At 51.4% G+C, this 57671-nt stretch carries 51 protein-coding genes and 3 pseudogenes (2 of these 54 cut by a window edge); 15 read left to right on the top strand and 39 right to left on the bottom strand.

The window, feature by feature from the left end; all coding sequences use genetic code 11:
* The 15 genes and pseudogenes from EHV15_RS23155 to EHV15_RS23085 all read right to left on the bottom strand — a co-directional run.
* Positions 1-244: the 5' portion of a hypothetical protein gene (locus EHV15_RS23155; protein ID WP_128633301.1), read on the bottom strand. Its footprint begins 374 nt before the window's first position; 244 of the gene's 618 nt are visible here — the first part of the coding sequence; its start codon is at positions 242-244; the stop codon falls past the left edge of the window.
* A gap of 14 nt (positions 245-258) precedes the next feature.
* On the bottom strand, positions 259-1686 hold the full coding sequence (locus tag EHV15_RS23150) for a contractile injection system protein, VgrG/Pvc8 family (protein ID WP_246061746.1): 1428 nt from the start codon (positions 1684-1686) through the stop codon (positions 259-261).
* A 4-nt stretch (positions 1687-1690) separates the two neighbouring features.
* The gene (locus EHV15_RS23145) at positions 1691-2323 is read right to left on the bottom strand and encodes a hypothetical protein (protein ID WP_128633300.1); all 633 of its coding nucleotides are present in this window, start codon (positions 2321-2323) and stop codon (positions 1691-1693) included.
* A gap of 885 nt (positions 2324-3208) precedes the next feature.
* Positions 3209-3763, bottom strand: a complete 555-nt coding sequence (locus EHV15_RS23140) for a nucleotidyltransferase family protein (RefSeq protein WP_128635490.1) — start codon at positions 3761-3763, stop codon at positions 3209-3211.
* Between the two features lie 46 nt (positions 3764-3809).
* Positions 3810-5033: an MFS transporter gene (locus EHV15_RS23135; protein WP_128633299.1), complete on the bottom strand. Its 1224-nt coding sequence runs from the start codon at positions 5031-5033 to the stop codon at positions 3810-3812.
* A gap of 14 nt (positions 5034-5047) precedes the next feature.
* A pseudogene (locus EHV15_RS23130) lies at positions 5048-5290 on the bottom strand (aldo/keto reductase); the annotation flags it as partial.
* Positions 5291-5617: 327 nt separating this feature from the next.
* Positions 5618-6109, bottom strand: a complete 492-nt coding sequence (locus tag EHV15_RS23125; protein ID WP_128633297.1) for an RNA polymerase sigma factor — start codon at positions 6107-6109, stop codon at positions 5618-5620.
* Positions 6110-6238: 129 nt separating this feature from the next.
* On the bottom strand, positions 6239-7360 hold the full coding sequence (locus tag EHV15_RS23120) for a sensor histidine kinase (RefSeq protein WP_128633296.1): 1122 nt from the start codon (positions 7358-7360) through the stop codon (positions 6239-6241).
* Positions 7350-8060, bottom strand: coding sequence for a response regulator transcription factor (locus EHV15_RS23115; RefSeq protein ID WP_128633295.1), 711 nt, complete (start codon positions 8058-8060; stop codon positions 7350-7352). Before EHV15_RS23115 ends, EHV15_RS23120 begins: the two co-directional genes overlap by 11 nt.
* A gap of 96 nt (positions 8061-8156) precedes the next feature.
* The gene (locus EHV15_RS23110; RefSeq protein WP_246061745.1) at positions 8157-9227 is read right to left on the bottom strand and encodes a sensor histidine kinase; all 1071 of its coding nucleotides are present in this window, start codon (positions 9225-9227) and stop codon (positions 8157-8159) included.
* On the bottom strand, positions 9224-9904 hold the full coding sequence (locus EHV15_RS23105) for a response regulator transcription factor (RefSeq protein ID WP_128633294.1): 681 nt from the start codon (positions 9902-9904) through the stop codon (positions 9224-9226). Before EHV15_RS23105 ends, EHV15_RS23110 begins: the two co-directional genes overlap by 4 nt.
* A 15-nt stretch (positions 9905-9919) precedes the next feature.
* Positions 9920-11746 carry an ABC transporter ATP-binding protein gene (locus tag EHV15_RS23100; protein ID WP_128633293.1) on the bottom strand — a complete coding sequence of 609 codons (1827 nt, stop codon included), beginning with the start codon at positions 11744-11746 and terminating at the stop codon, positions 9920-9922.
* Positions 11747-11851: 105 nt separating this feature from the next.
* Entirely contained in the window at positions 11852-12565 is a 714-nt protein-coding gene (locus tag EHV15_RS23095; RefSeq protein WP_246061744.1) for an MgtC/SapB family protein, read from the bottom strand.
* A 143-nt stretch (positions 12566-12708) separates the two neighbouring features.
* Positions 12709-13335, bottom strand: a complete 627-nt coding sequence (locus EHV15_RS23090) for an FMN-dependent NADH-azoreductase (RefSeq protein WP_128633292.1) — start codon at positions 13333-13335, stop codon at positions 12709-12711.
* Positions 13336-13901: 566 nt separating this feature from the next.
* A complete protein-coding gene (locus EHV15_RS23085; RefSeq protein WP_128633291.1) occupies positions 13902-14804 on the bottom strand; it encodes a transposase in 903 nt (300 codons plus the stop codon).
* Between the two features lie 266 nt (positions 14805-15070).
* On the opposite strand from EHV15_RS23085, the pseudogene EHV15_RS38410 reads away from it, so the two are divergent.
* From EHV15_RS38410 to EHV15_RS23065, 5 genes and pseudogenes are all read left to right on the top strand, one after another.
* Positions 15071-15223 (top strand): annotated as a pseudogene (locus EHV15_RS38410) (IS4 family transposase); the annotation flags it as partial.
* Between the two features lie 264 nt (positions 15224-15487).
* Positions 15488-16474 carry a multicopper oxidase domain-containing protein gene (locus EHV15_RS23080; protein WP_128633290.1) on the top strand — a complete coding sequence of 329 codons (987 nt, stop codon included), beginning with the start codon at positions 15488-15490 and terminating at the stop codon, positions 16472-16474.
* Positions 16475-16564: 90 nt separating this feature from the next.
* The gene (locus tag EHV15_RS23075; protein ID WP_128633289.1) at positions 16565-17164 is read left to right on the top strand and encodes a DUF2249 domain-containing protein; all 600 of its coding nucleotides are present in this window, start codon (positions 16565-16567) and stop codon (positions 17162-17164) included.
* Between the two features lie 14 nt (positions 17165-17178).
* Entirely contained in the window at positions 17179-18420 is a 1242-nt protein-coding gene (locus EHV15_RS23070; protein WP_128633288.1) for a hypothetical protein, read from the top strand.
* A 52-nt stretch (positions 18421-18472) separates the two neighbouring features.
* Complete coding sequence (locus EHV15_RS23065) at positions 18473-18772, top strand: metal-sulfur cluster assembly factor (protein ID WP_128633287.1); 300 nt, start codon at positions 18473-18475, stop codon at positions 18770-18772.
* Positions 18773-18785: 13 nt separating this feature from the next.
* Here EHV15_RS23065 and EHV15_RS23060 read toward each other — a convergent pair whose 3' ends face one another.
* From EHV15_RS23060 to EHV15_RS23025, 8 genes are all read right to left on the bottom strand, one after another.
* Positions 18786-19433 carry a response regulator gene (locus EHV15_RS23060; protein WP_128633286.1) on the bottom strand — a complete coding sequence of 216 codons (648 nt, stop codon included), beginning with the start codon at positions 19431-19433 and terminating at the stop codon, positions 18786-18788.
* The gene (locus EHV15_RS23055; protein WP_128633285.1) at positions 19405-20268 is read right to left on the bottom strand and encodes a sensor histidine kinase; all 864 of its coding nucleotides are present in this window, start codon (positions 20266-20268) and stop codon (positions 19405-19407) included. Before EHV15_RS23055 ends, EHV15_RS23060 begins: the two co-directional genes overlap by 29 nt.
* 427 nt (positions 20269-20695) lie before the next feature.
* Entirely contained in the window at positions 20696-22180 is a 1485-nt protein-coding gene (gene nagE / locus EHV15_RS23050) for an N-acetylglucosamine-specific PTS transporter subunit IIBC (protein ID WP_128633284.1), read from the bottom strand.
* A 546-nt stretch (positions 22181-22726) separates the two neighbouring features.
* Entirely contained in the window at positions 22727-23224 is a 498-nt protein-coding gene (locus EHV15_RS23045; RefSeq protein WP_128633283.1) for a thioredoxin family protein, read from the bottom strand.
* 5 nt (positions 23225-23229) lie between these two features.
* Entirely contained in the window at positions 23230-23646 is a 417-nt protein-coding gene (locus tag EHV15_RS23040; protein WP_128633282.1) for a thioredoxin family protein, read from the bottom strand.
* 14 nt (positions 23647-23660) lie between these two features.
* Complete coding sequence (locus EHV15_RS23035; RefSeq protein WP_128633281.1) at positions 23661-25763, bottom strand: peptidase domain-containing ABC transporter; 2103 nt, start codon at positions 25761-25763, stop codon at positions 23661-23663.
* 20 nt (positions 25764-25783) lie between these two features.
* Positions 25784-27004 (bottom strand): glycosyltransferase, encoded by a 1221-nt coding sequence (locus EHV15_RS23030; RefSeq protein WP_128633280.1) that lies wholly within the window; start codon positions 27002-27004, stop codon positions 25784-25786.
* 11 nt (positions 27005-27015) lie between these two features.
* A complete protein-coding gene (locus tag EHV15_RS23025; protein WP_128633279.1) occupies positions 27016-27249 on the bottom strand; it encodes a helix-turn-helix domain-containing protein in 234 nt (77 codons plus the stop codon).
* A 642-nt stretch (positions 27250-27891) separates the two neighbouring features.
* Between EHV15_RS23025 and gccF the strand changes: the two genes are divergently transcribed.
* A complete protein-coding gene (gene gccF, locus EHV15_RS38405) occupies positions 27892-28053 on the top strand; it encodes a glycocin F family RiPP peptide (protein ID WP_128633278.1) in 162 nt (53 codons plus the stop codon).
* Between the two features lie 806 nt (positions 28054-28859).
* On the opposite strand, the gene hrpB is transcribed toward gccF, so the two are convergent.
* Positions 28860-31520 (bottom strand): ATP-dependent helicase HrpB, encoded by a 2661-nt coding sequence (hrpB, locus tag EHV15_RS23015; RefSeq protein ID WP_128633277.1) that lies wholly within the window; start codon positions 31518-31520, stop codon positions 28860-28862.
* A 160-nt stretch (positions 31521-31680) separates the two neighbouring features.
* Between hrpB and EHV15_RS23010 the strand changes: the two genes are divergently transcribed.
* Together EHV15_RS23010 and gluQRS are read left to right on the top strand one after the other, a co-directional pair.
* Positions 31681-33021 carry a hemolysin family protein gene (locus EHV15_RS23010; protein WP_128633276.1) on the top strand — a complete coding sequence of 447 codons (1341 nt, stop codon included), beginning with the start codon at positions 31681-31683 and terminating at the stop codon, positions 33019-33021.
* 174 nt (positions 33022-33195) lie between these two features.
* A complete protein-coding gene (gluQRS, locus tag EHV15_RS23005; RefSeq protein ID WP_128633275.1) occupies positions 33196-34155 on the top strand; it encodes a tRNA glutamyl-Q(34) synthetase GluQRS in 960 nt (319 codons plus the stop codon).
* Between the two features lie 70 nt (positions 34156-34225).
* Here gluQRS and EHV15_RS23000 read toward each other — a convergent pair whose 3' ends face one another.
* The 7 genes from EHV15_RS23000 to EHV15_RS22970 all read right to left on the bottom strand — a co-directional run bounded on the left by EHV15_RS23000 (position 34226) and on the right by EHV15_RS22970 (position 40392).
* On the bottom strand, positions 34226-34591 hold the full coding sequence (locus EHV15_RS23000) for a DnaJ family domain-containing protein (RefSeq protein ID WP_128633274.1): 366 nt from the start codon (positions 34589-34591) through the stop codon (positions 34226-34228).
* Between the two features lie 272 nt (positions 34592-34863).
* Positions 34864-35673, bottom strand: a complete 810-nt coding sequence (locus EHV15_RS22995) for an SDR family oxidoreductase (protein ID WP_128635487.1) — start codon at positions 35671-35673, stop codon at positions 34864-34866.
* Between the two features lie 464 nt (positions 35674-36137).
* A complete protein-coding gene (locus tag EHV15_RS22990) occupies positions 36138-37040 on the bottom strand; it encodes a transposase (RefSeq protein WP_128633273.1) in 903 nt (300 codons plus the stop codon).
* A gap of 464 nt (positions 37041-37504) precedes the next feature.
* Positions 37505-38140, bottom strand: coding sequence for an ABC-2 transporter permease (locus EHV15_RS22985; protein WP_128633272.1), 636 nt, complete (start codon positions 38138-38140; stop codon positions 37505-37507).
* Positions 38133-38999, bottom strand: coding sequence for an ABC transporter ATP-binding protein (locus EHV15_RS22980; RefSeq protein WP_128633271.1), 867 nt, complete (start codon positions 38997-38999; stop codon positions 38133-38135). The genes EHV15_RS22985 and EHV15_RS22980 overlap by 8 nt, the downstream gene beginning before the upstream one ends.
* Positions 38996-39382, bottom strand: a complete 387-nt coding sequence (locus EHV15_RS22975; RefSeq protein ID WP_128635486.1) for a GntR family transcriptional regulator — start codon at positions 39380-39382, stop codon at positions 38996-38998. Before EHV15_RS22975 ends, EHV15_RS22980 begins: the two co-directional genes overlap by 4 nt.
* A 182-nt stretch (positions 39383-39564) precedes the next feature.
* Positions 39565-40392, bottom strand: coding sequence for a hypothetical protein (locus EHV15_RS22970; protein ID WP_128633270.1), 828 nt, complete (start codon positions 40390-40392; stop codon positions 39565-39567).
* 328 nt (positions 40393-40720) lie between these two features.
* On the opposite strand from EHV15_RS22970, the gene EHV15_RS22965 reads away from it, so the two are divergent.
* Positions 40721-40960 carry a hypothetical protein gene (locus tag EHV15_RS22965; protein WP_128633269.1) on the top strand — a complete coding sequence of 80 codons (240 nt, stop codon included), beginning with the start codon at positions 40721-40723 and terminating at the stop codon, positions 40958-40960.
* Between the two features lie 75 nt (positions 40961-41035).
* Here the strand turns inward: EHV15_RS22965 and EHV15_RS22960 are convergent, their stop codons facing one another.
* Positions 41036-42262, bottom strand: a complete 1227-nt coding sequence (locus EHV15_RS22960) for an MFS transporter (RefSeq protein WP_128633268.1) — start codon at positions 42260-42262, stop codon at positions 41036-41038.
* Positions 42263-42427: 165 nt separating this feature from the next.
* On the opposite strand from EHV15_RS22960, the pseudogene EHV15_RS22955 reads away from it, so the two are divergent.
* Positions 42428-42759 (top strand): annotated as a pseudogene (locus EHV15_RS22955) (alpha/beta hydrolase-fold protein); the annotation flags it as partial.
* A gap of 462 nt (positions 42760-43221) precedes the next feature.
* On the opposite strand, the gene rsgA reads toward EHV15_RS22955, so the two are convergent.
* The 3 genes from rsgA to EHV15_RS22940 all read right to left on the bottom strand — a co-directional run bounded on the left by rsgA (position 43222) and on the right by EHV15_RS22940 (position 45984).
* On the bottom strand, positions 43222-44307 hold the full coding sequence (gene rsgA / locus EHV15_RS22950) for a ribosome small subunit-dependent GTPase A (RefSeq protein ID WP_246061743.1): 1086 nt from the start codon (positions 44305-44307) through the stop codon (positions 43222-43224).
* A 432-nt stretch (positions 44308-44739) separates the two neighbouring features.
* The gene (locus tag EHV15_RS22945; RefSeq protein WP_128633267.1) at positions 44740-45414 is read right to left on the bottom strand and encodes an HAD family hydrolase; all 675 of its coding nucleotides are present in this window, start codon (positions 45412-45414) and stop codon (positions 44740-44742) included.
* A gap of 99 nt (positions 45415-45513) precedes the next feature.
* On the bottom strand, positions 45514-45984 hold the full coding sequence (locus EHV15_RS22940; protein WP_128633266.1) for a DUF3939 domain-containing protein: 471 nt from the start codon (positions 45982-45984) through the stop codon (positions 45514-45516).
* Positions 45985-46220: 236 nt separating this feature from the next.
* Here EHV15_RS22940 and EHV15_RS22935 point away from each other — a divergent pair, with 236 nt between their 5' ends.
* Both EHV15_RS22935 and EHV15_RS22930 read left to right on the top strand, forming a co-directional pair.
* On the top strand, positions 46221-47213 hold the full coding sequence (locus EHV15_RS22935) for a YpdA family putative bacillithiol disulfide reductase (protein WP_128633265.1): 993 nt from the start codon (positions 46221-46223) through the stop codon (positions 47211-47213).
* A gap of 60 nt (positions 47214-47273) precedes the next feature.
* Entirely contained in the window at positions 47274-47726 is a 453-nt protein-coding gene (locus tag EHV15_RS22930) for a DUF441 domain-containing protein (protein WP_178075936.1), read from the top strand.
* Between the two features lie 499 nt (positions 47727-48225).
* Here the strand turns inward: EHV15_RS22930 and EHV15_RS22925 are convergent, their stop codons facing one another.
* Entirely contained in the window at positions 48226-50058 is a 1833-nt protein-coding gene (locus tag EHV15_RS22925) for an ABC transporter ATP-binding protein (RefSeq protein WP_128633264.1), read from the bottom strand.
* Between the two features lie 198 nt (positions 50059-50256).
* On the opposite strand from EHV15_RS22925, the gene EHV15_RS22920 reads away from it, so the two are divergent.
* Complete coding sequence (locus EHV15_RS22920) at positions 50257-50760, top strand: ADP-heptose synthase (protein ID WP_128633263.1); 504 nt, start codon at positions 50257-50259, stop codon at positions 50758-50760.
* 82 nt (positions 50761-50842) lie between these two features.
* On the opposite strand, the gene EHV15_RS22915 is transcribed toward EHV15_RS22920, so the two are convergent.
* Positions 50843-51145: a HesB/YadR/YfhF family protein gene (locus EHV15_RS22915; protein WP_128635483.1), complete on the bottom strand. Its 303-nt coding sequence runs from the start codon at positions 51143-51145 to the stop codon at positions 50843-50845.
* Positions 51146-51606: 461 nt separating this feature from the next.
* Between EHV15_RS22915 and EHV15_RS22910 the strand changes: the two genes are divergently transcribed.
* Positions 51607-53352, top strand: coding sequence for an ABC transporter ATP-binding protein (locus EHV15_RS22910; RefSeq protein WP_128633262.1), 1746 nt, complete (start codon positions 51607-51609; stop codon positions 53350-53352).
* 16 nt (positions 53353-53368) lie between these two features.
* Positions 53369-55441: an ABC transporter ATP-binding protein gene (locus EHV15_RS22905; RefSeq protein ID WP_128633261.1), complete on the top strand. Its 2073-nt coding sequence runs from the start codon at positions 53369-53371 to the stop codon at positions 55439-55441.
* A gap of 80 nt (positions 55442-55521) precedes the next feature.
* On the opposite strand, the gene EHV15_RS22900 is transcribed toward EHV15_RS22905, so the two are convergent.
* On the bottom strand, positions 55522-56403 hold the full coding sequence (locus tag EHV15_RS22900; RefSeq protein ID WP_128633260.1) for a protease complex subunit PrcB family protein: 882 nt from the start codon (positions 56401-56403) through the stop codon (positions 55522-55524).
* 493 nt (positions 56404-56896) lie between these two features.
* Positions 56897-57671, bottom strand: the 3' portion of a protein-coding gene (locus EHV15_RS22895) for a CobW family GTP-binding protein (protein ID WP_128633259.1). It continues 365 nt past the right edge of the window; the window shows 775 of its 1140 coding nt (coding positions 366-1140); its start codon lies off the right edge, out of view; its stop codon occupies positions 56897-56899.

The raw sequence follows: 57671 nt of genomic DNA, 5'->3' as shown, positions 1-57671 counted from the left end.
AAAATAACCCCTTCCCCTGTTGAATTTGCGTCCTCAACAAGGAGTATGTAAAATGAGCGACCTTCCCTTTCGCCCCCGTCTTCTGCACATTCGTGATTTGAACACAAAACTGGCGGAAGTGGCTGATAAAATCATTCACCAGTTCGTCCTTGTATTTCTTGCAGTGCTCATCGATTAACTTCATAGCTTGTACGCGGGTTGGTTTAACTACCTCTTCCTTGAATTGCAAAATAGCCTCGCCCATGATTCCCTCCGGCGCTAATTTGTCTTCAGTTCAGTACCGACAATGGTCGCATCCCCGTTTAAAACAAGGCGGCTTTCCTTACACGTCATTTCAATCTCCTCTTTGGCCGAAAAAACAATGGAATGATCGGCATTCATCACCAAGTCCTTTTTGGTATTCAGTTGAATCGGAAGGCTGCTTGAAATTTCTATGCCCTCTTTTTCACTTAAACGGATGAATATTTCCCCATCCTTCCCGGTTATTACGATCTCTTCCGGACTGAACATAAGTTCCTTGCCCGAGGGCGTACGGAAATACTTGATATCCGGGTTCCCCAACTTGCTACTCCCGTTCCCGTTATCGCCGGATCTGACGGAACTGGTTGCAACCCCTTCTTCCTCTTTGTTTCCAGGAAAATAGACGCGAACCGTGTCGCCCTTTTCCGGCATGCAATACCACCCGGTGTTGCCTTCCGCCGAATACATGGTAGAATACGGAAACCAATGCGCTGCTTCCGGTTTCTGCTCCCGGTCGATGTTCAAATGGAGTTTTACCCGGTCTTTTTCAACATCGATTACCTTTCCCTGGATAGAGGCGCCGATAATTTGGTCATTATGATACACCGGTTGCCTTAACCCGGCCCGAGTGCTTAATATATAACGATGGGTAAGCAGGCCATCCTTCATCCTGATTTCGGCTTCGAAGACATAAAGCTGCTTTCCTTTGAATTCAACCGTATTGCCCAATTCAAGCGCTTGATGGGTTTCGACCTCGTAATAGATAAAATCTTCCTCATTCACATTTGCGTTCGTATTGTGAATCGTATAACGGAAAGTATCCATCTTTTTGCGAACTCTATAATTAAAACTGGAAAGCTCTCCTTTGGAACTGCTGTCCAACAATCCAAAATAAATTTTGGGAGTGTCAAATCCTGCGGCTGGCATTAGTCCCGTTCGGGACCTAGAAGCAAGTCTTCTTAAAAACTGCCAGTCCGTTTCCTGATATTGCATCGTAAACTTTCCAATAATCGCCCCATCTGTAGCCGCATCCAAAATATCGACATCGGGATAATCGGCAGCTATCGCTTTTAATAGTTGAGCATAGGTCATATTCTTATTTTGAAAAGACCTGCGCTTCTTCTCTATGTCGAGCAAATAAGTATAAGATACCCCTTCGACCTTCAGATAAAAAACGTCGCGGATGGTGTTTACGGAAATGTTCTGAATTAAACCGCAAAATAAAGGAGTGCTTTTCCCTTCATCATCCGTTTGACTAATAACCACAGGCGTATCGGATCCGCTCAATCGTACATAGCTGTCCTTGATTTCCTCCGAGACGATTCCGGTAAAAGCGAAATAAGCATGTTCATTAAATTTTTTCGTTATCGTCAACTCCTGCAAATTGACCAATTCAAACGGGCTGACGTTAAGATGGTGGTAGGTGAGTGCAATATTTTCGCTCACGATTTCATACCTCCTCTGCAAATTTCAATGAATCCAGCATGCTTTTGGCAACGGCTCTCCAACCCTCTTTCTCTTGATTCAAACAATTGAACGTAGCTATCAAAAGCGTGCCTTTTAACTCAGTAAAGTAAAGCATGTTGTACATATTGGCATCGGCTACGGGGGTAACAAACTCACAGTAGCTTATCTTCTTGCCTGCCAGCTCCCGTATTCCTTGTTCGATCCATTCGATAATCTTCTGGGTTCGTTTGATGAGCTGAACCATCTGCTCCGTAAACGCCTCAAATTCAGAGGGGTCAATCGGGTCTAAGGTATGATTGAAAGACAAATCTATCGTATTATGCTCATTAGTAAAAATAAGCTTGGGACGGTGCTCGGACGGATATTTGAGTGCAGCCATCTCGGGCGTCATCTCGTGAAAAGTTTTAGGCATCGTGACGATCAGTTGATTTTGCAATATGGCCCTTTCGCCGAAAGGAACCCGCTCACCGTTAATGACAATAATGGGCTGATTCAAGTCCGGACCGTTGCGAATTTGTGGTGAGCTATCATCATCGGACATAACGGACTCATCTGGTTCCTCGGTTCGATCACGTTCATTGATGGCAGATATGATCTTTAAATCCCAATGTTCCATTTAACTTACCCCCAGAAAATGATACTCTTTTATCAGGTCTTTAGGGGTAATCATAAACATCGTCCTTCTCGATTGTCAATATATAGCATATTTGAGTGAAATAAGGCGTTTAGTCCTATATAAAAATGAATGTGAGGGATATTTATCCAATTCAAGACCTATTTTATGGAAATGTCTATAAATTCAAAGCAGTCAATCCGATATATAACGGTTAATGTAAAATAGCCAAAAAGCTCATAATGTGAAAATTTATACAATTAACACGGGGATTGGATGACAGTTCAATAGAAGAATAGGCATTTTATTACATCTTCCATTATTACTAGGACTATACTCCTGTTTTTTCGAAATCATCCATAAAATAATGGCTCAAAACCGAGATCAGTGCTTGACCAAATAAATTATGACTTTGGCTCTGAGGTGGCTGTCTATAGCGTTCGTGTCTTGGTTGGTATCCCTGGATGCTGCTTTGCACGATTATCCCTTTTGTTCAGTGGGTAGAGGGTGGGGGCTAATCACTGTCCTTTCATTTTTCCCAGTGTCTTGCCACATTCCTCCCATCAGGTCTGCTTCACTTCTCCTAAACCTCCTTCTCACAAACCTTTCTAACGATCTCGAACATGTCTGCTTCTCCCAAACCTATTTTCTTCTCCTGAATTTATCCTCCTCTCTGCTTCCGGATCAAACGGGATAATCGTGCAAAGCGTCCGGACAGCGGATGTTGATCTGCCGATATTTCTTGCCACGATCGGGTACCGGCTTGACCTGTCAAGCGCTGATTATTAGGTTGAGCCAAAATAATTACAGAAAAAGAAGTAGGCCGGTTACCGCAAGTTAGCGGCAGAAACCGGCCAATGTCCTCCTAGGCGTAAAGCATTTGGTACGTTACTCTTCGATCAGTTGAAGCCGGGGCCACAGACGCAGCCACTCTTTGGCTGTCACTCGCTGCCTAAACACGACGGTGTCCCGGAAGCACGGGCTTTGCCGTACCTTCAGTGAAAGCAAGTCGTCCAGCCCCCAAGGCGCGAGAAGCTCAATATCGTCCCCGGGATGTAGACGCACTCCTACCGCAGTGGCCGTTTCTGGCCAATACCGCATCGCGTCTTCAACCGAACGGTATGGCGCCTTTTCCCCGTTTCGCAAATGCATACGGGCCTGGTTTTTGACCGACCAATTCCGCAGCGGGCTGCGCGCTCTTAGTGCAGCTTCATATTGTTTTTCCGCAGCCTCGTCCAAGCATTTGGGGTCATAATACAACACGTCAACGTCGTGCAGCGGGGTTCGGCGGGTGTAACCATGCAGCACATCCCACGCGAAATTGCGCACGTAACCGGCGGCGATGCAGCCTTGCGGCAGCCCGAGTTCGGCCACCGCCCGCAAATCCTCCAGCATTTCCGGCTGCTGCAGGATCGCTTCCCGTAAACCTGTAGCATCATTCATCGCGGGAGAACCCGATTCATATTTTGGATAATGTATGATCATGGTTTCACGCCCCTTGCAGCGTTTTATCCTTGGGCAGCAGCACCGTCAGCAGGCCGATCAGCGGCAGCAGCGAGCACAGCTGCATAATAAACAGGATGCCGGTCTGATCGGCGAAATTGCCGAGTACCGCCGAGCCAAGCCCGCCAAGGCCAAAGGACAAGCCGAAAAATAGACCGGACACGAGCCCTACTTTTCCCGGCAGCAGTTCCTGGGCGTACACGACGATGATCGAAAAGGCGGAGGACATGATCAGTCCCGCAATCACGACAAGCACGCCGGACCAGAACAGGTTGGCATAGGGCAGCAACAGGGCGAACGGAGCAGCACCAAGGATTGACACCCAAATGACATTACGTCGCCCGTAACGATCCGCGAGCGGCCCGCCAAAAAACGTACCGACCGCGGACGCCGCCAAAAAGGCGAAAATATACCACTGCGCCGCTTCTTTGGTTACGCCGTAATGGTCCATCAGAAAAAACGAATAAAACGTGGAAATGCTGATAGAATAAACGTTTTTGGAAAACAGCAGCAGCACCAGTATGGCAACGGCCAGTACCACTTTCCCCCGGCTAAGATTGGCATTGCGCACAGCCTCGGTCTTAGCGGCTGTCTGCCGGTTACGGCGCGGCTGCAGATCCTGGGCACCGTACCATCTCGCGACGAAAAACTGAATGACGATCGCCGCCACGGCAGCCAGCGCGAACCACGCGACGCTCGCCTGACCAAGCGGGATAAAAATAAGCGCGGACATAATCGGCCCCAGGGATGCGCCGATATTCCCGCCGACCTGGAAAATCGACTGGGCCAAACCTCTTCGGGGTCCGGCCGCCAAATAGGCTACGCGCGACGATTCCGGGTGAAACACCGACGAGCCGATGCCGATGGACGTGACGGCCAGCAAAATCAGGCCGTAGCTGGGGGCAAAAGCCAGCATGACGATCCCCGCCAGGGTAAAGCATACGCCAAGCGGCAAAATATACGGGCGCGGCCGGACATCCGAATACAATCCAACCACCGGCTGAAGCACCGAGGCCGTCATATTCATCGCGAAGGAAATCCAGCCAATTTGGCCGTAAGACAACATAAGCGAATCGCGCAGAACCGGAAACAAGGCCGGAATGGCCGATTGCATCGTATCGTTCAGCATATGGACGATACTGATGGCGAACAAAATCGGGTAGACCGTTAAAGCGGGGGAGGCGGGTTTCATGGCAGCTGTCCGATTCATCGTCCGCTAATCCCCTAGAAATCGAAATTGTCCGGGTCCGCCCCGAACCGCTTGTTTTGATTTAACCTGTCGATCGCCCGAATGTCCTCTTCGCTTAACGTAAAATCAAATATATCAGCGTTTTCGGCGATCCGCTCCGCGCGTACGGATTTCGGAATCGTCACGACGCCGACCTGGAGATCCCAGCGCAAAATGACCTGCGCCGTCGTTTTGCCGTATTTTGCCGCGATCTCCTTTAAAATCTCATGATCATTGTTCAATTTAACGGTATCCTGCAAATGATTGGGCATCGATCATTCCTCCTTTAATTCTTGAGATGGTCTTATTTTCCGTAACTCTTATTATGGCGGACCCTCCCGGGAATTCCAATCGTTTTCTTCACAAATCAAAAACCGGCGCTTGACCGCCGGCCTATTTCCCATTTTATCGGCAGTAATCGGGCAATTTCGCCTAAATAAGCACGATGACAACCATCCCTTTTCTTCATTGAAAAATACCGATGCGCCGCATCAAACGCGAAAATGCCGCCCGGCAGAAGACCCGGCGGCCCCACAGTTACAGCACATATTTACGCGGTTATACAGTTACGCCGTTTTGCCGGCGCCGCGCAGCTTTTGTCTGGCCCGGTACAGTAAAATTTTGAAGTGGGACAGCGAAATCCCCATCAGATCGGCGGATTCCTGATAAGAGAAGCCGTGTATGTCGTACAGCAGCACCGCATGCTGCTGGTTGGGCGCCAGCACGGAAAGCAGGGCGTACAATTCCTTTCGGCTCTCCTTTCCGAGCACGCGTTGTTCCGGCGTGTCATCGCTTGCGTAGGCGTAGAAAAATTCATTTTCATAAGACGAGGACCGGCTTTCTTTGCGCAGCTTGTCGATGTAAGCGTTATGGGCCACCCGCAGCAGCCACGCTTTGGCCTTGCGCCCTTCCGCTCCGTCCAAATGCTTGAGCGCCCGGCAGAACGTCTCCTGCATCAAATCCTCCGCCGTGTGATGATTCCGGCACATACTGTATAAATAGCGGTAAACGTCGTTTTTATATTCGCGGTAAAGAAGATCCATAGATCGGGTTTTCATATCTTTTCCCCTCATTTCTATCCATTGAAATTTCGGCAGCGCCCCGTTTCGTGTCGGCGCTTGCTTGGTTCCATGGTTCATTATGAAGGTTAGAGTTTGCGTCCCGTCTAAGAAATTGTTAAGTTTTCCTTAAGAAATTTCTTCATTTTTCTTAAACGTTTCGGAATTCTGCGGCAACCGTACGGTAAATACCGTGCGGTATTCGTTGCTGTCCGCCGCTATGGTCCCCTGGTGGAGATCGACGATGTGCTTGGCGATGGCCAGGCCGATCCCCGACCCGCCGGTGTGCGACGCCCGGGATTTTTCCACCCGATAGAAACGGTCGAACAGATGCGGCAAATCGGATTCGGGAATCGGGTCCCCGTAGTTGGCCACTTCGGTTACGGCCTCCTCCCCTTCCACCCAGCTGCGGATATCGATATATTTTCCGTCTTGTCCGTAGCGGATCGCATTTGTGATCAGGTTCTCATACACCCTTCTCAGCTTGTCCCCGTCCGCATGGACGTAAAGATGCCGCCCCTGCAAATACAACCGGCATTCCATGCCGCTCTCCTGCAGCTGCCAGCCGAAATGGGCGATAATTTGATCCAGCATTTCCGCCAAATTAATCCGTGTTTTCTGCAGCTTCATCTCCTTGTTCTGCAGCCGCGTAAACTCAAACAAGTCCTGGAGCAGCTGCTTTAGCCGCAGCGACTCCTCATACGCCATGTTGACATAATAGCGCAGCTCAACTTCATCGCGGTAACGGTCCTGATCGATCAAGCCGAGGTATCCGGTAATGGAAGTTAACGGGGTTCGCAAATCATGCGATACGTTGGTGATCAACTCGTTTTTCGTTTGTTCCGCCCGGCGTTCCTCCTCCATTGACGTGCGGAGCCGGTCGACCATGCGGTTGATGTCGGTGGCAAGCTGGCCCAACTGGCCCACGTTTTCCACCGGTATTTTCCGGACGGAGCCTTCCTCGATCTTGTGCACTTCCTCTATTAGCAGCTCCAGGTATTTTTTCTCGTGGCGCCGGACACTGCGGCGATAGAAATAAAGCGCGAACAAGAGCAAAATCGGCACTCCCGCCAAATAATAAGCCAGCGGAAAGCCGATGTTCCGATTGATCCAAACGATAAAGGTATTAACCGACATCTCCGGATACAATACGTAAAACAATCTGGCCAGCAAAATAAGCAGCAGCAGCGAAATAAGCGAAGCGACCGTCGTCCAAAACAGCCAGGTCAAAAAGCGCAGGCTAGCCTTCAATTTTGTAGCCGACCCCCCACACGGTACGGATCAGCTTCTCTCCGTCCATCTCTTTCTCCAGCTTGTCGCGCAGGCGGCTGATATGCACCGTTACGGAATTGCTGCTCTCCAAAAATTTATCTTTCCAAATGAGTTCGAAAATTTCATCCGAACCGAACACCCGGCCGGGATGGCTGGCAAGTAAATATAAGATTCCGAATTCGATCGGCGTCAGCTTCAGCGGATTCCCGTCCACCGCAGCCGTATGCGTCTCCTTGTCGATCTGCAGCGAAGCGATCCTGATGATATGATCCTGCGGCGCCTGCGCCTGCACGGACGATTGCGCCTGAGCGGCGTACGAGGATCTGCGCAGCAGCGATTTCACCCGGGCAATCAGCTCGAGCGGATTAAACGGTTTGACCATATAATCGTCCGCTCCGGTCATCAGGCCCGTGATTTTGTCCATATCGCCGTCTTTGGCGCTCAGCATCAGAATCGGCGTCGTGCGCGTCTCGCGGATCTTCAGGCAGACGGAAATCCCGTCGAGGCCCGGCATCATGACATCGAGAATGACCAGATCGATCGCCTCGCGCTCCATCATCTCCAGCGCCTGCAGCCCGTCCCCCGCTTTCACGACATCATAACCTTCGTTTACAAGATAAATTTCAATCAGCTTGGCAATTTTATCATCGTCGTCGACGATTAAAATTTGTTTATTCATAGATTTTTTCATCCTTTATTTGAAAACTGAAATGACACATCAGTACCATAATACCATGTTCATACCACCCGTTTACAAATAAAAGATTGTCATCAATCAGGAATTTAGTTTCCAATCATACGGGACGGCGATATTAAACTTCGTCCCTTGACCCGGTTCGGACGCCACGGATACGTTCCCTTGGTGAATTTCGACGATTTTCTTCACGATCGACAAGCCCAGTCCGCTGCCGCCTGCACTGCGCGTCCGCGATTTATCGGCTTTATAAAACCGCTCGAAGATGTGGACCAGATCCTGTTTGTCGATGCCGATCCCGCTGTCGGCGATCCCGACTTCGGCATGCTTTTCCCCACGCGAAAGCGTCAAGGTAATCTCCCCGCCGTGCGGCGTAAATTTGATGCTGTTGTGCAGCAGGTTCAACCACACTTGAGCGAGCAAATCCTCGACCGCCTCCACCTCGACAGGCTCCAGATCCAGATTGATCTGAATGTCTTTGTCCAGCCATTGCGGTTCGCAAGCCAAAACGACGGTCTTAAGCTGGCGGTCGAGCCGAAACCGGTTGGCCTGAAAAGTGGCACGCTCCGCCTCAAGCGAAGACAATTTCAGCAGATTGTCGCTCATCTGCGACAGCCTGCGGCTCTCCGCCTCGATAATCTCCAGGTAATGGTCCCGTTTTTCCGGCGGCAGCCCCGGTTTCCGCAAAGCCCTGGCGAATCCCTGGATCGAAGTAAGCGGCGACTGGATTTCATGCGAAACGTTGGAGATAAAATCCTGGCGCATCGTTTCCATCCGTCCCAGCTCGCTGGCCATCTCATTGATGCTGTGTACGATCGATTCGAATTCTCTTAATTTATCAAATCCTTCCAGCCTAACGGAGAAATCCCCTTTGGCGATACGCCGGATCGCCGCGATGATCGAATTCAGCATCCTCATTTGGTGAGGACGGAACAAAAAACTGATCAGCAAGACAATGAGGATAAACAAAATAACTCCCAGGATCGCGTTCAGCAAATCGATCACATAATCCGAAAAAGGAGGCTTCCAGTAGCGGTAGATAGCGGAGGTGGCCAAAGAAGCGGCCATCCATGTTAAGCCGATCCCGGCAAGCACCAGCAGCGATTTAAAAATTTCTACCAGTATTCTCCATACTTTCTTCAACCAGGTCAACGTTCCCCCGCCTCCAGACGGTAGCCCAGGCCGCGGATCGTGCGGATTTTGAAGCCAAACTGCTCCTCGGGGAAACGTTCGCGCAGACGGTTGATGTGCACGTCGATCGTCCGTTCGTTCCCCTCGAAATCGTATCCCCATATATCTTCGATCAGCTGCTCCCGCGTCAACGTTCGCCCCACGTGGCTGCCGAGCTTAAACAGGAGCTCGAATTCCTTCAGCGGAAGCGTAAAATTTTCGTTCTGAGCGAAAACTTCAAACGTCTTGCGGTTGATTTTCAGTTCGCCGATCGCAACGACCTGGGACATCGTCACATGATAACGCTTGAGCAGTGCTTTGACCCGGGCGGCCAGCTCCGCCGGCTCAAACGGTTTGACTAAATAATCGTCCGTGCCCAGTTCGAAGCCTTTCACCACCTGTTTGGTTTCGCCTTTGGCCGTCAGCATCAAGAGCGGCATGTCATAATCCCGCCGCAGCTCGCGGCACAGTTCCCAGCCATCCATATTCGGCATCATAATATCCAAAATGACCATATCGACTTTTTCCGCTTCCACCAGGGTGAGCGCCTCGCGTCCGTCCTCCGCTTCAAGCACCTGCTCGATTCCCGCTTCCTCCAGAAAAACCTTTACCAGCTCACGGATGTGCTGATCATCGTCCACCACAAGTATTTTTGCCATAGCCTTTTTACCCCTTTACGATATCGCCTCTGCGCGTTCGCCGGCTTCATCTTCGCGTTCCCCGGCTTCCGGCAGCTGCAGCTGCTGGGTGGCGAACTCCCGGTACATGGCGTGATGCCGCAGCAGTTCTTCGTGCGTCCCCCGCCCCGTTACTTTCCCTTTCTCGATAAAAATCAGTTGATCGGCGCCGACGACGGTGGACAGCCGGTGCGCGATAACGATGGTGGTGCGGCCCTGCATCAAATTGTTCAGCGCCTTTTGCACCACGATTTCCGAGCGGCTGTCCAAACTGGAAGTCGCTTCGTCCAGCATAAGAATTTTCGGGTCCCGCAGAAGCGCCCGGGCAATCGCAATCCGCTGCCGCTGTCCGCCGGACAGCTTCACGCCGCGTTCGCCGACATCGGTGTCGAAGCCGTCCGGCAATTCGGCGATAAAGCCGTCGGCATAAGCCATTTCCGCCGCCCGCTTCAGTTCGTCTTCACCAACCTCGCGTTCGATGCCATAACATAAATTTTCCCGAATCGTTCCGGCAATAATCGGACTTTCCTGGGATACGTACCCAATCAGCCCCCGCCAGGAACGGAGCGTAAATACGTCAATCGGGTCATCACCCAGCCTGATCGTTCCTTCCTGCGGGATGTAAAACCGCTCCAGCAGAGCAAACAGCGTCGTTTTACCGCCTCCGCTCGGCCCGACGACCGCCGTCACCGTGCCGGGCTTCATCGTAAAGCTAACGCCCTCAAGCACCGGCTCGTCCGGCTTGTACCCGAAAGTCAAACCTTCGACCGCCAGCGGCTGGTTCGCGTCCGCCACTTCCTTGCCCGAAGCAAACGGTTCCTCCTCCGCGTCCAGCGTTTCCAGCATTCTTTCGGTGGCCCCCATCGCCTTCTGTAATTGCGTGAAAAACGTCGTCAACTGCGTCATCGGCATAACCGTCTGAATCAGATAAAGGATAAACGCAACCAGCTCGCCGGCCGTCATCCCGCCGCTCGACACTTGCATGCCCCCGTAACCGATCACCACGACCAGCAGCATCATCATTACAAAGGAAGTGAACGGGCTGATCCAAGCCATCACCTTGCCTTCCCGGATGCCGAAGGACATCAGTTTGCCGATGGCGGCGAAGCCGTTCTCATATTCCTTGCGTTCGGCATTGGACGCTTTGACCAGCCGGATTTCCGACAGCACCTGGCTCAGAACCGCTGTGAAAGAAGCGGTCTCGTCCTGCATGCCCAGCGAAATTTTATACATCATTCGTCCGAGCGGCACCATAATAAGCGCCGCAATCGGAATGACGACAAACATGAGCAGCGTCATTTTCCAGTTGAGGTAAAATAACACCGCGACCGCCCCGATGATCGAAATGATGCCGCTGAAAAAGCCGGTCACATGCTCGGAAATCAGCGATTTGATAATGCCCGTGTCGTTCGTCAGGCGGCTCACCGATTCTCCGGTGCGGTTGTTATCGTAATAGGACACCGGCAGCCGGAGCAATTTTTTCCACAACCGGTCGCGCAGGCTGGCCACCATTTTTTGCCCGGCGTAATTGAGCAGATAGATCGACAGCCCCGCGGCGATCGACATGCCGATAAACGCCGCGGCGATCATCACGATCTGCTGCGTACTGATTGACGACAGCGAAAAGCCGTCGACCAGATTTTTCGTAAACATCGGTATAACCAGGCTCACGACCGTTGAGGCGATGCTCAGCAAAAGCGCTCCGGCCAGCAGCGCCTTGTTCGGTTTCGTTTCGCGGATCAGCCGTAAGAACGCCCGCAGGCCGCCCCTTTTTTTGGTAACCTGCCTATTAGGTTCATTGTATAAAGTTTCTCTCTCGCGCATATTGTTCTCTTCCTTTCCTTAAGTCCCGTACCGGATAAGCTTTTATTTAAGCTCAGGAAAAGAATATAATTGTTTTTTAAACTCAATATAAACGAATCGGCCGAACTATAAATTTTCCACTTCCACGCTGTGCACATGCTCGATCGTCCGCAGGAAATGGTAAATCTCCGTCGTATATTCTTTCTCCGACGCGGTTATGACCATGTCGATCCGCTGTCTCCCATCCTCCAGGTCTTTGATTTTCAGACGGCGAATGCGATGGCTATTTACCCTGGCCCTCCGGTTCTTTTCGTCCTTCCGCTCGATAATGCGGATCAGTTCCGTGACGTTGCCCGGATCGTCCATGACGACTTTGATCGAAACGTCGCGCTGGCTTAGCTTGTATGGCCCGACCCATTTGATCAGGTAGGGAATAAAGTTTACCGAAATAATCAGGAGCACGGTCGTAAGCGCCGCTTCAAGATAAAAACCGATTCCGATCGCAATCCCAATGCCGGAAGCGGCCCAAATCATCGCCGCCGAGGTTAAACCCGATATCCCCTCGTTGCTCCGGCGCAAAATCGCGCCCGCGCCCAGGAAACCGATGCCGCTTACGATCTGCGCGGCCAGCCGCATCGGGTCCATGTTCGGATGCTCCGGCGTGGCGAATTTCGCAAACGATTCGATCGATACGATCGTGACCAGGCAACTGGCGATGCAAATCACCATGCTGGTCTTGATGCCGAGCGGTTTTTGCTTCAATTGCCGGTCGATGCCGATAAACAGCCCGAACAATAAAGCCATGCATAGTTTAAAGGCCATTTCCCATTCCATCATCATGTTGCACTGCATCTCCTTTAGTCATATAAAGTGAGTATAATTGGATTCGGTAGCTCCTTGCAATTGTTCTTAAAACAAAAAAGCCGCCCCACAGATCATAGATCCGGGAAGGCAGCTTTTTTTTAACTGAAATTTTAAAAAAATTAGAATTTGGCGGCAAGATCGGCCGCGCGTTTTACGCCGTCCTGAATGATTGCTTCGGCACGGTCCGGGAATTGGTTGTGGCCTTCCACAACAACAACTTCCGGGTTGTTGATGCCCCAGAAAGCCAGCGTATTTTTCACATAATTCAACGACATTTCAAGGCCTGCCATCGGACCTTCCGAGTAAACGCCGCCGCGGGCCTGCAGCAATGCGATTTTCTTGTCGTCCAACAGGCCGACAGGTCCTTGTTCGGTATATTTGAACGTTTTGCCGGCTTGGTTCAGATAGAACAAGTAAGTCAGCAGTTGGGCCGGAATCGTGAAGTTCCAGAGCGGGAAAGCAAAGACGACTTTGTCAGCGCCCAAAAATTGATCGAGATAAGTGTTGGCCAGGTCGGCCGCTTTTTGCTCATCCTGCGTCGCCTCGATACCTTTGCTCACCTTGAACAGCCCGTTCAGCATGTCCAAATCATAGTAAGGAAGATCGGCATCAAACAGGTTGAGTTCGGTAACCGCATCTTCCGGATGCGTTTCCTTGTACGTTTTCAAGAAACTCTCATACAGCTTAACCGTAGCGGATTGATCCGCCGGACGGTTATTCGCTTTAACAAATAAAACTTTGGACATCAGTTTTCCCTCCACTATTTTTGTTTATCACTTACTATTTAATAGCAACTTAATATTAAGTCGTAACTATTGATTATAATAACGGCTAACTAAAACTTTGTCAACTCTGGCTCAACCTTATAATCCTTGCTCACCAGTCAAGCCGAAAACCGATCGTGGCAAGAAACGCGAAAGGGCGTTGAATGCTTGAGGACAGGGAAGACCGGTGGGTTGTTGGGCTGCAGATCAACACTCACTGTCGGACGCTTTGCACGATTATCCCGTTTGATCAGGACAGCAGAGAAACAGACAAGCTCGGGAGAAGAAAATATTTGGTGGAGAAGCAGATAGGTTCGAGATAATTTAGACGGGCTTAGGAGAAGGAATCAGGTTTAGGGGAGGTGAAACAGACCGGACAAGAGATCAAGACAGGATATCAAGGACAAGACGCGAGGGAAACGAAAAGACCGTGATTTTGCTGTAGCTTGAACCCCTCCATCTGCAGCAACGCCCGGACCGTTCATGCTACCCCCTACCCATTAAGTTGATCTGCGTCAAACCCCCACCCCGCCGTTACAGCGTGTCGATCAGGCCGCAGCCGCAAGGGGCTGGTTCGGTTGGCGCGCGATCAGCCGGCGGTAAGGGATCGCCGGAATCGCCACACACATGCGCAGCAATTTCTGCCGCATCGTTTCTTCCGCTCCGGGCCGGCGCAACGAGCGGCGTACGGTGTACTCGTTCAGGTACGCCTGCAGATGCTTCAGTCCTAAAGCTACATACGTACTCTTCAGCGATTCCCACGCCTCTCTCACCACTTTTCGCAAGGGCGCATACAGCCGATAGGCTAGAGGAAACGACTCTACCGCCGATGTACGGACATCCACATGCCCGTTGATGAACGCGGCGAGTTCGAGACGGTTTGCCCTTTTCCCGTCTCCTCTCTTATGCGGCACCAGGCGGATTTTGACCTGCTCCGGCTCGCCCGACTCCGTGACTGTGCATCCCGCTACGACCGCCGAGGCATACGGATGCGAAAACTGAAGCCGGGACGGATTACGCCCATACAAATCGCTGTTCACCTTCACGTCTCCGCAGAGCAGCTCCTGGGCATCGAACTCTAGGGCGGCATGGCGTATTTTATGCAGCATCAACCAGGCGGTTTTGTAGGTAACCCGGATCACCTTGCTCAGCCGCATCGCCGAGATGCCGTCCTCAAGCAAGAACAACTCCAGCGCATTGAACCACTTGAGCAGGGGCAGATGCGTTCCTTCAAAAATCGTGCCGACCAAAGCCGAGGTTTGATGCTTGCACTTTCCGCACTCGAACAAGAGGATATGCCGGGAAGTCAGACGACTGCACCGGGTGTGAGCGCAGCGCGGGCAGACAAAGCCGTTCGGCCATTTCATCGCGATCACCGCCTCCATGCAGGCCTGCTCGCTGTTATAACGGCTGCTGAATGATTGAAGTTCCGTTCCCGTATTGACCTCCATGTTCACTCGCCCCCGAATCAAGAATTTACGAACACACGTTCTATTTATTTCATTATACCAAACATACGTTCCCTTATCAAGCCGAAAATCTCAACTGAACCGCCTCATTTTTTCCCCATCTCTTTTTCTTCTCACTTTTTTTGAACCCTCGCTCTAGCCCCCACCCCCTGCTTCCTTAACGAAAGGGATAATCGTGCAAAGGCTGCAGGCAGGGACACAAAGACACCGAGACACCGAGACACGAACACTTTAGACAGCCCCTCACCTGGTGTCGATTTGAGACACTGCTCGAAACGGCTATGGTGCAAAAGGTAGATGCGCTGACCTGGCGGAACGTGACGCCCCTTCATCGTTGACGCTTCCATGCTTCCATGTTTGAGCGGAATCGCAGCAAAGCGGTCGAGCTGCTTGCGCGATTTGGGGAGGATACTGTCCGCCTCTGATTCAACGTCAACTCCGGCAATGGATTGCTGCTTTACCCAGCTAAATCAAGACTATATAAAGCCGGGCCTTCATTGGCCTGGATTAGTATGCTTTACGTCAACTGTATTATGCAATGCAATCACATCGCCAAATATAAAGTGATTTATATCACAATCCACCTTTACCGAAGGTCGTACGCTTGAGTTAGCGGATCCCGTGCTATCTTGATGATGAGTGGCCGCATGGAAAGGTGAACCGACATGAACATACCCAAATGGTGCTTTTTAATCCCCTCCTGCCTCATTATGGTTCTGGCGGCCTGGTATGCCTTCCCCGCGGAACAGCCTCGCGACTCGGAAGCCGTGTCCGTGCAGGATACAAAGCTCAGCCAGCCCCCCGTGAACCCGGTGATCCAGCGGGAAGGCCGGACCGTGCGCATCGAAATGACCGCCCAGGTGACGGATGTGGAAATTTCCAAGGGCGTGGTTTACAACGCCTGGACGTTTAACGGGACGGCACCCGGCCCCGTGCTGCGCGTTAAGGAAGGCGATATGCTTGAATTTACCTTAAAAAATATGGACCCGAACATGCCGCACTCGATGGATTTTCATGCCGTGCATGCCGCGCCCAGCCAAAAGTTTGTCGACGTCATGCCCAATGAACAAGGCACCTTCACCTACCCGGCGAACACCCCCGGCGTTTTCATGTACCATTGCGGTACCAGCCCGCTTTTGCTGCATGTCGCCAACGGTATGTACGGGATGATCATCGTCGAGCCGAAGGCCGGGTATCCGAGCGACCCGGACATCGACCGGGAGTACACGATCGTTCAGAGCGAATGGTACAAGCAGAACGACTTGGACGCCATTCGGGACGGGGACGCCGAGTATGTCGTGTTTAACGGCGACGATTACTCCCTCAAGGAACACCCGCTGCTCGCCAAAGCCGGCGACAAGGTGCGCCTGTACGTGAGCAATGCGGGTCCGAATCACGTCTCCTCCTTCCACGTCGTAGGAACGACGCTGGACCGGGTTTACCTTGACGGCAACCCGCAAAACGTGCTGTACGGGCTGCAGTCGGTCCTGCTTCCGGCCAGCGGCGGAGCCGTCGTCGAATTCACCGTCACCGAAGAGGGTGATTATCCGATTTTGACCCATCAATTAAACGATGCCGCCAAAGGAGCGGTTGCCGTTCTCCGCGTCACCAGCGACGGCCTGGATAACGGGGAGCCGGCGATGAGCCATTAAGCGGCCCTTTCTCCATTGCAATGATACAAAAACAAGCATCCGTTTTCCGGCTTCGAGCCGGCGATGCAATGATAACGAGGTGAAAGCGCAATGAACCGAAATGAAGCCAAAGTGGTGGAACTGGATGTCCGCCCGTACTTGCGAAAAAAAACCGAGCCGTTCCAGATCATTATGGATACCGTGAGAACGCTGGGGAATAACGATATATTCGTGCTGCACGCTACCTTCAAACCGACGCCGCTGCTCGGATTCCTAAAAATGAAAGGACTTGTCGGCAAAGCCGTGGAGCAGGGACCGGAACATTGGGTCACCACTTTCGTCCACAAGTCAAACAAATCCTGGCTGGAGGAGCCTGTTCCCGTCACCGAAGAGAAGAACTCAAACGAACGCGGAGGCGAGCCCGCAACTTCCGGTCCGTTATCCGAGGGGAAGACGGCACGAGCTGAAGAACCGCCAGCCGCCGGGCAAACGCCGAAAACGATTGAACTGGACAATCGCGGCCTCGAGCCGCCGCAGCCGATGGTCAGAACGCTGGCCGCGCTCGGGCGCTGCAGTTCCGGGGACGAGGTGCACATCCATAACGACCGAGTGCCGGTGTTTCTGATCGAGGAACTGAACGGCATGGGCTGCTCCTATACCATCGAGGAACAACCCGACGGCTCGGCCAAAGTGAAAATCCGCAAACCTTAAGGAGGTGAGCTGCAATGCCGGCCATGTCCCGCCTGCCCTTCCTGTTCATCGTAACGGGGTTCTTCGGCTTCATCCTGTTCCACGCCACTTCGCTCATGTCTTTGTCCGGCTGGCTGGGCGAAGGCATCCGCAGCCCGGCCGGCTGGTTTCAAGTACATCTGTTTGTGCTCGGGTGGGCGACGATGCTGGCGATGGGTGCCGTCTACCAGTTGATCCATGTCATATTGCAATCCGATCTGTACAGCGAACGGCTGGGATATATCCATTACTGTACTTTTACCGTAGGTCTGTTTGGCCTGCTGTTCGGTTTTATCCAAGGCAACATCTATTGGATTGCCGGGTTCGCTACGTTGGCTTTTACGGGAATTGTTCTGTTCGTTTGGAATATGGCGGCTACGCTATTCCGCGCGGGAAAGTGGGACCCGATTACGATCAGCACGGGCTGTGCGATATTTTATTTGCTGCTTACGGGTTTATCGGGGATGGCGATGGGACTCAACTTTGCCACCGGCCTTTGGAATGAACTGCATGCCCGGTTGTTCGGCGCCCACATCTGGTTGGGAACGCTGGGGTGGTTTGGACTGCTGATTACCGGATTCAGCTACAAGCTGCTGCCGATGTTTTATTTGGCCCACGATTATCCGGTCAAGCTGCAGAAGACCGTGCTGAGCTTGTGGAACGCCGGCGTGCTCGTCGGCGCCAGCTCCTTCCTGTTCGGCTCCGGCATGGGGCTGAAAGTGGCGGCCCTGCTCCTCATTGCACTCGCCGTCGTCGTGTATAATGCGCACGTGCTGCAAATCCGCCGGAAACGGCATAAACGCAGCCCGGGCCCCGGCATCGAATGGTCCGTTTTGGGCAATCAGATTTTCGCCGCGTTTGCGGTCGCGTTTGCGCTGAGGGCGTTATGGTCGCCCGGGCATTTGCTTGATACCCGCACCGTGCTCACGGCCGGCTGGATTTACCTGAGCGGCTGGGTTTCGTTTACGGTGTTATGTTATGTTTCCAAAATCGTTCCTTTCCTGTGGTGGACGTATAAATACGGCAAACAGGCAGGCAAACCGGGAACACCGGTGTTGGCCGACCTGTTGAACGAACCGCAGGTGAATTTAAGTTTGACCGCTATTTTATGCGCGAGCTTGTCCGTCCTGGCCGGCTTGGCGCTGAATTCACCCGCCGTTATTGCGATCGGAGGCGGCGCCTATTCGCTTCTCTCCATCGCCTATATTGCGCTGATCGCCATGGTGTTCGCCCGTTAATTCCATTTTTGCCGAAATGATAACCATTTTTAAAACTGAGGAGGATGTTGTCATGAACAGAGTTGAGCAAATCCGCGAATCGCTGCGGGAAGTGTACGATCCCGAACTGGGGGTCAATATCGTCGATCTGGGTCTTGTTTACGACATTCAGGCTGACGACGAACGGGTATATATCCAAATGACGCTGACAACGCCGGGGTGCCCGATGCACGACACCATCGTCGGCGGGGTCCTTTGGGTCCTGAAAGAGCAGTTAGGCGTCGATTCACCGCAAGTGGATCTCGTCTGGGAGCCCAGATGGTCGCCTGCGCAGATGTCGGAAGCGGCCAAAGAACAGCTCGGATACTTTTGAGCGGAGGGAGTCCTTATTCCCCGGCATCGATCCAGCCTTGCTCCATTGCGTATCGTGTTAACTGGACGCGGTTTTCCAAATGAAGCTTATGCAAAATATTTTTCAGATGATTTTTCACCGTCTGATCGGAAATGTGCAAAACCGCGGCAATTTCCCGATTGGTCATACCTTTGGCGACCCAGTCGAGAATCTCGCGCTCCCGCGCGGTGAGCGGGGGTTCTCCGGCTGCGTTTTTTTTCGCGAGCGGAAACTCCTGCAATATCCGAAGCGCCAGTTCTCTGGAAAGCGGGGCTTCGTCGCTGGCGATCGCCCGTAAATATTCCAGCCAGGTCCCGGGCTCCAAGTTTTTGAGCAAATAGCCTTGCGCCCCCTGCTTAAGCGCCTCAAACAGATGCGCGGCATCATCCGAAACGGTAATCAGGACGATCTTGACATACGGGTAGCGAAGCTTGTTTTCCCGCGTCGTTTCGAGCCCGTCCTTGCCGGGCATGTGAATATCCATCAGGATCAGGTCCGGCATCCACAGCTCGGTCAGCTCAATCGCCTGATCCCCGTTTTCGGCATAGCCGATCACTTCAAACCCGTCATCCTCCGCCAAAATTTCGCCGATCGCCTCCCGCGCATGCGGATGATCATCGACGACCAGTACGCGTACCTTCATTCGAACCTTCTCCTCCCGCTATTTTTACCGTCGTTTTACCCGGCCGGGACGTCACCAGCAGCATCCATCCCATGGCTTCCGCCCGTTCGCGGATAATTTGCAGGCCGTACCTTCCTTTGCTTTGCAGTTTATCCGCTTGAAAACCCGTTCCTTCATCCATGACGGACACTCGAAACCGCTGGGCATCCCCCGTCCCGGTTACATAAACTTCCTGAACCCCTCCATGTTTGCCCGCGTTAACGATCGCCTCCCGGATGCATGCTAGCAGCTCCATCCGCGCTTTGGGAGGCCACATTTCTTCATTTAACTCCCAGTCCAGACGCAGCGCCAGCTTCCGCTCCTCCGCCATCTGCCGGATCAACCCCGGAAAATCGGCGATCCCGCTTGCGGACACCCGGGAATCCGGGGGAATGCGCAAATCGGAAATCGCCTCCCTCACATAGCGGTTCACCTCGTGGATCGTCTTGCGCAGCTCATGCCAATCATAAGCCTGTCCGGCCTCCGCCTGCTGCCGTTCGGCCCGGTCGACCTTCACCGACAACAGGAACAAAGACTGGGCAATCCCGTCGTGCAGCTCCCGGGCCAGCTGTTCCCGCTGCTCCAGGCGCGCTTTGAGCGCCCGCTCCCGCTGCAGTTCCTCCTGCATCTGTTCCAGGTAGGAGAACCAGCGGTGCAACAGCGGCACGCAGACCCCAAACAAGATGAAGGGCGTAAGGATATTCCCCAGTTCCATAGAAAGATACGGCATCAAAAATTGGTGGCGCACATACTCCCATAAACCGACGACAAGCGTCGGAACGATCAAAATCATCCATTTCGTGATTTTATATGACATACCGAGCCTCCACTATCGATCTCTTTCTCCACCGAGCATACTTTACCTGCCGTTTGCTGGCAAGCTTTGGCGAAAAAAACGAAGCACCGAGAACATCGGCTCTTTCCAATCTGTGGACGCTGCTCTAACGGACACCAGCGACCTTATCCGCCCATTTCCCGGGTATTTCCCAGCCTAACGGACACACATGACTCTATTTGGCTAAAAATCAGTTCATCCGGGCCGATTTGAGGTAGATAAGGTCATCTGTGTCCGTTACATTTTGCTAACCTCCGTTTTTCCGCAGATAACGGCTCTGGTGTCCCTTAGCCTCCAGATTCCTCTTCCCCTTCCTATCAGCGGAGGATCGGAAACTTATAGTTTCCTATATCTAAAAACAGCAGGACGGACTCTCACCTCCGCCCTGCTGCTTGAAACGTACGTTGCCCTACAGCATTTTCTTGATCTCGTCCTTGATCGTTTCGGATTGCGGCCCGAATACGGCCTGGACCGCGCCTTTGCCAAGTCTTATGACCCCCGATGCCCCAAGCTGTTTCAATCCGGCATCGTTGACTATTTTTTCGTCCTTGACGACGAGTCGAAGGCGGGTAATGCACGCATCCACGGACACGATATTGTCCGGCCCGCCGATTTGCGCGAGTATTTTCGCGGCTCTGCTGTCCGTTCCCGCCGGGGTTTTACCGGTGCTATCCGCGCTTCCTCCTGCTCCCGTTTCCATTTCGAATTCGTTAGGATCATCCGAACGTCCGGGTGTTTTAAGGTTGAACACTTGAATGATCACGCGGAACAGCAAATAGTAAACAACGAAGAAAACAAGCCCTACAGGAATCAGCAACAGCGGTTTCGTAGAGAGTCCATAATTGATCGCATAGTCGATAAAACCAGCTGAGAATCCGAAACCGAGTTTCATACCTAGCGTATAAGTTACAAATGCTGAGATACCAGACAAGACGACATGGACACCATAAAGCACAGGCGCAACGAACATAAAAGCGAATTCTAATGGTTCTGTAATACCTGTCAAGAAAGAGGAAAGAGCTGCACCCAAAAAGATAGACGCAACCATTTTACGTTTTTCTGGTTTAGCTGTGTGAATAATAGCAAATGCTGCTGCTGGAAGACCGAACATCATAACCGGGAAGAACCCCGTCATAAACATACCTGCTGATTTGTCTCCAGCGAAGAAGCGGTACAAGTCGCCATGAATGACATTGCCTGCAGCGTTGGTAAAATCACCGATTTGGAACCATACAATGGTGTTGATAATATGATGCAGTCCAAACGGTACGAGGAGACGGTTAGCAACAATATGAATTGCGGACCCTACTCCGCCGAGACTCGTAACCCAGTTGCCAAATGTATCCAGAACACTTTGAACCGGCCCCCAAATCAAAGCACAAATTAAACCAACGAAAATCATTGTAAAAGCTGTAACCATAGGTACGAAACGTTTGCCACCAAAGAAGCCGAGCCAATCTGGAAGCTTGATCTTATGGTATTTTTTATACAAGTATGCTGAAATGCAACCTACAATGATACCGCCGAGAACACCCATGTCCAATTTAGTATCTGCTCCTGTTTGCATCAAGCCTGGGAATATTCCTGGTACAATGGCGAGCAACTTAAGTAAGATTAATTGCCCAATGACTGCTGACAAAGCGGCTACAGCATCTTCAGCTAATCCGATTGCAACACCGACTGCAAAAATCAGCGGGAGGTTATCAAATATTGTACCACCGCCCGCATTCAAAAACGGGGCAATATAAGTATTAAAGACCCCCCCTACATTCTCCCCAAAATGAAATTCCTTGATGTAGTCAATGTTGCCGAAGCGATTCAAGATTGCTGCTGCTGGTAACGTTGCTACCGGAAGCATCAACGACTTCCCGATTTTCTGAAGAAAAGCTAGCATTGAACAACCATCCTTTCAAAATAGTGATATTAAGCCTTCATAACCACTTTTAAAATGACTTCTTGGCCTGCTGTAATTGCTCCGCTGAGTCCCTCCAAGCTCTCGATCACTCAGCGTTTGTTACAATAATCGGTGTGATCGTCGGATAGCCGCTGCTTGCATCTTGGCGGTATCGAATTCAATCAGCACTTGACCGGCCTAGCACAAGAACTATTCTTGCCCGGCTCCCTCCCAACGTCATCATTTTCTTGATATCGTTTACATAATGGCCGATGAGCGATTTCATATTAGAGCACCTACTGCTCCGCTCTACTCCTAAAGTAAACAAAAAGAGCCAAGAAAAGAACCTAAATTGAATAGGTCGACTTTTCTTGGCTCATGCCCATCAGAGTAATGGTAACACACCATTATTATCCAAGTATGTAGTTATGTGACTATATTAAATCAAGGTTCCGAAAACGTCAATAGCTAAATTAGAAAAAATTTGCTTAAGGAAGTCTTATCTTACACCAACAGTAATTGTACGGATATTCTTTGATTATCTTATTAAAGATTTTTAATTAACCATTTCTTTAAGTTAGATAGAGGTAATCCTTTATTATCCTGCCATTCTATCATATCTTGTATAGAGCCGTTAGAAAAATGAATAATAGCTGGTGTTTGAGTGAAACCATATTGTTCCTTAAAAACAGCCCATTTTTCCAGATTATCTTCTCGGAGTTTCTTGACATTTATATACCACATATTATCTGTATCATAATCATTTATTAGCGTGATAAATTGCGGTTCAAACAATTGACAATCACCACAATTCGGCCTTCCAACATATGCTATAAAGTCTTCTTTGTCTGATACCTTCTTTTCAAAATTAGGAATGGTTAGTGAGTTCAAATAGTGGTAAATTTCTGGTGTTTCTACTTTACTATCTTGTAGTTTTTTTTCTAAATCTTTATTTTGACTATACTGCTTGGTAGAAACAAAAACTAGTACTATACATAAACCTAAAAGAATTCCTAAAACAATATTTTTATTATTTATTTTCATGATATTTACTCCTCAAAAATAAAGTTCATTTTTTCTTCAAACTCTTCTTTGCTGAAAGCTGAGATGAATCTAAATTTTTCTTCCCCCGATTCATATAAAATAACCGTAGGTGTGCCTTGGATCCCGAAATCTTGTATTAATAAATTTTTATTGTCATCATTGTTTATATCCACAGCGAATATATCTTTTCCAGACTGTCTAATATAGTCATTTAAGATAGGTTTAATTTGTTTACAAGAGGGGCAGCTTTTTTGATAAAAATACGCAATGAACGTGTCATTTTCTTGAATCATCTTTTCTACTTTAGTAGAAGATACATCCTTGTATAGAGCTGATTCACTATTTAATAAATGACTTGTGGAATAAAAAGCTATTAATAATATTATTATTGTTGATGTACAAAAAATAATAATTTTTTTCATTTTTTCACCTTTTCTTAATATTGGATGCTATAATTTTCGTAAATTTCTTTTAAACTTCCATTATCTAATACATATTTTTTTGTGCACCTAGAAGACAAACTAATATCATGAGTGATAAATATAATGGTAGTCTTCTTATCTAAAAGATAATCAATAACTTTATCTTTCCTCTCTAAATCTAATCCATTTGTTATTTCATCAAGAATTAGAATTTCTGGAGCAAATAAAGTATACCGAACAACATTTAATAATTGTTGCTGACCAGTAGATAGCTGCACTCCCTTAGAGCCAATGACTGTATCATACTTATTAGGCAGAGAATTTACAACAGTATCAAATCCAATCATTTTGGAAATTTCTTCAATTTTATTCAAATGTACACTTTTATTTTTTAAAGTAATATTATTTAGTAGAGTATCATTAAATATCTGAGGATTTGCAGGGGCATATACTATTTTTTTTCTCACTGATTCTTTTGTCATATCTTTTGTATTTTTGCTATTAATAAAAATTTCACCTTGTTTAGGATCGTAGTAATTTGCTATAATTTTTGCTAATGTTGATTTACCAGAACCACTATTTCCTACAATAGCAATTTTTTCACCAACATTTATTTTTAAATTAATTTTATCTATAATCGGCGAGTTGGTACTGTATGAAAATGAGACATTTTTAAGTTCTATTGATTGAATTGTTTCTAATAAATTATCTTTATTTTCGTCTAAACAAGTCCTAGAGCACGTAATATCTGAATAACGCAAAGTAGCTACTTTACCTTGTTCCAAAGATGCTTGTAAATTAGCTAAATTAATAAATGGGTTAAACATATTAAAAGCTAATGTATTAAACATCAGTAATAATCCAGAAGCTAAATTATCATTAATAACAAGATATGATCCAAGTGAAAATAAACATATATTAAATAGATTTACAACCATGTTTTTGCCCAGCTTTTGGTAATTATCAAAAGAAATAAACTTTTCTTTAGTAAAGAGAAATTGTTCAACTTTACTTATAAGTTGTTTTTTTATGTCCTTTGTAATATTATAATTTTTTATACTTTCTATATTATTAACTATCTCAATCAATTTAGTGTTTAATTCTTCTTCTTTTTCGTATAAATTAAAACTCAAACTTGCATAGTGCTCTTTAGAGTAATAATAGAAAAGAAAAAAAACAACAATAGGAATTACTGCCAATAAAGTTAAAAAAACATTGGTTTTCATTAAAAGGAATATAGTAACTAATATAGTAAATAATTCCAACGGTAAAGTTTGAATCAAGAACACATATCTGTTTCTTATATCACTTATATTATTAAAGCGACTTATAAGCTCACCGCTATTTAATTGTTCTAGAAAATTAAAATCTTGTTTAAAATATTTTTTTGCTAGATTTTCTATTAGATATTTATCCATAAAATTATTTGTTTTAATCGTTATTTTTGCATTAATTGCTTTTATAATGAATTGTAGAATTGTTACACTTAAGTATACAATACTCACATTTCCTATTATACCGACAAACTTATTTGGTATAATTAAATCAAAATAAATTGAAAACATTCTTGCTAAATAAATAGAAATAACATACGCAAGTACTGAAAGTATCCATGAAATAACAATATATCTTTTGACTTTTAATAAAGAGTTAATAACAATTTTCTGTGGCTTCTCTGAGATATGTTCTAATTTCCTTGGATCAATTAATTCCTTTATTTCTAATACTATAGGAACCCATTGTTTCATAAATTTGCCAATTGAAAGAGCAATGACTTTTGACTTAGATGGATCACCGATATAGAGTTTTCTTTTTGTAACTTTGAAAATAGTAACAAAATGATTTTCTTTTCCTTTAATCTGTGTTATACAGGGATAGGTAATCTCTTGAAAGACTTCTTTTGAATAGATACATTTTGCTACTGTTGATTCAATACCTAAAGATTCTAATCCCTGTTTTATCCCTAAAAAACTAGTACCATTTTTAGTTGTCGAACATATTAATTTCAATTGTGATAATGTGATATTAACCTCATAAATAGTTTTTAATATCATCGATACCGCAGCTGGTCCACAATCATATTCTTCTAATTGTCTAGTAAAGCGCATCTTATTCATGGTATACACCTATCCTAATATTATCCTAAATATTTTTTTAAACTTTCTTGTAGGCTATAATAATCCTTCTTGTAATCACCAAATCCTACCTTTTCAAGTTTATTAAAAATACTAAATGATTTTTCATATTCTCTTATATTAAAAAATAGTCTCGATAATAAATAATCTAAATGAAATCCATTCGAATTTAAGCTTCCATATTCTACAGCTGTATGTTCTTTTTTATATTCTATAATTTTTTCAATAAATTTCTTATAATTACATTGCATGACAATTAAATTTATAGTAATTTCCCAAAATAAAACATCTGATACATTTATTTCAAGAGATTTTAAATTTTTTAAAGTTTGGTTTGCCTTTTCTAGCATTCCTTGACTAAGGTAATACTCAATTAAATCACTTAAAGCTCTGACTTTATACTCTTTGAATTCCTCTAAATCCTTACTAAATTCTATTGTTTTAAGCAAATTTTCTTTGTAAGATTCATTATCAATAAATCCTTTTCCATCTCTACTGTATAAATAGAACCATCTAGGATTATCAGGCTCCTCTTCTATAATTGACTTAAGTAAGGTTATGTTTCTTTGTTGTTTATTTTTTTCTAAGATAACAGATTTCATATAACCATCATGATGTAAAATAACATTGTCAAATGCTATAAATTCGCATGGTCTTTTATTTTCGATATATTTAGGTTCTTCATGAATTTTTCCAAAATACTCAATTTTACCATTATTGGGAATAATCCTTCTGGCTGTTTGAATTACATGCTTTCCCTCGATATTTACAATGGCAGGACAACAAACGACATCGATATATAACATATTTATTTCCTTTAGATTTCTTTTTAAATTAGATATTGATCCTTTCTCTATAGTCTCGTCTGCATCAACAAAAAATATCCACTCTTTTTTGGAGATTGATATTCCAAAGTTTCTTATTTCAGAAAAACTTCCGCCCCATTTTTTCTCTAAAATTCTAATTTTTCTAAAATACTCTCGGTTTCTAATTATCTCTAATGTTTTATCATTTGAACCAGTATCAATAACAATTACTTCATCGTCAGAGCATATATCTGCCATTATTGCGTCTACACACCTTTTTATACATCTTTCTTCATTCTTGCTTAAAACAATAATAGAAATACCTATATCCTCAGTTATAAATTCTTTTATTTTTTCGACTTTTTCCCTTAGACCTTCAGAACATAGTTTAATATGTTCTGATATTTTATTTGTCATAACGATACTCCTTATCTTTTATTTCTAGGATACATTTTCCTTATATCTGTTCTCTTTAGCATATAATCTAGGTTGGTTTCATAATAATCTGCTAATCTCATCAATAAATAAACTGGAATATCTCGCTCTAGTCTTTCGTATTTAGAATATAAGGATTGATCGCAATATAAAAAAGCAGCTATTTCCTTTTGAGTCAACTTTTTCTCTTCTCTCAAGTCTTGTAGTCTTGCTTTTGCTATACTCATTTTTTTCGCCCCTTAAAGTATTCTCTTGGCATCGCCGAGCCAGACAAGGCAAGGATTTTTTTGTAGGGGAATTTTTCATATGTACCAGCACCACATTTTGAAATTCATATGTCAGAATACCGTTTATCAATCTAAAAATCCCCGATTTTTTTCATTAAATATCCCAGCAATCACGAGATAAGGGATTTATTTTCCTTCGATCAATTTTTAGTTAGACTAAAAAAATATTTTGCTAAGAACAACTCGACTCATTACACACACAGGATCCGCTCGTACTTAATTCTTTCATACTACTACTACTATGCTCGCGATCCCTACTCTAATCAAAGTCCACTGCCTCGCTTCTCAGCTCCCCATTTTTTATTCGTTCCTTGTTCCTTATAACTAATCCCATCAATGAGCACACCAAATGAGCTTAAAAACGTTTGTCTTCAGTTCCCCCTCTCAAACTGTTCTGAAGTTCTGAAAGACTTTTATTAATTAGTTATAAACAATATAATTAAGTTTTTGTTATATTATTCTATTTAGGACAATATGTCCTAAATAGAATAATAGTTTCTTTAAATTGCTATACTTGAAATGAATCTTTGTGGGTAGAATTATATTTTTTTGAATCAATCAATTTAAAAGGAGAGGGTAAAAATGTCACAATTAAAAACAATTCTATCTGAAAAAGAAATTCAAGAGTATTCAGTAGAGGGCAAGGGATTCACTACAGCCGAATGTTTATATTATATTGCACTTTGTTCCTCAGGATATGATAGTGGGACATGTGGCTGGATTCTTCAGCAGTGTTCAAGGTAATCCCTGTAAGCCGTAAATAAGTTTAATTAACCGTAAAAAATTCTACTCGCAGAGTATCGCCGCTCACTTCCGTTGACGAAAGATGAGCGGTGATTTCTGTTTATATTCATAAGCCAATCGAAGTCGGTAGCGTAGAGTAAGGGGCCTGGATTACCAGCCCTCTCCCCACCAAACCGTACGGTTTTACCATATACGTCTTCAAACGTTTTTCGCCTTGATCGTACCTTCAGGGGATGTGCACCTTGGCGATAGCTGTGGAGACTTTAACGTGCAACTGGCAGATGAATATACTCCTATCAGCTCGACGTCACGGTGGACAATGGCTCTCATGAGCATTAACGATGTATTGAGCATTTATCATTATTTTTCAGTAATTAAAAAAATGCGACTATATCTCAACATTTTCCGCTAACCCTGTCCACTGTCTAACGACTGCAAACCCTCCGGACATTGACCAGAATCACGATCCCCTTACGAGCTTATCCGAAACATTGCCTGTAATCGGAGCTAATATTACTACCTACTTGCCACCAGTCATTTTTTTTCTTAATCATATTTGCACCGTTTGAATATTTACCGTTGTCTGAATCAAAACAAGGCACAAATAAAAATCCAACAAAAAAAGAGCCAAGAAAAGAAGCCTATCAATATAGGAATAGGACTTCTTCCCTTGACTCATGCCCATTGCTGTCCAACGGTAACACGTCATTTAGGATCGGTTTGCGGTTATGTGCATATCTTAATCCATAATCTGGAACTCGACAAAGAGAAAAATGAAAGCGTTTCACAGCATGTGAGCTTTGGGCTTATCGGTGGCCGTCGGGCCGAACCTTGCGTGTCGGGATGGCCTGCAGAGGATCATCGGGCCAATAGTGTTTGGGATACCGGCCTTTCAAATCCTTTTTAACTTCAAAGTAGGTAGTCTCCCAAAAACTGCGGAGGTCGGAAGTGATTTGCACCGGTCTGCCCGCCGGGGACAACAGATGCAACGTCAGCGGAACCCGCCCGTATCCGATGCGCGGCGTCTCCATGAAGCCAAACACTTCCTGCAAGCGGACCGCAGCAAATGGCGCCTGCGGATTTTCGTAATGAATCTGGATTTTCGAACCGCTGGGCACCGGTAAATGCGTAGGAGCTTCGGCGTTTAATTCCTGCCGTTGTTCCCATGTAAGCCGGTTTTCCAGGATGTTGTAGAGCGAGATGGCCTGCAAATCCGCACGTTTACGAACGCTGGATACATAGGGAGCAAGCCATTCCTCCGCCGTAGCGGCCAGTTCGTCATCCGATACGTCCGGCCAGCGGTCGTCTATGCAGTGCAAAAAGGCGAGCCGCTCCTGCAGTTTCCGCGCTTTGTCATTCCAGGGCAAAATGCTTACGCCCTTCTCCGCCACTGCCGTGAGCAGCGCCCCGGCCAACTGCTCGGGCTTTGGCTCGGGATCGGGCCGCTGCGCAAGTACGATCGCTCCGAACTTTTGGCGGATTCTAGCGCGGACCGTACCGGAAGCGTCATCCCAGGTTGCGGTTTGCTCCTCCTGAATCTCTTCCCGGTAATATTGGCGCAGATCCTCCTCCTCCAAGGGGGCAGCCAACAGAATTCGCCCTTCCGCCCCCTCGTCGTCCACATCGGCGATGGCCAGAAAAGCCGCCGCCCCGAGGGACTCTTTTACCGGCAAAACCGCCCCGCGCCCGCTTCGCAGCAAATACCGTCCGTCCGGGCGTCGTATGGCGATCCGGTCCGGATAAGCGAAAGAGACCAGCAGGCCGCAATACCGGTCCGGCTGCTGCGGGCCAAGCTCGGCGCGAGGTTGGGCCGGAGGAGCTTGAGCAGGCCGCGTTTGGGGCGGCAGTGGCCCGGGAGCCGGCGTCTGGGCTGCCGGCGGCGCGGCCAAGCCTGCAGCGGCAGCGTCGTTGGCCGGCTGATCCAGCTCCAGCAGCCGCGCCTTCCATTGGCGGCCGAGCTGCAGGATGCGCTGCAGGGCGGCCGGGTCCGCCTCCTGCGCCGAGCCGGTGCCGCGCGCTCCCTTGGCCGCGTTCAGCACTAGCGTGAGGCGGTGGCGCAGGTCGCCGTCCCGGCCGGCCGCGCCTTTCAGCAGGTCGCGCTCTTCGAGCAGCGCGGCCAAGGCGCAGGCCGGCTCGGCCAGGCCAAGCTCGCGCGCCCGCAGCAGCATATGCGCCAGCCGCGGGTGCAGCCCGAGCGCGGCCATTTGCCGGCCGTGCCCGGTGATGCGGCCGGCCGCATCCAGCGCGCCGAGCTGCTGCAGGAGCAGGCCGGCGCTGGCGTAAGGCGCGGCCGGCGGCGCGTCGAGCCAGGCCAGCTCGTCCGGCGAGCCGGCGCCCCACGCCGCCAGCTCCAGCGCGAGCGGCGCCAGGTCCGCCTCGAGCATCTCCGGCGGCGTGCGCGCGGGCAGCGCGCGGTCTTCCGCCTCGCTCCAGAGGCGGTAGCATATGCCGGGCGCGGTTCGCCCGGCGCGGCCCCGCCGCTGGTCGGCGGAATCGCGGGCGGCCCGGACCGTCACCAGGCGGTTCATCCCGGTCCGCGGGGAGAACAAGCTGGTGCGCCGGAGGCCGCTGTCGATGACGACCGTCACGCCGTCCACGGTTAAGCTCGACTCGGCGATCGACGTGGCCAGCACCACCTTGCGCTGTCCCGCCGGCGCCGGCTCGATCGCCCGCCGCTGCGCCTCCTGCGGCAGCGCCCCGTATAGCGGCGTGAGCAGCACGCCCGCGGGCAGCAGCGATCCCGCAAGCAGCGACTCAACACGGCGGATCTCCCGGGCGCCGGGCAAAAACACGAGCAGGCTGCCCTCATGCGCCGCCAAAGCGCGGCGCACCGCCCGCTCCACCACGGTTTCAAGCGGCTCTTTCGCTGCCGGCGCCTGCGGCAGGTAAACCGTCTCCACCGGATACATGCGGCCGCGGCTTTGAACAACCAGCGCATCCCCCAACAGCCGGGCGACCGGTTCCGCGTCCAGCGTCGCCGACATGATCAACAGCCGCAAATCGTCACGCAGCAGTTCGCGGCTCTGCAGCGCCAGCGCCAGCCCCAGATCGGCGTGCAGGCTGCGCTCGTGAAATTCGTCAAAAACGATGAGCCCCGTCCCCAGCAGCGCCGGGTCCTGCTGCAGCAGCCGGGTCAATATCCCTTCCGTCACAACGGTAATCCGCGTTTTTCGCGACACGCGGCTCTCCCCGCGCATCCGGTAGCCCACCGTTTCGCCGGCCCGTTCGCCGAGCTGCGCGGCCATATATACGGCGGCGGAACGGGCCGCAAGACGGCGCGGTTCCAGCAAAATAATGTTTTGGCCTTCCATCCACGGCTCGCTTAACAAAGCCAGCGGCGCGCGCGTCGTTTTCCCCGCTCCGGGCTCGGCCAGCAGGACGGCGGCACCTGCGGTGCGCAGGCTGTCTTTTAATGCGGGAATCGCTTCATCTATAGGCATCGGTCTAGGTTCAGGCAGCTTCGTCATCGTTCTCTCCTTAAGTCACTATTCGTATCGATTTTACCACATTCCCCTTAGGTGTGATCAAAACCGCCTTTTTTGAACAACCTTAATAGAGCAATATCAGAGCGACATCTTTGATGCCGATATTCTGCCTTTTGAGGGTTCAAAGGAGTTTTCGAAAAGGATGAGTGTGTACGGAACCGATCTGATCAAACTTGCCGTCATCTTTGGACTGATTGCGGTCACCGCTTTGTTCGTGGTTGCCGAATCTTCGCTGCGCGCGCTTCGCCCGGGGCGGGTAGATGCGCTGCTGCGAGAGGGCCGTAAAAACGCTGACACTTTAAAAAAACTGGCCGATCGCGCGGATCAGGCGCTGTCGTCCTGCCAGCTCGCCATCACGGCGATCTCCTTAACGCTCGGCTGGCTGGGACAACCGGCCGTTCGCCGGCTGCTGCGGCCGCTGTTTTTTTATCTCGGCTTGTCCGAACCGGTGGAATCGTTTTTTTCCTTTCTGATCGCTTTTATTTTCATCACGTATTTGCATGTTGTGCTTGGCGGATTGGTGCCGCAGGTGCTTGCCGCCCAAAGAGGGGAATCGTTCGCACTGGCCGCATCCCGGCCGCTTCTATGGTTCGCTACGCTGCTTTATCCTTTTATTTGGCTGCTTAACCGGTCTTCCCGCTGGATCGTTTCACTGCTTGGCCTCAAACCGCCCGCGGAATGGAACGAAGCGCACAGTGTGGAAGAATTGCGGGCCCTGCTCAGCCAAAGTCTGGAAAGCGGGCAAATCAACACAAACGAATACAGCTTCGTGAGCCGGATCTTCGCGTTCGACGATAAGCTCGCCAAGGACATCATGGTGCCGCGGACCGACATGGTTTGCCTGCACGCAGGCAGATCGCTGGAGGAAAACCTGCAGATCATCAAGGAAGAGCAGTATACCCGCTACCCCGTGATCCGGGAAAATAAGGACGACATTGTCGGAATGATCAACACGAAGACGCTGTTTTTGTCCGATGAGGAAACGTTTCGAGTGTCGCTGGACTCGCTCGTTCGGCCTGTTATGACCGTATCTGAAAACATCTCTCTGCCCAAGCTGCTGAAAAAAATGCAGAAGGAGCGCTCCCACATCGCGATTTTGATCGACGAATACGGCGGTACGTCCGGGATGGTGACGATCGAGGACATTTTGGAGGAAATCGTCGGCGACATCCGCGACGAATTCGATGCCGAGGAGGAGCAGGAAATTACCGAAGTTGCGGCGAATCATCTCATTGTGGACGGCAAAGTGTCCATCTCGCTGATTAACGACCTGCTGCTGACCGATCTGGAGGAAGAGGAAACCGATACGATCGGCGGATGGGTTTACGGGCAAAACATGGACATCGAGGAAGGCACGCAGCTTATGTACGGCGATTTCCGCTTTACGGTGCTGGAGCGGGAAGAAAGCCGCATCCGGAAAATCGAAATCGAAAAAATCGATATGCCCGAGCTTCCGGAAGCAGAACTACAGGAACCGCTGTAAAGGCCGAACTGTTCAATAAATGTTTCTACCCATGAAAATATTCTATGAAATTAGAAAAGATCTTTTTTCGCAAATTAGCGGCTGCTACAACCGTTAAACTTCCGCTGAACGCAATCCCCGTTCGAAAACCAGCGCTTTTACTGCTTGTACAACATCTTAAGGGAAGTGATCACCATGAGACGCGGGCGTTTTGCGCCGACGCCTTCCGGCGACATGCATCTGGGCAACGCCAAAATTGCGCTTTTGTCCTGGCTGCAGATGCGGGCGGCGGGCGGCGCTTTTGTGCTGCGGATCGAAGATATCGACATCCAGCGCTCAAAACCGGAAATCACCGAGCGGATTATCGCCGATCTCCAATGGCTTGGCTTGGATTGGGATGAGGGGCCTGGCGCGGACGGCCCGTGCGGCCCGTATTGGCAAAGCCGCAGGACGGCGATATATGAAGAGGCTTTGGCCAAGCTGGAACAAGACGGCCGCCTGTACCCGTGTTATTGCAGCCGCGCGGAGCTGCTGGCCGTGGCCGGAGCGCCGCACGGGTTAAGCTCGGAAGGCGCACCGTACCCCGGAACGTGCCGCCATTTAACCGCGGCGGAACGCCGGACCAAAGCGCAGGCGAAATCGCCTTCGCTTCGTTTCGCGCTGGGCGGCGAATGCGCCGCCTTCATGGACGGCATCGCCGGGCCGCAGCCGTTCCCGCCGGGCAGCGGCGGCGACTTCGTGGTGCGGCGGGCGGACGGGCTGTTCTCGTACCAGCTCGCCGTCACCGTCGACGATGCCCTGATGGGCATCACCGACGTGCTGCGCGGCGACGACTTGCTGGACTCCACGCCCCGCCAGCTCCATTTGTACGCCGCGCTCGGATGGACGCCGCCCGCCTTTGCCCACGCCCCGCTTATCCTTGGCGAGGACGGGCGGCGGCTGGCCAAGCGGCACGGCGACCTCGGCATCGGCGCGCTGCGCCAAGCGGGTACGCGGCCGGAGACCGTCATCGGCTGGCTGGCGTTCATCAGCGGCCTGGCCGATCGGCCGGAGCCGGCCGCCGCGGGCGATTTGATCAGCGAGTTCCATTTGGACAAAATCGCCCGCGAGCCGTTTATTCTAACGGAAGCGATGGTGCGCCAGCTGCTGCCGTAACCGCTGCCTTGAAGCGAAGCGGGACCCGGGCGCCCCCGGCTGGTCTCTAGCCTCCAGCCAAAGCGCTTGCCTACTCCAGCTTCCGGCGGATCGCGTCTTCATACTGGCGGAACGCCGGACTATGAGTTAGCCCACGCTGTTCCGCCAGCATATTAAGCCGCAACTGCTGCTCCGACAGCTTCTTCTTCAGCTCCCGCTTCTCCTCCTCGTCCTGACAGGCCGCGATCAAATCGGTCAACCGCAGATATTCGCCGTGCAGGTTCAATTCCTCCGGAACGCAACCGGCGTTTTTCAACAATTTGTACGCCATCCGCAGCTCTTCCGGGACGGACGATAAATCCTCAATTTGGAGCGGCCGCCCATTCCCGGGCAAATCATCGAATTCCCCGCGCTTCATCGCTTCGGTTATTTTTTGCTCAGCGAGCCAAGACAGCATTTCATCTCCCCCTTCACGCATAATTGCTTCAGCCACTCTATCGCCGCAAAATTCTGCAATACCCAAATAGTTGCCAGTACTTAAAAGTTGATTACCCTAAATGCCGGTTTTACTTGCGATTATACAATGGTTCGGCCCCGCTGAAAACACGCCCCGTCACCCACCATCCCCACCACCTTCATTCAGAGTAATGAGCCCCTCCTTTCCTGGCTGCTGGGGTTCATTGGATATTTCCGGAAGCGAGCGCCTGAAGCGTCCAAATTAAATTCCGGCTACAGCAGCGATTCCGCACCGTCGATGACGATTTGGGCGCCGGTGATGTGGAGCGCTTCGTCGGAGGCCAAAAAAGCGACCAGGTCGGCAACGTTCTCCGGCTGCCCCGGCCCATCGGATAACGGCTGCGAGCCTTCCGGATATTTGACCGGGATGACGATCTCCTGCAGGTCCTTGCTTTTTTTCGTGGAGGCGTCGATATTCGTGGCAATTGCTCCCGGACAAATCGCATTCACGCGGATTTTGAACTTGGCAAGCTCCAGGGCGAGCATTTTGGCAAAAGCGACCTGTCCTGCCTTGGTGGTGCTGTATGCCGACATCCCGAAGCCGGAGAAAGTATAGTTGCCGTTAATCGAACTCGTGATAATAATGCTGCCGCCGCCGCGCTGCTTCAAATACGGGACCGCATTTTTTACCGTCAAAAACGTGCCGGTCAAGTTGACGCTCAGCGTCTTTTCCCATTCCTCCAAGCTAAAATCCTCCACCGGGGCCAGCCTCCCGTTGATGCCGGCGTTTGCGAAGACGATATCGATCCCCCCAAAATGCCCGGCCGCCTCACGGACCGCCTTCTCCATACGCGCCGGATCGGCGACATCCACATCGAAGGCCTGGGCCGCCCCGGCGTAGAGGCCGTTGATTTCCTGCTCCGCCTTCTGAGTCCGTTCATCCAGCAGATCGAACAGCGCCACCTTTGCGCCTTCACCGGCCAGTTTGACGGCCGCCGCTTTACCGATCCCGGACCCGGCTCCAGTTACGATCGCCGTTTTTCCCTCGAAACGCCCGCGCGGGGTTGTTTGGTGTCCTGTCATCATCTGTCACACACTCCTATTAGAGGTAGTTCGAAAAGTCATTTTTCTGCCTCTTTCCAGATTGCCCATCTAGGGGTGTCATTTAGTCACGATATTTTTTAAGAATCAGCTTGAGGATAGGGAAGTGCGGTGGCCGGCAGATAAACAATCGCTGTTCGCAGACTTTGCACGATTATCCCGTTTGATCAGAGTAGCAGAGAAACAGACAAGCTCGGGAGAAGAAAATATTTGGTGGAGAAGCAGATAGGTTCGAGATAATTTAGACGGGCTTAGGAGAAGGAATCAGTTTAGGGAGGTGAAACAGACCGGACAAGAGATCAAGGACAAGACGCGAGGAAACGAAAAGACCGTGATTTTGCTGTAGCCTGAACCCTTCCATTTGCAGCAACGCCCGGACTGTTCATGCTAACCCCTACCCATTAAGTTGATTTGCGTTAAACTCCCCAGCCGTTCCAGCGTCTCGATCAGGCCGCAGCCACAAGGGGCTGGTTCGGTTGGCGCGCGATTAGCCGGCGGTAAGGGATCGCCGGAATCGCCACACACATGCGCAGCAACTTCTGCCGCATCGTTTCTTCCGCTCCGGGCCGGCGCAGCGAGCGGCGTACGGTGTACTCGTTTAGGTACGCCTGCAGATGCTTCAGTCCCAAGGCTATATACGTACTCTTCAGCGATTCCCACGCCTCTCTCACCACTTTCCGCAAGGGCGCATACAGCCGAAAGGCTAGGGGGAACGACTCTACCGCCGATGTACGGACATCTACATGCCCGTTGATGAACGCGGCGAGTTCGTGACGGTTTGCCCTTTTCCCGTCTCCTCTCTTATGCGGCACCAGGCGGATTTTGACCTGCTCCGGCTCGCCCGATTCCGTGACCGTGCATCCCGCTACGACCGCCGAGGCATACGGATGCGGAAACTGACACCGGGACGGATTACGCCCATACAGATCGCTGTTCACCTTCACGTCTCCGCAGAGCAGTTCCCGGGCATCGAACTCCCCGGCGGCATGGCGTATTTTGTGCAGCATCAACCAGGCGGTTTTGTAGGTGACCTCGATCACCTGGCTCAGTCGCCTCGCCGAGATGCCGTCCGGGAGCAGGAACAACTCTAAGGCCTCGAACCACTTGAGCAGGGGCAGATGTGTTCCTTCGAAAATCGTGCCGACCAAAGGCGACGTTTGATGCTTGCACTTTCCGCACTCGAACAAGAGGATATGCCGGGAAGTCAGACGACTGCACCGGGTGTGAGCGCAGCGCGGGCAGACGAAGCCGCTTCGCCACTTCATCGCGATCAGCGCCTCCATGCAGGCCTGCTCGCTGTTATAACGGCTGCTGAATGGTTGAAGTTCCGTTCCCACAATGACCCCCATGTTCGCTCGCCCCCGAATCAAGAATTTGCGCACATACGTTCGTTTTGTTCCATTATACCAAACATACGTTCTCTTAACAAGCCGAAAATCTCACCTGAACCGCCTCATTTTTTCCTTATCTCTTTTTTTTGGAACCCTTGCTCTAGCCCCCCACCTGCTCCCTTAACGAAAGGGATAATCGTGCAAGGGCAAGCAGCAGTCAAGGTCACCAAGACACGAACCCTTTAGACAGCCCCTCACCTGGCGTCGATTTGTGACACTTCTCGAAACAGGACGGTGCAAAAGGTAAATGCGCTGGTTGCCTTACATCAGTTGCTTGGCTACATCAAGGCTTGCCTGCCGATTTTTTGCTGCGAAAGTTAAGTTTATAAGTTCTCAGCGGAGCTGAGCAATTCTATAATCGTGGGGAAAACTTCCGCTAAACGCGGTCTGTCTTCTTTGAAAGTACGTCGAAAGACGTTTTTTTACAAGTCCCGTTTTGCAAAAATCAGGCACGATATCTTGAAGGAAACGAAAACGGCAAGCGCCGCCGCGCAGACACCCATCAAGACGGAAGCATACGGGTGCTCCCCGAACCGCGCGATCAGCGCCATAGCACGCTCGCTCCCCAATATGTTGTATACGGCGAAGCTGCCTCCAAAAAAGAAGATCATCATGGCGATGTTCAAAAACTGGGCCCCTTTCGGACCAAGCCAAAAATAAAGCGGAATATAAACGGACATGACCAGAATCTGCACCGAAAACACGCCGAGTAAATATGCGGGCTCCCAGTTAACGGGAACTCCCTGCAGCGCCGCGGCTCCTCCATCCAGCAAAAGACACAAGAGGAATGCCGCCAACATGAAAAAAAACGCGGAGGCATATTTCGATAAAACGAGCAGGCTGCGGCGCACCGGCAAGTTGACGAGAAACTGCTGAACCGGTAACTGCATGTCAGCGCTAAGCGTCAAGATCAACACCATCCCCGGCAGCATCCCGTACAAAAACGAGTTGTTCGTCTGAACGAATCCGGAGAACACGATGGCATACACCGCCAATACCCCGATATAACGCTTCATCAACAATAGATCTTTGTGCAACAAATGAACGATGTTAGACACTCGCTTTCTCTCCCTTCACCGTAAAATACATGATTTCTTCCAGCGTCGGCCGATCGTACAGCACCTCGCCGCCGAACAGCTCGCGGGCTTGCTTACGGTCCGGCGCCAGGCCTTCGAAGCCAACCCCCGTCTCCCGCACGCCGATCAGGACGCGGCGCACATCGGCATCCAGCAAATCGCGGCCGCCTTTGACGAGCACATACCGATCGAGCACATCATCCTTCGTGTCGGAAAATACGAGGCTCCCGCGATTCAAAAAGGTCACATAGTCCGCCACCCGGTCGAGATCGGCCGTTAAATGCGTAGAGAACAAAACCGTGTTCTCCTCGTCGGTGATATACTCCGCAAGCAGGTCCAGCAGTTCACGCCGGAAAACGGGGTCGAGCCCTGCCGTCGGTTCGTCCATAATGAGCAGGGACGGATGATGCGACAAAGCGAGCGCGATTGCGTATTTCATTTTCATCCCCTTGGAGCAATCCTTGATCTTCTTGCGTTTGGGCAGTTCGAACCGGTCCATATACTGGTCGAAAACCGCCTCGTCCCAGCGGGGGTAAAACGGGGCAACGATCCGCTTCATTTGCTCCATCGTCAAATAATCATAAAAGATATTTTCGTCCGAAATAAAACCGATATGCTGCTTATAGCCAGCATGTTCCGAACCCGCCTTTTCTCCGAGCACCGAAATTTCGCCCCGCTCCGTCAGCACCATGCCCATAATCGCTTTGATTACTGTGCTTTTTCCGGCTCCGTTGGGGCCGATCAGTCCGGTAATGTATCCTTTCGGCACCCCAAAGCTCACGTCCGATAACGCAAAGCTTCCGTACCGCTTCGAAAATCCTTCAACCTGAATCGCGTTCATTTCTTTGGTCCTCCTTCACTGTCCAAAAGCTTGATCCATTCGATCAGTTCCTCCATGCCCACCGGAATGCTGCGGCATTCCTCCAGAACCTCCCGCAGCTTGTCCTCAAGCGCTCTCAGCCGCTGTTCGCGGATAAATTCCTGATTGCCGCCGGAAACGAAGGAACCTTTCCCCACCACGGAATCGATAAGGCCCTCCTGCTCCAGCTCGTTATAAGCCCTTTTCGTCGTAATGACGCTGATTTGCAAATCTTTAGCCAACTGGCGAATGGAAGGCAGCGCCGTGCCTGGGGGAAGCTTCCCTTGCAGGATGCTTTCCCGGATTTGCCGGACGATTTGCAAGTATATCGGCTCACCCGAGGAGTGGGATAGCAAAATATCCATCATTCATCTTTCCTTTGTTGTATACTTTGTCAACAATGTATATATACAATATATACACTTATACATAAAAAATCAACCCTGCACGTTCCAAAACAACAAAAAGAGGCCATCCGGGTTTTCCCGTTTGACCTCATTTTATGAAGCCGCCTTGCCAAGACGGTCCGCTATTTACAGTATTCGAATCACCGTGATTCCGCCAGGGACTCCACTCGGGTTTCCGCACGGGCTTCCGGCGGCTGCCGAAACCACATGTGCAGCATGTCCTGAAATTGGTCGCGCGGGGTCGGCGTGGCGATCAACCAGTCTTCTTCAGGTTTGGCGCTGAACCGGATCAGCCAGTTAATATGATCATTGTTCAGAAAATGTACGGTTTGCAGGTCCCAACAGTCCCCCGATTTGGCGTAAAAACGCATTTCTCCCTGCGCCGCGGGAGCTTTCAGGCAGCGGGCGAGCGCAATGCTTCCTTCCTCGTCATTCGTCAGCGCGGTAATCGTCTGGGTCAACTTCTCCAGGTCCAGCCTCTCCAATTGGCCGATGATCTCTCCAAACCGGCTTCTGGACATCATTAAAGCGGGGAGCTCAACAAGCGGCGTGTGCGAATTCCATTTCATCTTCAAAGTCAGGTCCTCGCACCATTGCTGCATGCCGCCGGCGCTTTCCAACAGCAAACGCGGCGATTCCTCGTGAAGCTTCTCTACTTTAACCATTTGTTTTCCGGCCATATATAAATATTGTTCATATGACTTCGTCCCGGCCCGAAAATTTAGCCAGCAGGCTTTGCCCGCCAGAAACGCAGCAGTCAGACAGGTCGATACGTGCAGGGGCAAGCTTGGCAAATTGTCGCTTGGCGGCGTGGAGTTATCGTTTTTACGCAGCCCTCTATGCAAATATTTAAAAAAAGGATGGTCCGCTTCAAACAGATCTCCTGGTCCTAAAGTCTTCGTCAAGTGAAACCAGGAGTATGCATCCAGCTTCACCGTGCCTTTCCGCACGGCACTTGAGACCAACATCTGTCCACCTCCTCATTTGGGATCAAAGCTTCATTTTCGTTCCTTTGGTGTAATCATAACACTTATTATTTTTGCAGTGCTCGGAAATTTTTCCCATTCTATTACAATATACCCATAAAAATAGGGCATGAAGCATATTTTTTAAGAGATATGAAACTTTTTTAATCCTGAAAGCGTATTTAAGATAAATGCAAAAAAGAGAGACTTCAGTCCCTCTCCCGTGATTTTTGTCATCAAACATTAATCGAATTATAATGTTTTCTTAATGTTTTTTTAAGTTTCTTACTTTAATATTGTACTATGAAACCACTGTATTGAGGTGATTACGATGAGAATTCTCATTAACTTCCAAAACAATCTCGTTCCCGTTTACTTTAACGTCGACAGCAAGCAGCCTGTACAGCGTACATTAAAGCTGCTGACCAGCGCGCTCGAGTACAAATTTTATAACGGCAAACAGGCCTTGAAAAAATGCTTGAGCTCGCTGATCAGCATCGAAATCGAAGGTTCCGAAGCGATCCTTCACAGCAAAAGCGAATTTGACACGCTTGCGCTTTCCCTCTACTAATCTAGCAGAAGCCGATACGGAAGAGGCTCCTCCTTGTTAGCTCATTACGCTAACGGGAGGAGCCTCTTTACTATATTAACCGGACCTGCCGGCTGCTGAATCGTGTCTTTTGTCGGCATGCCTGCTTTGGAGCAGCGGCTTCAGGCGTAGCACCACTGCGGTTATCGCCAGCAGCGCGCCATTCATCACAAAGACGAGCGGAATGGAAATCCAGCCGCCAAGGGCGCCCCCTGCGATCGGGCCGACCATATTGCCAAGCTGGCTGGCCGATTGGTTCAGGCTGAAGGCCCGGCCGCGGAACTCCGGCTTCGTGACCTCGACGATCAGCGCGTTCAAAGCCGGGAACACGGCGGCAAAAAACAAGCCGTACACGAAACGTAGCGCACCGAACCCAACCTGATTGTGGAAAAGAACCTGCAGAATATTGCCCAGGCCGCCGCCGATCAGACCGATCATCAACGTATTCTTGTAGCCGATGCGGCCGCCGATTTTGCCCCAAATCGGCGCGGCGATCACGGTCGCGATGCCCACCGCCGAGAAGATAATGCCCGAACTGAAGGAGGCGTCGGACGCCGAGGCGCCAAGATCGAGCACATAAAGCGAAAGCAGCGGCTCCAGCACCATGACTGAAGCCGTGACGAGCATCACGACGAGCAGATGGCCCATAAACGGACGGTTCGCCGAAGCTTCCTTTAAGTCGTCTAGCACATGGGAACGTTCGCGGTTGCGGTCAAAGTTTTCTTCCTTCACAAAAATCAAAGCGATCAATGCGGAAAACAACACCACCCCTCCCGCAACCAGAAAGCATTCGCGGTAACCGATAAACTTGGTGAGCGAGCCTCCGACGAGCGGTCCGATAATACCTCCCGCCGCCCCCGCCGTCGACATGATTCCCAGCGAGTAACCCACCTGCTTCTCCGGCGTATTCGTGGCCACCAGCGCGATCGCCGACGGCACGTAACCGGCCAATAGTCCGGATAAAATACGCACCGCAATGAGCTGATACGGATCCTGAACCAATGAGTTAAGTATATATACGGCGCATAAGGAAAACCCCGAGCGCAGCAGCATCGGCTTACGTCCGTATTTGTCCGACAGCGAACCCCAATAAGGGGATATCAACGCTCCGGCCAAAAACGTAATGCCGAACGCAAAGCCCGACCAAAGGGTCAAATTCTTCGTCACTCCGAGATCATGCGCGATAAACAATGACATGAACGGAATGACCATGGAATAAGCCGTGCTGCAAAAAAACACCCCGATCCACAGCACGTACAGATTTCTTTTCCAGGGGAACTTCATCTTCCCACCCCCAGCGTTGTCACCTCGATACCCTGGAACTAACCCGTCCTTCTTATTGTAGCACGATTTAACGCAAAGCGTTTTGAAGGATAGAGAAATTATCCCGGGGCGGGCGTTATATTTGGACTAAGCCATAAAAGGCAAACAAGGGTTGGCCTGGCGTGGGATGGGATGGGCGGATACGGAGCTTTTAAGCTGGCCTTGCGAAAACCCGAGATGTTTGCAGCGGCGGCCAGCTTATCCGGGGCTTTGGACATCAATGCAAGATTTCGTTTGAATAACGCAAACTTCGCGGTAAGCCGGTCCCCCGGCTGTACCAGTGCTGCGGGACGGAAGATTTTCTGTACGCGGATAACCGGACCTTCCGCGAAGCCTGTGTCCGGCTGGGGATCCCCCTGACCTACGAGGAAGGCCCCGGCGAACATGAGTGGGGCTACTGGGACGCCAAGATCCTAGACGTGCTGAAATGGCTGCCGCTGCAAGCCCCGTCATTTTAATATTGGGTTACCACAAGCGTTGCATTAAATCTGATCTGACAAGATACATTTTCTAGCCACACAACTATTCTAACGGTTGCCACAAGCGCTATTTGTTCCATGAACGTTGATTTCAAATTGTAATGGATGGCTAACTGACTTTGTCAGCGTTTACGACACCCTTCCTGGATATCGTCGAAATGCAAAAGTGCAGGCGGTTTTTGTCGAAACTCCTCTAAATCGGTGGTTCAAAGGTAAAAGTGCATTTCATTTTCACCGTTTTGAGCAAAATTTCTCCCAAGCTCCATTTTCATATGCACTTTTGCATCTCATCGCTCAAATAGCCCGGATTCGCCCCTTTTCAAATGCACTTTTGCAGTTGGTCGGCCAACATTCGAACCAATCGCTGAAATCCGCTTATCTTGCCTGTATCTTACGGGGAGATTTCTCGGAAATCAATCACACCCATAAGTCAAATCCCGACTACTCCCACTCCTGCGCAAACCGCCGGCGCTGCTCCCCCTTGCCGCGGGGAGCGCCGCCTTTGCCGGCCCCGGCCTTGGCGGCGCGCTGCCGGCTTTGCTCCTTGGCCGCCTGAAACTTAAGCTCCCGCTGCGTTTTCAAATAGTTGTCCAGCCGTTTGCGTTCGAGCTGCCCGCTGCGCAGCGCTTCCCGAACCGCGCACCCGGCCTCCTTCTGATGCCGGCAATCGCTGAAGCGGCACGCCTTGGCCAATTCCTCGATGTCGCTGAACGCTTCCGACCAGCCGCCGTCATCCTCCCACAACTGCAGCTCGCGCATCCCCGGCGTGTCGATCATGACCGCGCCCTGGGGCAGCACAAACAACTCCCGGTGCGTCGTCGTATGCCGGCCGCGGCTGTCATCCTCGCGAATGCCTTGGGTCCGCTGCATCTCCTCCCCGGCCATCCAGTTGAGGATGGTCGATTTCCCGGCGCCGGACGACCCGGTCAAGGCGACCGTCACGCCCGGTTTCAGCAGCGCATCCACCTGCTCCCGCCCCTGGTTTTCCATCGCGCTGACAACGATGACCGGCACCCCGGGCGCGATCGCTTCCGTTTCGTCAACATACCGCTCCGGATCGGGGCATAAATCCGCTTTGCTCAGAACGATCACCGGAGACGCCCCGCTGTTCCAGGCCATAATCAAGTAGCGCTCCAAGCGCCGCAGGTTGAAATCCAGATTGAGCGCGGCGACCACAAACAACAGATCGACATTGGCCGCGACGATTTGCTCAGTAGGCACCGAACCGGCGGCGCGCCGGGAGATCCGGCTGGTCCGCGGAAGCAGGCCGTGTATCACCGCATCCTGGCTGTCATCCGCCAGAAAACGGAGCGCCACAAAGTCGCCTACCGCCGGAAATTCGCTGCGCTCGCCAAGCTCATACTGCAGGCGGCCGGACATTTCCGCCCAGCCTTCGCCCCGCTCCGAAACGATGCGGTATTTGCGTCCGTGGTCGGCCACGACCCTGCCCGCCCAGACTTCCTTAAGGCCCAGCTCGCTTAAAGCGGTTTCCCGCTCATGATTCCATCCTAAGTTGCTCAAATTCAAATGGGTATTCCTCCTTAAATGTATGGCGGTGCAGCCCCTGCTAAAACAGCGCAAACAGACGCGAGGCTTATCGCCCCGCGCCTGCTTTGGAAGCCGCAGGAAAACCGCCCTCAATTCCGCGCATATAAGCTCGTGCAATTGGAATTAGGGGCAATGTTCCTGCAGCGTTATTCCCGGCCGCCTAACGAAATTCGCTGGCGGCGCAGCAAAAAGCCGCGGGACGACAATACGGTCCCGCGGCTGGGTAATCTTTGCACCTTATCGCTAGCTCTCGTGCATTAACAAAAGGCTAGCGCAAATGCTGTTCCGCCAAGAAGGCCGTACTTACGTCAAAAGTTTCATGAACATCAAGCGTAGACACATGGACTTTTTTCATAATTACCAGCCTCCTTCAAGATTTTGTATCCATCATATTGGATCGGGCACGCTTTGTCAATCCAGCAGAGGAAGAATTTCGTCCAACTCATGGATGGAACGCCAAGGTTCCCCGCCGGCCAGTTCCGTGTCCCAGGCATGTTTGCGCTGCAGCCAAATCCCGCGAATTCCGACCTGCGCCGCTCCCCAAATATCGTTGCGGGGATGGTCGCCGACGATCACCGTCTTCTCCGGGGTTACGCCAAGCCGTTCCAACGCCAGCCGGTAAATTTGCGGATCCGGCTTGCGGATGTCCACGTCCCCGGATACGACGATCGTATCAAAATACGGCCGCAAGCGGAGCAAATCGATTTTTCCGTGCTGCAAATGGCTTATGCCGTTGGTGATGATGCCTAACCGGAGGCCCCGCGAGCGGCAGGCTTCCAATGTCTTGGCCGCGTGATCCATCGCTTTGGCATGGGTCATATAGTTGCGGTCATAATAAGCCTTCAGCTCCTCGAGGTCGGGCCGCTTTTTCCACGGCAGATTTTCGATCATCTCCCGGAAGAAGCCCTCCTTTGGCCGGTATCCATCGGCATCCCTTTCAATCATATAATCGATCAGCTTATTCCGTTCCTCTTCCAAAGCAGGCAACAGGCACTCCCGCGCCAACTGTTCCGCAAACCGGCGAAACGTATGGTCCCGGTCCATCAGCGTATTATCCAAGTCAAACAACACCGCTTCTAGCTGCAATTCAAGTTCCCTCTCTCCCCTACATATTCTCTCTCTATTGTAAAACAGGCTGTCAAATGAAAAGAGCGCAAGGCCCTGATCGGGCCCTGCGCTCCAGGCTCACATGATGCGTCTGGGACGATGGGTAAGCAGCATTTCCTGCTCCGTAACATACAGCGGAAACGGCGGCATTTCCTTAAGGTAATGCTCCCGCATTAACAGCCGGTAATCCACTTGGAACTCGCGGGACTGTTCCAACACCGGAAGTTTTCCCTGCTCATCCATGTAATTGTCCACCGCCGGCTGAACCATGTCCAAGTAATAGGGAATCAGGCGGTCGGCTTCATCAAAAATCTCATAGGTTTCCCTGGACAGAAAAAATCGTTGATTCGTAATGCCGCCCAAATAACGCGACAATCGCTTCATTTCCAGACTTCCGTCAGGCATTAGCAGCGATAACCGGTTTACGCCTTCGGGCATGTCGGCCTCAAAACGCAATACGGCCTCCCTCACCTCATCAAGCGAAACCGAAACGGTATCCGGGGCTCCGACACGAGTTGGTTTTGGTTTTCTTTTGAACCACGACAGCATGTACGGCACCTCCCTAAATCTATCAAATTTATGGCAAGCGCTTACAATATTAGTTTACTCCAAATTTTGTGTTTTGAGACAGCCGCGCTTCAATTGTCACCCAATGGACACAACATGGCTTGATTTCACCAATAAACCGCGAATGTCTGGCTATTCTTTGGCATTTGCTGTAGGATGGTATTGTTTTGAAAATTCTTTTTGAAAACTAAAGAAACCAACAAACACAGGAGGAACCCATGCAGGATGTCATCATCATCGGAGCGGGGCCATGCGGACTGTCGGCAGCGATCGAATGCCAGCGGCGCGGACTGCATGTGCTTGTTCTCGAAAAACATTGCTTAGTCCATTCCATTTACTCTTATCCGACGCATATGCAATTTTTCAGTACCGCCGAACTGCTGGAAATCGGGGATGTGCCGTTTGCTTCCCCCAATGACAAGCCTTTCCGCCATGAAGCGCTGGCCTATTACAGAAAAGTGAGCGGCTTCTACAACGTTCCGGTATCGGCCTATGAGGAAGCCACGGAAGTACAGCGGCAGCAGGACGGCACGTTTATCGTGCGCTCCCTCAAGCGCGGCGGGGAACACGCGGAGTACGCGGCACGGAATGTGATCATTTCGACGGGGTATTTCGATCACCCCAATATTTTGGGCATTCCGGGAGAAAATACCGATAAGGTATCCCATTATTTCCAGGAGGCCCATCCTTATACCGGCACAAAAGTGACGATTATCGGCGGCAGCAACTCGGCCGTGGACGCGGCGCTGGAGCTCGTTCGCGTGAATGCCGAGGTCACCGTCGTTTATCGGGGAGACGATCTGTCCGGCAATATTAAGCCATGGGTGCGCCCGATCTTCGAGAGCCTGGTAAACAAAGGCAAGGTTGACCTGCGGCTAAACTCCCGGGTGATTGAAATCCATCCGGATCATGTAGTCGTCGAAGCGAACGATAGCGGCGAAAAAACGGCGCTGCCCAACGATTTCGTGCTGGCGTTGACCGGATTCCGCCCGGACCGCAAGCTGCTGTTTGGCGCCGGGGTGGAAATGGCCGGCGACATGGAGAAGCCGGTGTTTGATCCGGAAACGATGGAGTCGAACGTGCCGGGGTTGTACGTCGCGGGGGTCATCGCCTCCGGCCGCAACGCCAACGAGGTGTTTATCGAAACCGGACGCGGCCACGGCAAGCTGATCGCGGAGCATATTTTAGCCTCCCGTTCCGCCGAAAAATAACGCGCCAAAATAGCGCAAAGCCAAGTTCGGATTTGTCCATATGAGGAGGTGCGAAGCACCATGAATCAAATCGATGTCACTTCGCTGCTGCTTTTGCTTCTGGCCGCTCTGGGGATCTTCAGCAGCAATATGCCGATTACAGTGGCGATGATCGTCCTGCTGCTGCTGCGTGTGCTGCATTTGAACAGCACGTTCCCCTGGCTGGACAAATACGGGCTGACGATCGGCATCATTATTTTAACTATCGGGGTCATGAGCCCCGTCGCCAGCGGGAAAATCTCGATTCAGACGCTGTGGGGATCTTTTCTCAACTGGAAATCGCTGCTCGCCATCGGCGTCGGCATGCTTGTCGCCTGGCTCGGCGGCCGCGGCGCGGCGCTCATGGGCAGTCAGCCGACCGTCGTGGCGGGGCTGCTCATCGGCACGGTGCTCGGCGTCGCGTTTTTCCGCGGCGTCCCTGTCGGCCCGCTGATCGCCGCCGGGATTTTGTCGCTGATGATCGGGAAGCTGTAGGCTGCCGCCCCCTCCGCCCTGCCGATAGGACCTAAACGAGGGGCAGTCACCTTAAGTTTACGTAAGTCCAAGCTGATAATCGGCCGGTAACGGCTTCCGGTGCTAACGGACCCAGATGCCGCTATTCGCACCATTTCCCGGTATTTCCCAAGCTTACGGACTCAGCGGGCCAGCGGGCGTTATTTGCTCTCAATGAGCATACTCTTGTGCCATTCGGCCAAATAACGCCCAACCAGTCCGTTAGGGGCAAAATCAGCTTGTTTGGGTCCGGATAATTTCGTTCAGGTCCGTTACGAAAGAGAATAGCGGAATTTTTTGTATCTATTTCCTCGTTGTGAAGGTTGCTTGGCAGAATAGGGGAATATTATGGTCTTATTTTCTATCCAGCCGCCAAGAACTGTCCTGATTGCTCTCTTCTTCGAAAAATAACGCCATTTTTTCCCTCTATTGCCCGCATTTTCGGTAAATGAACTGAAATAACGTACTGTTTTTCCGTTATTTAATAACTCCCTCGCCGGCCGACAATCGGAGCAGGCGGCCTGAGATCGTTGCCGAGCCCGTCATTACCCAACCTCACCTCCACTGGGGTTAAATTCTGGATATTGTACAGCTGCGCGTACACGCCGTCCGGTTTGGCCATCAGCTCATCGTGCGTGCCGCGTTCGGCGATTTCGCCGTCCTTCATGACGATGATTTGGTCGGCATGGGTGATCGTGGACAGGCGGTGCGCGACGATCAGCGTCGTGCGGCTGTGCGCAAGCTGCAGCAGCGACTGCTGGATCAGGTGCTCCGACTCCAGATCGAGCGCGGACGTCGCCTCGTCGAGGATGAGGATCGGCGGGTCCTTCAAGAACACGCGGGCGATGGCGATCCGCTGCTTTTGGCCGCCGGACAGCTTCACGCCGCGCTCGCCGACCTCGGTGTCATAGCCGCTTGACAGCTGCATGATAAAATCATGCGCATTGGCCGCTTTCGCCGCGGCGGTTACCGCCTCCTCATCAGCGTCCGGGCGGCCGAACAGGATGTTGTCGCGCACGCTGCCGCTAAACAGGAAATTGTCCTGCAGCACCATCCCGATCCCGCTGCGCAAGCTTTCCATCGTCCACTGCCGGACATCCCGGCCCCCGACGATCACCTCCCCTTTCTGAATATCGTAGAAACGGGGAATCAAACCAACCAGCGACGATTTCCCGCCGCCGCTCATGCCGACGAACGCCACCGTTTGCCCGGGCGCCGCGGCAAACGAAATATCCTTCAGCACCCACTGCCCCTGCTCCTGGTACCTAAACCAAACGTTTCGGAACGCCAAGCCGTGGCTGCCCCGGGGCAGAACCGCCGCGTCCGGCTCATCGGTCATGTCGTAAGGCTCCTCCAGCAGCTCCAGCACCCGTTCCCATGAAGCTGAGGCCTGCGTCAGCGTCGTCGACGAATTGATCAGCCGCTTCAGCGGCGCATACAAACGGTCCAGATAGCCGAAAAAGGCCACAAACGTGCCCAGCGTCAAATGCCCCTGAATCACCTGATAACCGCCGTACCCGATCACAAGCAGCGGCGCGATGTCGGTCATCGTGTTGATGATGGCGAACGTCCAGGCGTTCCAGCGGCTGTGGGCCATCGCTTTTTGCAAATACTTGCCGTTGATCCCTTCGAACTTCTTGCGGTCGTGCCGCTCCAGCGCAAAGCTGCGGATGACCGAGATCCCCTGAATGCGCTCATGCAAATAAGCCTGAATGCCCGCCAGGGCCGCGGACCGGTCTTTGGTCAGCTTTTTCAGCCGCTTGTACAGCACCTTGACCGCGATCGCATACAAAGGAAAAATCGCGATCGACACCAGCGCCAGCAGCGGGTTCAAATAAAACATAAACCCGAGCACGAACACGAGCGTAAACGTGTCCAGCCAGACGTTCATCATCCCGACTTCAACGATATTTTTCGTCTGCTCCGCGTCGTTGATGAAGCGGGAAATGATTTCCCCCACCTTCGTATTCTGATAATACCGCAGCGAGAGCCTTTGCAGATGCCCGTACAGCCGGTTCCGCAGGTCAAACAAAATCCGCGCCGTAATAAACTGGGCAAAATACTGCCGCGCATATTCCACCGGCCCGCGGACGATGACGAACAAAAACAACGTGATTCCGAGCACGATCAACAGCTGCGACACCTTTTGCCCGGCCGCCATGCCCCCGTTCATTAAAATATCGTCCACCACGTACTTTTGCACGAGCGGGAGCAGCGATGGAATGCCGAACTTCAGTATGCCGATGAACAAAGTCAAGATAATCCATTTCGTATAAGGCCGGACAAACGTAAGATAGGCTTTCCAATATTTCAACTTGAGCGCACATCCCTCTCTTGGTAAAAAATATCATTTTTTCGCAATGGCAACATATCCCGGTTTTGGGGATATACGCCGATTTTCGCAAAGCAAGGCTGAATTTATAAACCGGTTGTGGTATACTCCATTTATATTTGATAACTCACTATGAAAATAACGCAGCAACGAGGCACAGGCCGGTTTAGGAGGATGACCATGTCACGCCGATTTGTCATTGAAGCCGTGATGGTGGCGATTTATGGAGAATTGCTGGTGCCCCAGGCACCTGTTGAATATATTGTACCCTACACCACCGTCATGGAGCTCTATGAATTTCAAAATAGCCCGGAACCGTTAATGAACGATCCGGCCGACGATTTTCACGTCAAACAAAAAATAGGCGAGCTGATCACTTATTTGGAGGAGCCGCTGAACCGCAAGAAGCTTGAACGCGCGTTAAACGTGCCCTGGTCCAAAAGCCCGTCCATTTTGTTCGGCGATAAAATATCCTGGACCGTCGTCAACGCGGTCGACAATGAACAATACGGCGAGTTTCTCGACCCGATCGAAACGGAAATCGTGCTCACCGCCCACCGGGAGAACGCCCCGATTTTAACCGATCAATTGGAGCTGATCCGGCGGATCATCGAAGCGGAAATGCCGGTTCAAGTGTTTGATATCGGCGATTTTGAATTTGCCATGGAAGACAGCATGATTTGATTGGGATACAATACGACAGAAAAGGCCCGCGAAGAACGGGCCCTGTTTCGTTATGGCATAAGGCTGCCGGCCATGCGGCCGGTCAGTTCGGTTGCGCCGCCTCGTATTTGTATTCGATGTCGCCAAGCCCCTCGTCATACGTCACGTTCAAATGATAGCCGTCCAAATACCATTTATCCTGGTCCTCCATATAAAACGTGATGCCCTCTACCTCCGAAGTCAAGGCCGGTGATACCGGACGATCGACTCCGATGCCAAGCGAGAACCCCGGATACAGTTTCCCCCCCGAGCTATAGCGGGCGAAAAAACGCACGGCTTGCCCGTTTTTCAGGTCCAACTCCCGCTTAAACCATTCGGCCGCTTCTTGTGTAACGTGGATCATCAGATTCTCCCCTCTCCTTTTTCTTTTATTGTAGACCAAACCGGGCCGATTGCCAAACCCATGTTCGGAAGCGGGAAAAATAAAGTTTGACATCTTCTTGAATCCGGTGATACAATCGGGAACATACAAGACCGCATTTTCAAGTAATTACCAATATACCAAGAAAGGGTGAGCACGGTGTTCAAGTTCAAAGATTCCGACGTACGTCCGCATATGGACCATCCACAACCGAATACCGGAGCAGCCCTAACTCGCTTGGACCCAACTAAACGCTGACCGCCCCGCCATTTTTGAAGGGATGGATTCGGCAAAGGAATTATACGCGGGGCTGCTTCTGTTCTAGAGCGGCGTACGCGGCATATGTTAAGGTTTTTGAAGGCATATCGTTTACGGACGATATGCCTTTTTTGCGGTTTTTTAAGCCACAGAACAACCTGGTATGGAAAAAAGGAGGAAATCGCAATATGTTTTCGGTTCTGAAAAATTTGGGCTGGTTTTTTAAGCGTGAAAAGAGGCGCTACATCATCGGCCTGTTCCTGCTCATCCTGGCGGGGATCGTTGAACTCGCCCCGCCGCGGCTGCTTGGCAGCGCCATCGACGAAATTGTAGGCGGCACCGTAACTTGGGGCTCGCTTACGAAATATATTCTGCTCATCATCGGCTTTTTACTGTTCATTTATTGGATCACCTACATATGGATGCATTCGCTGTTCGGCGGATCGAACCTGGTGGAGCGGCTGCTGCGCTCGCGTTTTATGAGCCATCTGCTGCGGATGACGCCGCCGTTTTTCGAGCGCAGCCGCACCGGGGATCTAATGGCCCGGGCTACGAACGACTTGCGCTCGGTCGCCCAAACCGCCGGCTTCGGGATGCTGACGCTCACCGACTCGACGGCGTATCTGGCGGTCATTTTTGTCGCCATGGGCACGTTGATCAGTTGGAAGCTGACGCTTGCGGCCATCATCCCCCTCCCCTTTATCGCCCTGGCGATGAAGATTTACGGGAAAATCATCCATGAGCGCTACACGCTGGCGCAGGATGCGTTCGGAGACATGAACGACCAGGTGCTGGAATCTGTCGCCGGCATCCGTGTTATTCGCGCCTATGTACAGGAACGGAATGATGAACAGCGTTTTGCCGACATTACCAATGACGTTTACCAGAAAAACCTCGCGGTCGCCAAAGTAGACGCCTACTTTGAACCGACCATCCGGCTCTGCGTTGGTCTCAGCTACGCAATCGGGCTGACGTACGGCATTTATCTCGTCTTTCATAACGAATTAACCCTGGGCGATCTCGTGTCCTTCAACATGTACCTGGGGATGATGATCTGGCCGATGTTTGCGATCGGCGAGTTGATCAACATTATGCAGCGCGGCGGCGCTTCGCTCGACCGCGTCAACGAAACGCTGAACGTCAAGCCGGACGTTGAAGACGTGCCGAATCCGGTGCAGGTGGAAACGCCGGAAACGCTCGAATTCAAAGACGTTACGTTCCGTTATCCGACATCGACCGTCAATAATCTGGAACATGTCAACCTCAAGATTCAGCGCGGAGAGACGCTCGGAATCGTCGGCCGGACCGGCAGCGGCAAGTCGACGCTGCTCAAGCAGTTGCTGCACGAATATCCGCTTGGCAGCGGCGAACTATCCGTCTCCGGCGTGCCGATCCAGGACATCGCGGTGAAACAGCTGCACGGGTGGGTCGGGTATGTGCCGCAGGAGCAAATCCTGTTCTCCAAAACGGTCCGCGAGAACATCCAGTTCGGCTGCAAAGACGCGCCGGATGAAGTCATCATGGAAGCGATCCGCACTGCCGCCTTCGACCAGGACCTCGGCACATTGTCCGACGGGCTGGACACCTTGGTCGGCGAGAGAGGCGTGGCCCTTTCCGGCGGCCAAAAGCAGCGCGTGTCGCTGGCCCGGGCGTTTATCGCCGATCCGGACATCCTGATTCTCGACGACGCGCTGTCGGCCGTCGATGCGCGGACCGAAGCCCGGATCATCGAAAACATCCGCAGCCGCCGAGCCGGCAAAACAACGCTCATCTCCACGCACCGGCTGTCCGCGGTGGAGCATGCCGACTGGATCGTCGTGCTGGAGAAAGGCCGCATCATCGAAGAAGGTACCCACGAATCGCTGCTTGCGCGCGGCGGCTGGTACCGCGAACAATACGAACGCCAGCAGGTCGAATCGAACCTGACTGACTAAGGAGGTGTCCTAAGTTATGCACACCCATACGGGGAAATCGTTATTCAAATACGCCTTAACGGCAAAAAATACATTTATTCTCGCGCTCGTCATGCTGGCGATCGGCGTCGCCGCCGAACTCGCCGGCCCGTTTATCGCCCGCGCGATGATCGACGATCATATGCTGGCGATCGAACAGCCGTTTTACGAAACGGCGAGCCAAGACGAGGGCACCGCCCTTTACGACGGCCGGTACTTTAAGCGCGGCGACCGCTTCGCGGAAGGCGAAGCCAAAGGCGGCGAAGCGCGCGTGCTGCAGGTCGGAACCAGCTTCCTGTTCATCGATGAGCCGGTCGCGGACGTCTCCGGCGACCGCAGCTTCCAGGACGGCTTACTGACCATCACGCGGAAGGACGGCACCGTAAGCGAATATCCGGCGCAAAAGCTCAGCGCCTCCGGGCTGTTCGCTTTTTACAAACCCGAGGTTCCCGGCATTATTTTGCTGATTATTTGGTACTTTGTTTTTCTGGCCGTCTCCATCGTGATGGAATTCGGTAAAACGTACTGGCTGCAGTCCTCCGCCAACAAAGTCATCCGCAAGCTGCGTATGGACGTCTACGCCCACATCCAGCGGCTGCCGGTGTATTTCTTCGACAATCTGCCGGCCGGAAAAGTCGTATCCCGGGTGACGAACGACACGGAAGCGGTCAAAGATCTGTTCATCGCGGTGCTGGCGAACTTTTTTTCCGGGATTATCAATATGCTGGGCGTCTATGTGGCGCTGTTTATTCTCGACGTGCGGCTCGGCCTGATCTGCCTGTTCATCGTGCCGGTCATTTACCTGTGGGTGGTGCTGTACCGGAAGTTCGCCACCAAATACAACACGATCATCCGCTCGCGGCTTAGCGAGATCAACGCGATCATCAACGAGTCGATTCAGGGGATGTCGATCATCCGCATTTTCCGCCGCGAGGCGAAAACGAAGGAAGAGTTCGAAAACCTGAACGACGATTATATGAAATATCAGAACAAGATGCTGAACCTGAACGCTTTTACCTCGCATAACCTGGTGAACGTAATCCGCAACCTGGCTTTTGCCGCGGTGCTCTGGTATTTCGGTTCGGCGCAGCTTGGCGGGGACAGCGTCATTTCGCTGGGCGTGCTGTACGCCTTCGTCGACGTGCTGGGGCGTCTGTTCCAGCCGATCACCGGGATGGTCAACCAACTGGCCGCGCTCGACACCTCGATGGTGTCCGCCGGGCGGGTGTTTGCCCTGATGGACGAACCGGGCGAAGACGTCGTGGACGGCTCGATGCCGCGTTACAAAGGGAACGTGGAGTTCAAAGACGTATCGTTTGCCTACAAAAAGGATTATGTGCTGAAAAATATTTCGTTTGAAGCGAAGCAGGGCCAAACGGTGGCGCTGGTCGGGCATACCGGGTCCGGCAAAAGCTCGATCATCAACCTGCTGTTCCGTTTTTACGATCCGCAAAAAGGCACGATCACGATCGACGGCCAGCCGGTGAAGGACCTGCCCAAGCAGTGGATTCGCCGGCATATGGGCATCGTGCTGCAAGACCCTTACTTGTTCACCGGGACGATTCTGTCCAACGTCACTTTGGGCGACGAGCGGATCCCCCGGGAAGCGGCGGAGCAGGCCTTGCGCGACGTTGGCGCAGCGCGGATTCTCGCGCACCTGCCCAAAGGGCTGGAGGAACCGGTCGTGGAAAAAGGCAGCACCTTGTCCGCCGGCGAACGCCAGCTGATCTCGTTTGCGCGGGCGCTTGCCTTCGATCCGGCCATCCTGATTCTCGATGAGGCGACCGCCAACATCGATACGGAAACCGAAGCGCTGATCCAAAACGCGCTGGAGGTATTGAAGCGGGGCCGGACGACGTTCATCATCGCGCACCGCTTGTCCACGATCCGCAGCGCCGACATGATTCTTGTGCTGCATCGCGGCGAAATCGTGGAGCGCGGCACGCACGAGGAACTGCTTGCTTTAGGTGGACGGTATTATCAAATGTACCGCCTGCAGCACGGAGGCGCGGAAGCGTCCGGCACGCCGGCGGCAGGCCAGTCCTCGACGCCCGTGGCTAATCCGAGCTGACCGCCGCCTTCGCGGTGACAAAAAAACCTTCAGATCCGCTTATCGGGCGGTTCTGAAGGTTTTTTTCATATGCGTTTTGGTTAAGACAGCTTCTTAACCTCCACCGTATATTGGCTGGAGATGTACGTCTCCGCCTTCGTATCGGAAATGACCTGAATATAATTCATGCCCGGTTCGGGGGACAGCAACTCGTAATAAACCGTGGCCTTGTCGCCGGAGAACTCCACTTTGGCCACACGAATGCCGTATCCCGGGTTCGGCTGCTCGGCGCGGGTAAGCACCACCTTGTTGATTTGGTCATTTACTTTTTCGATTTGAAAGCTTACGTTATCCTGCATACCCTGTTCAGCTTCCTTGTATTTTTCGATGTATTCGGCCGCGTTATACACCAGCCGGGCCGCTTCGATGCGGGTTATCGTGTCCTTCGGATGGAACTTGCCCTGCTCGTCCAGGCTGGCGATTTTCAGCAGCAGCAGCTGTTGAATGTGGCCCGAATACTCCACGGTGATCTGATCGGCATCGGCGATTTCGATGAACATTTTGATCATCGGATAGTCGCCCGTCGCGTTGATGCCCTGCGCCAAAATATCGGCAAAAGCTTCCCTTGTCAGCTCGGCGTTCGGGTCAAAGTCTTTGGGCAGCTTGATGCCGTTGTCTGCGGCGATCCGCAGCGCGGAGGAATACCATTCGTCCTTGGCGGGAACCTGTGATTTGGCGGCGTCCTTCACTTTAAGACCAAGCCCATTGACAATCATCGTCACCGCCTGCGCTCCGGTCAGTTTACCCATGGGAACGAACTTGTCCTTCGTGATTCCTTGGATGATTCCTTTTTGCTGCAGTGACTCGGTAATACCCGCATCGTCTCCCTGCACATCGCTGAAAGCGGAAACGGAAGTCGTCATAAGCAGCGAACCGGTCAGCAGCAAAGCGGCTGTAAATTTTAATTTTGGCGTTTTTTTCATGTTCTCATCACCTCTGTCCCCCTAGACGGAAGGCCCGCCCAAAAGGTTGCAGAATTTTCCCTTTCATTGAATGATGCGTGCTCGCTTTCGATGGGCAGCAGGCAGCACACGGTGCGGCTTAACGGTAATTGGGCCAATCCATTCGTTTGGAGTTAACGGCCCTGCCCTGCGTCCTGGATCTCCAGTCTTTCGTTAACGGTGGTAATCCGCTACCGCTTATCAGGTACCCTCAATAAAATAAAGACAAAAAATGTCGTTATTTCGGCGGTATCCGTTCATTTGAGAGAAATAAAGGAATTTTATGCCGCTATTTTCCCCTGTCACAAGGAAATGTCCTCATTCTGGGCCATTCTTAGGAATATAAGTACATAAAATTCCGCTAATGGGGATGAACATGCCAGGCTTCGGAAAATAAGTACATAAAGTACCGCTATTTTGAACGCCGACGGTTGGTCGTTCTCAGCAAGGACTCTGGGTCGATCCCTGCCCGAGTCTACGCATGCTTGCGTTCAAGCTCTTGTAAGCGGCGCGCGATGAGATCGCGGTCGAAATGCTCGCCGATGAACACGGCCACATCCGGTACCTCTCCTTGCGGCGTAATTTTCAAGTAATCCGCTTCCCGGTAGGCGTATTGGAACAGAAACCGGCTGGCCGTGTCGGTAAAGGTCAAAACGCCCTTGCCCCGGTAAACTTCACGCGGCAGCTCCGCAATAAACCGTTCGAATTCCTCGCTGTCCACCGGACCGTCAAAATAATGCGTATATACGGTAACATGCTCATGCGAAGCATGGGTGTGATCGTGTTCGTGTTGATGCTTGTGTTGATGCTCATGTTCGTGATCATGTTGATGTTGGTGTTCGTGTGCATGTTCGTGCTTATGTTCATGTTGATGCTCGCGTTGATGTTCGTCCATAGATTGTTCATATTCATACTCGTGCTCGTTCTCATGCGCTTCGCCACCTGCTTGATGATTCGCTTGGCCCTCCTCTTGCTCAAACCGCGGATCGTGCAGCTCGGGACCGGGCCGATGCCCGCTTATTAAGCCGGGGATGTCGACCTCGCAATTTACGGCCGGTACGATTTGCGCGTACGGGTTTAGCTTGTGCAGCAAATCGGTCATCTCCCGCTGCCGCTCTTCGCCGATCATGTCGATCTTGTTCAGAATAAGGACGGACCCGCAGCGGATTTGCTCCAGCATCAAACGGTAGGTCTTCCCCTTTTGCGAATCGTGCAGCCCGGCCAAATGCGCTGCATCCACGACGGTGATC

It is taken from the genome of Paenibacillus oralis (genome assembly GCF_003863965.1).
Lineage (GTDB): Bacteria > Bacillota > Bacilli > Paenibacillales > Paenibacillaceae > Fontibacillus > Fontibacillus oralis.
This window is presented reverse-complemented; position numbering and strand designations above follow the sequence as displayed.

Excerpts from the sequence above, each read along its gene's own strand:
- EHV15_RS23145 (WP_128633300.1), bottom strand. The coding sequence starts at position 2,323 with ATGGAACATTGGGATTTAAAGATCATATCTGCCATCAATGAACGTGAT.
- EHV15_RS23140 (WP_128635490.1), bottom strand. The coding sequence starts at position 3,763 with ATGAATGATGCTACAGGTTTACGGGAAGCGATCCTGCAGCAGCCGGAA.
- EHV15_RS23135 (WP_128633299.1), bottom strand. The coding sequence starts at position 5,033 with ATGAATCGGACAGCTGCCATGAAACCCGCCTCCCCCGCTTTAACGGTC.
- EHV15_RS23125 (WP_128633297.1), bottom strand. The coding sequence starts at position 6,109 with ATGAAAACCCGATCTATGGATCTTCTTTACCGCGAATATAAAAACGAC.
- EHV15_RS23115 (WP_128633295.1), bottom strand. The coding sequence starts at position 8,060 with ATGAATAAACAAATTTTAATCGTCGACGACGATGATAAAATTGCCAAG.
- EHV15_RS23105 (WP_128633294.1), bottom strand. The coding sequence starts at position 9,904 with ATGGCAAAAATACTTGTGGTGGACGATGATCAGCACATCCGTGAGCTG.
- EHV15_RS23100 (WP_128633293.1), bottom strand. The coding sequence starts at position 11,746 with ATGCGCGAGAGAGAAACTTTATACAATGAACCTAATAGGCAGGTTACC.
- EHV15_RS23095 (WP_246061744.1), bottom strand. The coding sequence starts at position 12,565 with ATGATGATGGAATGGGAAATGGCCTTTAAACTATGCATGGCTTTATTG.
- EHV15_RS23090 (WP_128633292.1), bottom strand. The coding sequence starts at position 13,335 with ATGTCCAAAGTTTTATTTGTTAAAGCGAATAACCGTCCGGCGGATCAA.
- EHV15_RS23085 (WP_128633291.1), bottom strand. The coding sequence starts at position 14,804 with ATGGAGGTCAATACGGGAACGGAACTTCAATCATTCAGCAGCCGTTAT.
- EHV15_RS23080 (WP_128633290.1), top strand. The coding sequence starts at position 15,488 with ATGAACATACCCAAATGGTGCTTTTTAATCCCCTCCTGCCTCATTATG.
- EHV15_RS23075 (WP_128633289.1), top strand. The coding sequence starts at position 16,565 with ATGAACCGAAATGAAGCCAAAGTGGTGGAACTGGATGTCCGCCCGTAC.
- EHV15_RS23070 (WP_128633288.1), top strand. The coding sequence starts at position 17,179 with ATGCCGGCCATGTCCCGCCTGCCCTTCCTGTTCATCGTAACGGGGTTC.
- EHV15_RS23065 (WP_128633287.1), top strand. The coding sequence starts at position 18,473 with ATGAACAGAGTTGAGCAAATCCGCGAATCGCTGCGGGAAGTGTACGAT.
- EHV15_RS23060 (WP_128633286.1), bottom strand. The coding sequence starts at position 19,433 with ATGAAGGTACGCGTACTGGTCGTCGATGATCATCCGCATGCGCGGGAG.
- EHV15_RS23055 (WP_128633285.1), bottom strand. The coding sequence starts at position 20,268 with ATGTCATATAAAATCACGAAATGGATGATTTTGATCGTTCCGACGCTT.
- nagE (WP_128633284.1), bottom strand. The coding sequence starts at position 22,180 with ATGCTAGCTTTTCTTCAGAAAATCGGGAAGTCGTTGATGCTTCCGGTA.
- EHV15_RS23045 (WP_128633283.1), bottom strand. The coding sequence starts at position 23,224 with ATGAAAATAAATAATAAAAATATTGTTTTAGGAATTCTTTTAGGTTTA.
- EHV15_RS23040 (WP_128633282.1), bottom strand. The coding sequence starts at position 23,646 with ATGAAAAAAATTATTATTTTTTGTACATCAACAATAATAATATTATTA.
- EHV15_RS23035 (WP_128633281.1), bottom strand. The coding sequence starts at position 25,763 with ATGAATAAGATGCGCTTTACTAGACAATTAGAAGAATATGATTGTGGA.
- EHV15_RS23030 (WP_128633280.1), bottom strand. The coding sequence starts at position 27,004 with ATGACAAATAAAATATCAGAACATATTAAACTATGTTCTGAAGGTCTA.
- EHV15_RS23025 (WP_128633279.1), bottom strand. The coding sequence starts at position 27,249 with ATGAGTATAGCAAAAGCAAGACTACAAGACTTGAGAGAAGAGAAAAAG.
- gccF (WP_128633278.1), top strand. The coding sequence starts at position 27,892 with ATGTCACAATTAAAAACAATTCTATCTGAAAAAGAAATTCAAGAGTAT.
- hrpB (WP_128633277.1), bottom strand. The coding sequence starts at position 31,520 with ATGACGAAGCTGCCTGAACCTAGACCGATGCCTATAGATGAAGCGATT.
- EHV15_RS23010 (WP_128633276.1), top strand. The coding sequence starts at position 31,681 with ATGAGTGTGTACGGAACCGATCTGATCAAACTTGCCGTCATCTTTGGA.
- gluQRS (WP_128633275.1), top strand. The coding sequence starts at position 33,196 with ATGAGACGCGGGCGTTTTGCGCCGACGCCTTCCGGCGACATGCATCTG.
- EHV15_RS23000 (WP_128633274.1), bottom strand. The coding sequence starts at position 34,591 with ATGCTGTCTTGGCTCGCTGAGCAAAAAATAACCGAAGCGATGAAGCGC.
- EHV15_RS22995 (WP_128635487.1), bottom strand. The coding sequence starts at position 35,673 with ATGACAGGACACCAAACAACCCCGCGCGGGCGTTTCGAGGGAAAAACG.
- EHV15_RS22990 (WP_128633273.1), bottom strand. The coding sequence starts at position 37,040 with ATGGGGGTCATTGTGGGAACGGAACTTCAACCATTCAGCAGCCGTTAT.
- EHV15_RS22980 (WP_128633271.1), bottom strand. The coding sequence starts at position 38,999 with ATGAACGCGATTCAGGTTGAAGGATTTTCGAAGCGGTACGGAAGCTTT.
- EHV15_RS22975 (WP_128635486.1), bottom strand. The coding sequence starts at position 39,382 with ATGGATATTTTGCTATCCCACTCCTCGGGTGAGCCGATATACTTGCAA.
- EHV15_RS22970 (WP_128633270.1), bottom strand. The coding sequence starts at position 40,392 with ATGTTGGTCTCAAGTGCCGTGCGGAAAGGCACGGTGAAGCTGGATGCA.
- EHV15_RS22965 (WP_128633269.1), top strand. The coding sequence starts at position 40,721 with ATGAGAATTCTCATTAACTTCCAAAACAATCTCGTTCCCGTTTACTTT.
- EHV15_RS22960 (WP_128633268.1), bottom strand. The coding sequence starts at position 42,262 with ATGAAGTTCCCCTGGAAAAGAAATCTGTACGTGCTGTGGATCGGGGTG.
- EHV15_RS22940 (WP_128633266.1), bottom strand. The coding sequence starts at position 45,984 with ATGCTGTCGTGGTTCAAAAGAAAACCAAAACCAACTCGTGTCGGAGCC.
- EHV15_RS22935 (WP_128633265.1), top strand. The coding sequence starts at position 46,221 with ATGCAGGATGTCATCATCATCGGAGCGGGGCCATGCGGACTGTCGGCA.
- EHV15_RS22930 (WP_178075936.1), top strand. The coding sequence starts at position 47,274 with ATGAATCAAATCGATGTCACTTCGCTGCTGCTTTTGCTTCTGGCCGCT.
- EHV15_RS22920 (WP_128633263.1), top strand. The coding sequence starts at position 50,257 with ATGTCACGCCGATTTGTCATTGAAGCCGTGATGGTGGCGATTTATGGA.
- EHV15_RS22910 (WP_128633262.1), top strand. The coding sequence starts at position 51,607 with ATGTTTTCGGTTCTGAAAAATTTGGGCTGGTTTTTTAAGCGTGAAAAG.
- EHV15_RS22905 (WP_128633261.1), top strand. The coding sequence starts at position 53,369 with ATGCACACCCATACGGGGAAATCGTTATTCAAATACGCCTTAACGGCA.
- EHV15_RS22900 (WP_128633260.1), bottom strand. The coding sequence starts at position 56,403 with ATGAAAAAAACGCCAAAATTAAAATTTACAGCCGCTTTGCTGCTGACC.